Here is a 57,671-nt window from a genome sequence, read left to right as displayed (position 1 = left end):
AGCTTAAGCAGCCAAACGTGATCATTATTCTCACTGATCAATGGAGAGCTTCGGCTTTAGGTTACAATGGCAATGAGGATGTGAAAACTCCAAATTTGGATGAATTTGCAGCGCAATCAGTGAACCTACCTAATGCGGTCTCCGTCTCTCCGGTTTGCACGCCTTTTCGAGCATCTCTTCTCACCGGAAAATTCCCAACCGAGACCGGCATGTTTTTAAATGACCTCCACTTCCCGGATGATGAAACCACAATGGCGGAGGTGCTAAAGGATGAAGGTTATCAGACGGCATTTTGGGGAAAGTGGCACCTGGATGGACATGGCAGGAAAGTAAATGTAGCCCCAAAACGCAGGCAAGGTTTTGAGTATTGGAAAGGAGCTGAGTGTTCTCATAACTACAATAGAATGATCTATTATGAAAATGACGACCCTACTCAAAAAATATGGACTGGATATTCCCCTTTTGCGATAGCGAATGATGTAAATGACTATGTAAAAAACAAGAGGCAAGCCAATAAACCGCAGTTTATGTTTATTTCACTGGCGACCCCTCATTTCCCACACCATTCTGCCCCAGAGGAATACCGACGGCTTTATCAAGGCAAAGATTTTTCAATTGACCCAAATGTTCCCAAAAACCTGTACGACACAGTGAGAAGGGAACTTGCAGGATATTACGCACACTGCACAGCTACAGATAAAGCTGTAGGAGATATCATTTCTCAACTCAAGGAAGCTGATATGTATGACAACTCAATCATCATCTTCACCTCTGATCATGGTGAAATGATGGGCGCGCATGGCCGGTATCCATTCAGAAAACAACTCCCTTGGAACGAGTCAAGCAACATTCCATTCCTCATTCACTACCCTGCTATCGACAATAACAAGGGCAAGAAGCTTTATGCAGGCATCACCACACCAGATATCATGCCCACACTCCTGAGTTTTGCGGGGGTTGCCCGTCCTGAGGGTATTCAGGGAGAGGATATATCTGATCTCATTAAAACTTGTGACCCTAACGCAGATCGTGCAGCTATGTTTATGAACATTCACCCATTCGATATAAATATGAAAGATCCAGAGTATCGGGCGGTGCGCAATAAACGATTCACATACGTAGTGGGCCTGGACGGGCCATTGATGCTCTTTGATAACCAGTCAGATCCATTTCAGCTTAATAATTTGGTTAACTCCGCAACCTATGCACAAAAGCAGGCGGAGTTGCATAGTGCGCTGCAAACGCAATTAATAGATATCGGGGACTTCCCCTTCAGGGATCGCTCCTTTTATCTGGATAAATTCAACCTGATACTGAATGCTGGCGGCAACAACATTAAATACAATTTCAAACCCGGAGAGCAACACGTGGTTCAAACTCCAAACAGTCAAAAATGAAAAGAATTCAGAGACCTATCATATTCACCGTATTCATATTCTTTATACTGAAACTGGTCAGCTGCTCTCAGCAACCTGAAAACCGTAAACCAAATTTTGTCCTGCTACTTACGGATGACCAATCCTACCACCTTGGCATGTTGGGAGTACCCGGCCTTAAAACGCCGAATATAGATGCGCTTGCTCAAAAAGGCACCTTCTTCACAAAGGCATATGCTTCAGCTGCATCATGTGCCCCGTCAAGGGGATCTATCCTGACTGGGATGTACCCACATTCCAATGGACATTGGCGGAACACCGTAACCCCTGGCCTAAATGCCCCGGATGTAGACTTTACCCGTAATGGCTCCAAGATCGACAAAGTGGGAGTACACGAGGATATACCGACCTTGATTGAGGTGCTCAAGCAAAATGGGTATTTCACAGGTATAACAGAAAAATGGCATTTGAGTCCTGTCTGGAAATTCCCTTTTGACTTCCGTGACAAGGCCAACTTAAAACCTTCCGGAAGTGCTCAGGCCATGAAAGACTTTATCACAGCTGCCAATGGAAAGCCATTTTTTATCCAAGCCAATGTGGACAACACCCACAGGCCTTTTCAGTCACACATCAAAATAAACAAGGAATTGCCTCGTGTTCATGCGGATTCTGTGGAACTCCCGCCCCACTGGCCCAACACCCCTAAAACAAGGCAGGATTATGCAGAGTATCTCACCACGGTTCAGCATGCCGATTCAGTCATTGGAGCTATCATTCAAACCGTGAAAGATGCCGGACTTCTGGACAATACCATTTTCATATATTCCAGTGACCAGGGTTTTTGTTATCACCGGGCCAAAGCCACGGCATACGATTGGGGCGTGCATGTGCCTCTATCCATCACCGGGCCTGGCATACTATCTAACCAAATCTCGGAAGACCTTATTGGTCATGTTGATATTATGCCCACGGTGCTGGATTTCGCTGGTTTAGACATCCCTCAAACGGTACAAGGTTTGTCCCTTCGTCCAATACTTGAAGGAAAAAGCAAAACTCTTGGGAGAAAATATATGGTTTCGGAGCACAATGCACATGGTCCGGCACCCAAAGAATATTACCCTACCCGAAGTATTACAGATGGAAAGTATCGTTTGATGTGGAACATCAATTATCAAAACGTACCCAAGGTAGATATTGACTCATATGCCACAGCTGAAAATGCTCGAAAACAACCACGAGCTTTAGCCTGGATGCCCTGGGATGCCACCCCTAGCGATGCATGGCAAAACAACGCCTTTGAAGAGATCATATTTCATAAGGACGAGTATCCCTTAGCCTATAAGCTATTAAAAAACAGCATGTTTCGTACAGAATTTGAGCTATATGATCTGGAAAATGATCCTCACGAAACAAGAAACCTGTCATTAAACCCTGAATTCAGCTTCAAGGTGGATCAAATGAAAGCGGCTTTAACTAATTGGATGCAAGTAACCAATGATATCGGAGATCCAAGAAGCATCCCAAGAAGACAATAATCACAGACATTATAAAATAGTCTTCATATCGGTTTATGAGTGCCCTTGATATTTGTTTTGCATTGAAACTATAAGTTTCTAAGCTATCAAGGCACCATATAGCTCGTGACAATGATATTGAAAACCTCGAAATTGGATAGATCCAATGAATTCGAAGTTCTGAATTTGACATTGAAGAAAGCGTAAAGTTTTGATGTCGGGATCGATTAGAAAAACATATTGTTTGATGTTCCACAAAGGAGGACGAGATTATATTTTTCCGGCCCAAAGATCGAAATTCAGCTGTTTTCTTCACAGCCTTGATTTTTTTTTGCTTCCTTTTTGGACGGTTTGCCGCTGCGATCAAACAAATTTTGAACGATCAGGTAAGCCCTCTTTAGTTGAAAAAAGTGGGTGTATCAAACAGGTAAGTTTAGAACTCAGGACATTGACTATGGCGTCCAGAGATTGTATGCATTGTAGACCTTACAAGGTCATGGGAAATTAGAAAGGGCGTTTTCACTTAAACTGAATCCCTACGGCGTTGGTTGTCTGGTTTTGAGCGTTTTTTTGTTAGGAACTTTTTGATAATAGCTTGGAGAGGCCAGTTACCTAGGCATCAGTCCATAAATAATACTATATCTCCAACATACCAGAAACCCCATCAAGTGCATCCAAAACGTACCTTTGTCACATGATAAAAGGTGTGGCACTATGATTGATAAGAATAGTCGTATTGTTTAATGTACTACACCTCATTTTGCTTGTTCAAAGCTTTTATATCTATTTTGGTTTGAAGTAAATCAAACCTCAGACCTTTTGTGGATCGCAGTAACAAAAAAAGGCGATCAAGATTGACCGCCCATTTCACATCTAACCATTTGTGATTAAAATTCTTATGGCACGTCGATAAAGTCCGCTATAGCCTCATAGTTAAACCCTTTGAGATAAGGTCTTGGGTTCGGGTCAAACTGGGGCTCAGTTCTAATTTCCCAGGTATCAGCACTCCAACCTGAGAAGTTAGAAAGGTTACCCCAATCAGAGGTTGGTAAGTCTGTCACCACCCCTGCATCAGAAAGCATCACTGGGGTTCCCCCGTTGTAGGCGCCGGCCCCACGATCTAACACAGTTGTGCCAACAGCATCTGAGTCGTAGTATATGCCGGATGCCGTCAAAATAATATTGGCTCCATGACCGAATATTGCTTTTTGAGTACCTCCTCCAAGGTTATAACAGTTCTGTACAGTCAGCGCACTAACAGGCAGTCCAATAAAGCTTGATTCAAACGGATTAGCTTTTTTCCCGGATATTTCCACTTTCGCAAAGCAGTCGGAAATAACAGCTCCATTTTGCGGACGTCCGATAAAACCACCTTGTTGACTTCCCATGTCCACGAATGAGCCCTGCACGAAACACTTTGACACAGTTGAATTATTAAGTTGACCAACCAATGTACCGCCTTGTCCCCCATTCAGCTGTTTGGTCGTTACCATCCTAAAGTTTATCAGACCAAGGTTACGTATTGACCCACCATCGATATTATTAAACACTCCAGTTCGCTCGTTCGGAGGACCGGCCATCCTGGACATACGCAATCCGGAGATCATATGAAATTGGCCATCGAAATTAATGGAAACCGTTTCAAGAATTGCATGAAAGCCATACCTACCATCCGGATCATCCAGGTTCCATCGTGCGGTTTCTGCAGCATCTATGTCTGTGGTAAGTACCCAATCGTTGTTCAGCTGCTCCTGAGTAGCCTCTTCACTGAACCAACGCAGTTCGGTAATACTTGAAATCTCACCAAATACAGCAGGTTCCTGAGCCGGTGACGTATAGTTGTTGTCTACGAAGTAAGTCAAGGCGTACATATCTCTCAAAACTGCGTCAAGTTCTATTCTTGTATCAAGAGACAGTTCATTTTCTATGGTATTGCCCACAGCTGTGATTCTTGCGTCCAGTCCTGCGTACAGATCCTTTTGCGCTTTCGAGAATTCAGGGGCGGTCTGCACCTCATTGGCTATAGTCGGATAATCTTGCTCCAATTGTGCATAGTCAGCATTGATTTTATCAACAAAAGCTTGCACCTCGGTTCCATCCAAATCAGACAGTCCTTGCAGTACAGCAATGTCAGATTGAAGGGATGCCATGTCAATTGAAGTAAATTCAACATCTGAGTCCAGATAAAGCCAGGTCTCGATCGAATCTGCCTTGAGAGATGTCGCGGTATATTGTTTGCTACCAAAATTGATCACTCCAAGTGATTCATCATCTACAGATTCGAATGGTTGAGTGATGTTGGTATCCCAAATAGAATCCATCTTTGACTCCACGTAGGCAATAGTAGTGTTGGTACTTGCCAGTGCTTCATCTGACTTGGCCAGCTTATAGGTTGAAGTCTCATATCCACCACTTTCAATTAGGTCCTTTACCGTAACCAGTCTCAATCTTTCTGACCTCAATCCAACAAGGGCTGAATTCCAGCTTGAGCCTGCAACAGTGATATCTACTGAGCCTTCTACCTGTGTAAGTATCCCGTCAATCATGGGATCAATGGCACTAACCTCTTCATCTTTGCAGCTCCAGACAAACAAAATAAGGAGTGCAAAAAGCAAATTTATTTTAGTTATTTCTTTCATTTTATTGGATCTAAATCGTTCTAAAAAACCACAGCTTGTCTTTAATTCCATGCTTCCGGCTGTCCTAATCCAGGCAACCTTCTGGCCTCCTCGATAGGCACAGGTAACTGCAAGTATTTATCTGAAGTTGCTTCTCTAGGAACGGATAGGTTCACCCGTTGATAAGAAAAATCTCCTGAAGAGGTTCCATCAGAACTCGTGATTCTCATGCCACTAATCACATCATTGGTGCTCAAAACATCCCACCGGCGTTGATCAAAAAATCGATGATTTTCGAAACAAAATTCAACCCTTTTCTCATTTCTGATTCTTTCACGAATAAATTCCTGAGTATTGGCAAAATCAGGCACGTTTTCAAGGTTTGGTTGTCCGGCTCTGTTTCTAACCATATTTAAGGCTGACAAAGCCCCTGCCAAATCATTAGCTTCACATGAAGCTTCGGCAAGGTTCAAATAGAGTTCCGCAAACCTGAAGTGGATTTTGAACGAATTGGTACCTCCAGCTGTAGACCCCCAATAACCGGCCGTCCTGAATTTACTTGTATAGTAGCCTGTGCTACTCCTTCTGACTTCTGATTCTATTTCCGACAAAGGATTACCGTTGAATCCGGAACCGGGCTGTCCTACAAAAGTATATACAACTACATTGGGATCTCCTCCAGGCATCCCTTTGTATCGACCATAATCGGCTCCATTGAACACAATGCTGGCATAAAAACGCGCATCTCTATTTGCGTAAGGGTCATCACCAGTACCTTCTGAGTATCCCGCATTAAAGGTAGCGGAGGTATGATTGGCATTGTAGGCTGACACAGGTAAAGTACCATCAGTCAACTCAAAGCAATCTACCAGTTCCTGAGTAGGGACAGCTCCGGCATTGTTGCTTTGGATATTTGAACCGTAAACAGACAGATCCACCCCATTGCTCGTGTTCAAAACTCCCGCATTGTTGGCGTTCCCTCTTAAAATAACCTCCTGGTTAAGCACAGTTTGATCCTCCAAAAACATGTCTCCATAGTTGGCAATTCCTACTAGTGAGTATTCACCACCCATAGCACTAATTGCATCCTGAGAAGCTGTTGCAGCAGCGGTCCACTTCGCAGCATCGTTACCTGAATTGAACAATGGGCTGGCTGCATAAAGTAAGACTCTGGACTTCAAGGCGTGTGCCACGCCCATATTTAGTCTATCATAATCTGTGGCCAGTTGATGCCTAAGTGGCAAATTATCGTTGGCAATGACCTGATCGATATCCGCAATTATTTTGGAAAATAGATCATCAGCAGTTGGTCGTGTGACAGTTCCCCAATCTGAGAAATCAGCACTTAGCGCCTCCTCCACAAAAGGGACAGGTCCAAAAAACCTAAGCAACTCAAAATGATACCAGGCCCTCATAAGCAGCGCTTCATCAACCCATTGATTGAGCTGATCCTCTGAAACCAGAATGTCAGATACTGTAGCTTGGGGCAGATACTCTATTGCAATGTTACATTTGCGAATCCCCTGCCAGTAATTGTTCCAAATAGAGTTTCCAAATAATGGAATCTCCGGAGAGAGAATCCCGTTATGCCAGTCAAATGCTACTGTAGAACCTCCTCTAAAAGCATCATCTGTATAAGCTTCCAGCACCTGTCCAGAATAAAGATTGATAAATGATGAGTTCATCTGATCATACACACGTGCACGCAGATTCTCTACAGTTACCTTGTTAAGTACTCTGTCAATCCCTACCTGATCTGGAGGAGTAATATCCAGTTCGCTCAAGCATCCCGTAATAGATAATGCTAGTGCAGCCCCTCCCAGTATATTCAACACTCTTTTTTGTATATTATTCATGATCATTTTCTTTAATATGTTTCCAAGGATTTCCATCAAAACTTCATGTTTATACCAGTATTGATCGCCTTTATAATGGGATATCCTATGTTACTCGAGTTGGCTGTTTCAGGATCAAAATCATCATTCGGAAGATTGTGGAATGTCAACAGGTTTAAGCCATTTACATATACTCTGATGCTGCTGGCATTGATCTTATCAGTCAACCTCGATGGGAGCGTGTAACCCATTTCTATGTTTTTCATACGAATGAAGCTACCATCCTCAATCCAATAGTCACTCTTAATAAAGTTTGTACCTCTGTTCCCAAGTCTTGGAAAAGAAGCGTTTTGATTGTCCTCAGTCCAGGCATCCTTCATGTGTGTAGTGAAATTGTCACGGTTGGACCATCTACCGAATCCCTGTAGGTAAACATTTCTGTTCAATGCTCCCGTAAAGAATACACTCAGATCGAATCCTTTAAAAGACGTATTCAGATTTAAACCAAACGTTGTTTCTGCAACATTGCCATTGCCAAGAGGAGCGATATCCCGCTCATCGATTAAATTGTCATCGTTTAGATCCACGTACTTAATATCTCCAGGTATCGGCGTGCCACCCAGGGCGCTTTGATCAGCCCAATTGTCTATTTCAGCCTGAGTATTAAACAATCCGTCAGTTTTGTAGCCAAAGTGGGTACCAAGCGCATATCCTTCTCTTCTATATGCAAATGCATATGAATTATCCAATGGTAGTTCTCCAACATCTACACGCTCATTTCTTGCGTGAGAAATATTTCCGGTGATATTCAAAGACAGATCATTTGCAAAAGACTTAGTATATCCCGCAGCTATCTCAAAGCCCTGGTTGGTCTGCAATCCGATGTTGCCCGGAGGCAACGCCCCTGCCGTTACCCCCAAAAAGCCTGTAGGAATCTCATCAATGCTACCAATCACGATATCCTTGTTGTCATGATAAAATGCATCGAAAGCCACAAAGAAGTCGTCTACTAGTTGAGCTTCTAACCCAATGTTATACTTGACAAAGGTCTCCCACTGATATCTCGGATTTCCAATTTGGTTCTCTGTGCCATTGGCATTCCAGGTTGTCAAAAAGAGATAAGAATTGGCTGAACCATACCCATAGGCATTGTTCCCAACTGCACCAACTGAAGCCTTAACTTTTAAATAGTCAATGGCATCAACATTCAAAAAGGATTCATTCGATGCTATCCATCCTAGTGAGATAGCAGGGAAAAAGCCGAACCTATTATTTTTCGCGTATTGCTCTGTCCCTTGATAGGCAAAGCTTACCTCGGCAAGGTATTTGTTGTCAAGCGCATAGTTTAACCTTCCTGATAGAGTAGCGTAATTAGAAGGAAGCAATATTTGAGATTGTGTTCTCTGTTGCTCGGCCAAAAGCATAGAATTAATCTGATGCTTACTTTCAAATGTTCTGGTGTAATCGACTCTACCCTGGAATGTATAACTGTAGCTGTAGTTCCTCGAAACTCCATCTGTCAGCGTGGAGTTAGAAGTTCCCGTAACACCAACAAAGGCCAAAGAATCAGACATATCACTAGCTGTCAACGTTCTAACCTCAAATGCCTCATATGATCTACTCCTTGTTAGCGCATTGTATGAGTTTACATCAAATGCCAACTGACCCGAAACAGAAAGTCCTTTCACTAATGGGCTCAAATCGCGTTTTAGTCCGAATGTATTACCCAGTCTTGTACGGGTTTCCAACAATGATCCGGTTCGGTTCAAGTAGCCGTAGACGGAGTTTGTGTTTCGAAAATTAAGTCTATCTCGTTTTACAAGGACCTCTCCATCAGGAGTCAGGTCATTGTGAGCGTTGTTTGGAGTTTCGTACAACTTAGCCAATACAAAATCCCAACTCTGACCGGCACCTATAAATGGAGCGTTGGTTTTTTCCAGCGACCCTCCTATTTGTACCCATCCACTCAGGTACTCCCCTAGAGCCAGGTCTATGTTTGATCTGAAGTTAAACCTTGTGGTTTTCGATTCGGCATCATAGCTATACAAGTCAAAAGGATCGTTTTCGAACAATCCACTTTGGTTTAAAATACCTACCGAGGTGAAGTATTTCATGTTTTCTCCCCCACCTTGAAAATTGATATTAAAACGAGTCAATGTTGAATAATCTCGCATAAACTCATCTACCATATCTCTCACCGGGTAGTACATTGTAGAGTCCGCCAACCGATATCTCTCAATCTCTCTGGCGGAATAAAAATCTGTGGCAGAATGATCTACCGGACTTTGAGCATCTTCATACAATGTATCATTCGCGACGCGCTGATTGTACATATTAGCATAATCATACGCAGATACGAACTCAGGTAACATGGTTGGGCTTTGAAAAGACTGATCCAAAGAAATACTGATCTTGGACTTCCCACTAAAACCCCGTTTAGTATCTATCAGAATAACTCCTCCGGCTCCTCTCATTCCATAAACAGCCGTAGCTGCCCCATCCTTGAGAACTGTTACCCTTTCTATCTCATTTAGATCTATTGCATTGGGCGATCGCTCAATACCATCAATCATGAATAAGATAGAGGAATTGTTTTGAGAGTCTACTCCACGGATATTCGAATTGAAGCTTTCTTTACCTGGCTCTCCATCAATTTGAAGTATGTTGACACCCGGGAACCTGCCTTGTAATGCCATAAGAAAACTGGTTGCTCTGGTTCTCAGTAATTCCTCTCCTGAAATGGAGTAGATTGATGATGAGACCAAATCCTTTTGAATTTTACCATACCCAATGCTCTGTTCTTGAGATGGTATGAGAAATACCGTATCTGCCTCCGGTAATTGTATTGTTTGTGCTTCAGACTTTTCAATGGTCAGCAATGTAATAATGGCAACCAGCACCAAAGCGAAATTTCTATGTATAATACTAGAATTCATGTCGTTAAGATTTTGTTGGTAAGTGATTATTGCCACGCTTCGGGCTGATCAATTGCAGGAAGTAATATTTTATCTTGCTGAGGTATTGGCAAGACTTTGTACTTCTCGTTGTGACATAACCATAGCCATGGCATCTGATAACGGGTGTGCGTATATACACCTGGTGAAACCTGCTCAACCAACATTCCGCTGATGGTGTTTACCTGATCGTCGCTAATGACATCCCATCTTCTCACATCAAAGAATCTGCTGTCCTCCACCATTAACTCCACGCGTCGCTCATTTCGTATTCGCATCATCAAATAGTCCTGAGTAGCTTGATACCCTGGCACCGTACGGATAGGCGGCTGACCAGCCCTGACCCTTGTCATGTCAAGAGCATCTGCAGCCAGCTCCAACTCTCCTGCTCCGCAAAGCGCTTCTGCATAGTTGAGGTATACCTCAGCTATCCTCATATAGAGCTGGTGCGAATAGGCTCTACCATTTCCTGATCCTGACCCACTACCTTCGCCATACCAAATTGGGTTTCTATCCTTGCCAAAATAGTATCCGGTGTAGGTCTTTTTCCTGTCACCGGTCACGGCGTTGCCGTTTGTTCCTGTACCCGGAGCACCAAAGTAGGTATATACCTGAATAGTCCCGAGACCGAACGACTCGCCAAAATGATCACTTGTGTTGAAAATAATATCCTTATAGAATCTGGCGTCTCTGTTGGCATAAGGTGCATTTACATCATCATACCCGGCCGCCAGTGCTTCAGCTGTAAAAGTCGGGTTGGCATGAGTGGGGTCATATTGCTCTATTACAAGTTCACCTGTGCTCAATTCATAAGCATCTACAGCTTCCTGTGTGGGTGTTTCTCCAGCTTTAAACGCCGGGAAGTTGCTGAACTTAGGTACTGCCGTACTTCCATCCATACCGTGAACATTTGTCAACTGATTGGCACGACTTCTACTTGCCCAAATAACCTCAGTTGAACCCATGACCTGAGCAAACGGAGACCTGTAAAGTGAAGGAAGGTCTTCAAAATCCACCAACGAATATTGTCCCAAATCTAAAAATGCTTTGGCTGCATCTGCTGCTGCCTGATACTTTGTCGGGTCATTCGATGGATTGTTTAGTGGGCTCGCATTATACAGGAGTACTCTGGTTTTAAGCCCATGAATAAAGCCCATAGGTATTCGGTAAGCGTCATTTGAATTAGGGTCCCTTCTCATGGGTATGTTACCTCTGCTTATAACCTCGTCGAGTTCAGCCACAATTTTATCTGTAATCTCCTGAAAAGTCGGTCGCGTCATTTCAGACCACCCACCAAAATTCACGGATGGATTCTCATCAAGAAATGGCAATGGCCCGTAGTAACTAATGAGCATAAAATGGAAATATGCCCTCATCGCAATAGCCTCATCCAACATCAACTCTCTTTCGCTCATCGGCAAATCATCCTCAGGAACAGTAATAGCATCAAAATTCTCAATGAATGTATTACAATGACGTATAGCTCCCCAGTATCTGCCCCACCATGACCAGTTAGGATTGGAGTAAGAATTACCAGCATTCTTACTTACCCAAGCTGCTGCATTTTGAGGAGACAATTGACCTGTTCTCCAATTTTCTATACTCTGACCTTGTGAGTCAAAAGCATTGTCAGTCAAAGCTTCCTGTGTTGACCAAAAATAGAGGTCGGTTCTATCCTGCTGCATACCCATGTACACGGCCGTCAACATTCCTCTTACCTTATCAGGGTCTCCCAGTACTCCATCCAAAGTTTCTCTTGAATCATCTGCTCTATCCAAAGCCTGATCAAAAGTATCCTCACATCCGGTAGAAAGCATTAAAACCGAAGCAAGAAGAAATATCGATTTATATATGTATTTGTTCATTTTATTTCTCTTTAGACTGATTAAAAGGTGATGTTAGCTCCGATATTGAAAGTTTTGAAAATCGGGTGACTTAGTGAGTTAGACACTTCCGGATCCATTACATCGTACTTCATATTATCCCATAGGAAAAGGTTCTGTCCATTGAAGAAAACTCTCACTTGATCTATTCCTGTTGGTGAAAGGAATTGCTTAGAAATGGTGTAACCAAACTCAATGTTTCGTAAGCGAACAAACCACAGATTCTGAATCCAGTAGTCGCTCGGCTGCTTACTCACCGAGACACCATCGAAGTGCAACCTTGGATATACAATTTTCTCTCCATTGGCTCTTCGCTCTTCTGACCATGCTTGTTGGTGGTGTTCAAAATAGTTTTTGTAGTTACCATACGCATTTCCATTCCAATCGTAAACCCCTCTACCTGATATATCAAAGGAGTAATTAGTCACTCCGTGGAATAAAAGGCTCATATCAAAACCCTTATAGTTAGCCGACAAACTATAGGACAGGTTCAACTCTGGAACATTAGGATAATCCATAGGCTTCTGATCACGTACATCTATGATGCCATCGCCATTTAAATCTTCATATTTCAAATCTCCGGGGCGAACAACTCCTCCTAGGCCTGACTGATCGGCCCAGCCATCAATCTCTTCCTGACTTTCAAAGTAACCAAGGTTGTGGTAACCAAACGCCGTACCTCTTGAATACCCTTCAACACGATATCGATATGCAAAGTCTGCATCCAATGCCACCTCATTGTAGTTGATTACCTTGTTACGCGCAAAGGAGGTTGTGAATGTGGTTGAGAATCTTCCGTTCTGACCTAATTTGGAATCATAACCTAAGGCAACTTCAAAACCTTTGTTCTCCATTACCCCTTCGTTTAATGGAGGAAGTCCCTGCTGACCAAACATTCCTGAGGGAATTGGGCTATTATTAATAAGAATGGAATTTCTTTTCTCATAGAAAACATCTGCATCTAACCGAATGCCACCTCTAAGATTGAGATCTAATCCAATATTAGTTTTAGCAGCCTCTTCCCATGTCACCAATTCATTGGGTATTGTTCTTTGATATACGGGATTTGGCAAACCAGGAACACCTCCCAGACCCGCGAAATAATTACCTTGACCTTGTGTCCAGTCTCCTACATAAAGAAATCGACTATTTGATATTTTATCGTTACCTACTATACCATAAGATCCCCGTACTTTAAGAAATTCGACGAGCGACTGGTTCTTCATGAAACCTTCCTCACTGAGAACCCATCCCAGTGATACTGAAGGGAAAAACCCGAAGCGTCTGCCCTTGGCAAATTGCTCAGATCCATTCATACCAAAGTTCATTTCAGCCAGATACCTACTATCGTATCCATAGGTCATCCTACCCACAAGTCCTACATAGTTAAAAGGAACCTGAATATTAGTGGTTCGCTGACTCTGCAGATACATGAATTGCCCCGTCACATCATGAATTCCGAAACTACGCTTATAGTTTAGCGAAGACTGCATGTCAAAGTTTGAGCCATGTCCCTGGGTTAAAACAGGAACCAACTCAATATCCGCTCCGGCCGCCGGAGTGTAATTAACAACAGACTCTCCACCAGTGTCATCAATAGAAGCATTATAGGTCAGGTAAGTTCTTCTGAAACCTCTGATATGCGAAGCATTCGCATCATAGGAAACAAGCACCCTGGCACTTAGTCCTTTAGTTAAGGCGTTTAAGTTTTGTTCAAGACCTATAGAAGTATTTAATGAATTAGTGGTTGTCACTCTGTACCCGGTTCTGTTGAGGTTACCATAGGGTGTTCGATCCTGCCCCGCTACACTCACCACTTGCCCCAAACTGTTTAGGTCCGGATAAGAAATAGCTGGTATATCTGCAAATGAGGCCATTTGAAGAAAATAGAAAGAAGCAGTAGTAGCCGCTGATTGGTTAGCTCCAAAAACAATTGGATCATTTTTATCCTGTAAGAAACCGGATAAGTTCAACCACGCTTTTAGGCCTTTTGTAACTTGAAAATCAATGTTTGCACGGTAAGTCAGGCGATTCAGACGTTGCTCATTGTCATAATTGTACTCATCCCATTTTTCTGTTTTAAATGGCCCTCCCTGACTCAGGTATCCAATACTCGTAAAGTATTTTACTTTATCACTACCCCCGCTTATGTTCACATTGCTACGAAGCATTGGTACATAGTCATGTAAAAACTCATCATAAAAGTTACGATCTACATAGTACTCAGGAAGAATATTGTTTTCATAAGCCTGAAACACGTCCTCACCAAATTCCAATGGATTGGATTGGCCGGTTGCGTCATTGTGCTGTTCAATAACTTCATTTCTTAAAGTCATATAGCTTACCGCATCCAATGGTTGAGGCAATCTTGTAGGCGCTTGCAACGAATAGTTTACATTGGCCGTCACTTTCGCTTTACCTGGCGTCCCTTTCTTTGTTGTGATGAGAATTACACCGTTGGCTCCTCTTACCCCGAAAATGGCAGTAGCAGAAGCATCTTTTAGAACAGATATAGACTCTATTTCATAAGGATCCAAATTGTTCATGCTACGCTCTACGTTATCTACGAGAACAAGGGGCGCTGAATTATTCAATGTCGCCTGCCCCCTGATGAGCATCTGTACATTTTCAGACCCGAGTTCGCCATCCTTAATTTGGATAGTCATTCCCGGAATCTTCCCAGCCAAACCCGATTGTAAGTTGCTGGTAGGAGATGTAACTATTTTATCCGTAGAAATAGACTCAATAGCACCGACAACTGTTTTCTTCTTCTGTTCGCCATAGCCCACAACCACTACTTCATTCAATTGCTGTAAATCTTCTTCTAGTGTTACATCAATGTTTGTTTGAGATTTAACCTCAATACTTTTTGATAGAAAGCCAACAAATGAAAATTGTAATATTGATCCTACATCAGCCTTTAGGCTGTAGCTACCGTTTATATCAGTTATAGTTCCTGATGTGGCCCCATCCCCAGTCTTGTTTTCCACGATAACAGTAACCCCGGGCAGTTCCTCTCCAGAAGAAGAGGTCACTTTACCTTTAACCTGGACCTCCTGACTGTATCCCTTCAGACACAGCATCAATCCAAGTAGGAATAAAATCCTGTAATTTTTTCCCATGATTTAAAATTTAAGTTGGTAGTTAATAGTACATCTTTGAGACACCCAGCCAATTGCCCGGGTTAAAATCAAGCTTAATTCTAGTGAAGGGCCCAAACGTTTTCATCCTGCCCCTACCTGCCGGATGATGACATAATTATAAATATACACGGTTTTACTTCTGTTTATTGAAATAATTATCACCAAACAGCAGGTTGAATTGATAGCGTCATAAATTGAAATAAAATCAATTGGCTATTATTTATCAAAAGATTACTAATAAACACGCCAATCAAGTTATCACCAGTGCGACTTAGACGCATCAAATTCTTGCGTTTCAGATAAGGGTTCTTACTTCTATTTGTGGGCAGATCTTATCCCCTTGACCAAAACTTCTCCTATTCGTGCTTAAACTCCTGTTAGGTAGGTACGGGATGCGAAAACTATTTAGATCCGCCATTTTTACTTCATATCAAAAAAACAGTTTAAGAATAATACCTACATAGATGAAAATTATAATTTTTTGGTTCACGTTATTTGCAATTTTGTTTACATCTAGACTAGTCTTCGCTCAAACGGACATGAGCTTCGATCTGCAAAATACTAATCAACTACAGATAGAATTGAATCAGGGAGTCTATCAAGTCCTTACTACTGGGTATGACCCTTATGTTCTAACTCAACCATTACGAAGCACCCGCCAGAACCAGGAGACGGTCTTGGCTTTTGAGTACTTCTGCCCTAAAGGTCTGGATCATATACAAATATATTTCGGGCCTGATATTGGTGAAGGTAGAACTATGTCTTCAGGTAAAATCAGTGCAACCGAAGGGTGGGTAAGTCATTCGATCGATTTGACTGATGCCATAAAAGACTGGGGGCAGGCTGGTGACTTTTTAAGGTTGGATTTTGGAAGGAAAAAAGACATCAACCTTCAGATTAGAAATTTAAGGCTACGAGTGATGTCTGAACGTGAAAAGGATATAGCTCGAACCAGAGAAGAGAAAAGAAGAAAGGAGGCTCGAATGGAACTGCATATTAAGAACTACCTCTCGTCCGACTATGAATCGGAGGTTAGCTTTGTCAGTGTTAGGTCAAAGACCATTGCTATAAGTGGTAAGGTCACTTCAGTGAATCCAACATTTTTATGTGAGATTTCTCCATCCATGGATATTACCGAAACCTCCGAATTTCGTTCATGGACCCCTATTAAAAATGGAGAATTTGAAATTACCCTAGATCGTTTCAGTAAATCCGAATTGACAAATTATGATCGGCTGCTTTCCAAATGGGCAGTTTTTGAAAAATCAGGCGACTCTTTGGTGATCGCATCTCATGCCCGATATGCGGATAAAATAGTATCGAAATATAACCTTCCAAAGGAAAAGGCCACAAGCAAGAAAGGATTGGGTGGATTTAGCATAGGCCGTGGACATACCGAAGACCTTGAAAAACTGGACATTACTAGTGCGACAGTGAATATCTGGTTTACCCGCTTCATGTTTACCGAACCTGCAGCTGACAGGATCAAACATACTTATCAAGGTAAAAGCTGGTACTTTGACACCAAACAAGTAGAGAAAATGGACCACACATTTCGGTTAACAGCCGAAAAAAATATTATCACTGCAGCCATACTCCTCGTTTCCAGTGCTGAAGATTGCCCTGATCCTAAAATTGGGAAACTACTCCAACATCCTGACATGCACCCATCGGGGATTTACAGCATGCCTAATATGACTACTCCGGAAAGTGTGGAATGCTATGCAGCCGCACTCGATTTTTTAGCAAACAGATATAGTCGTGAAGACAAAAAGTATGGACGAATCAATCACTGGATAATGCACAATGAGGTGGATGCAGGTTGGGTTTGGACCAATATGGGAGAAAAAACAGAGTTGATCTTCATGGACACTTATATAAAATCTATGCGCATGTGCTACAACATTGCCCGTACATACAATCCACATTCAGAAGTCTTTATCACCCTCACACATTATTGGGCCTGGACCATTGATGAGAAGTTCTACCCATCCAAAAACCTGATGGAAATTCTTTTGGACTACACGGAGGCTGAAGGAGATTTTGAATGGGCGCTGGCGCATCACCCCTACCCAGAATCCTTATTTGAACCGAAGACCTGGCTAGATCAAAAAGTGGACTTTACGTTTAACACCCCTCTTATCACGTTTAAAAACATTGAGGTCATTGATGCCTGGATCAAGCAGCCGCGTGCCCTGTACAAGGGCAAGCATAAGCGAACTCTGTGGCTTTCGGAAAATGGAACCAATTCAAGAACCTATTCGGAACAAGACCTAAAAGAACAAGCTGCCGGTTTTGCATATACCTGGAAGAAGCTAAAAAACCTTGACGGAATCGATGGTTTTCAGTGGCACAACTGGTTCGATAACAGACGCGAGGGAGGGCTCAGAATCGGATTAAGAAGATTTCCAGACGATGAAGAAGATCCGGGTGGTGTTAAACCTGTATGGTACGTATTTCAGGCCGCAGATCGTAAAAACGAAGATGCGGTTTTTGATCAGTACAAGCCCCTGCTTGGCATTGATCACTGGGACCAGGTGAATTTTATTGGGGAAATAGACCCTAGCGAGGAGTCCCAAACTTACAGGACCTTGAAACCCGACACTTGGGTAGCTACGGATGCACTAGGAAGAACGCTCACAACAGACCCACAAGAAAAAACCGCTAAAGACCGCTATGTGGGCATGTTCTATTTTCTCACTCATACAAAAACAGGAGGTTCGGGCCCATATGATGTTACCAAGATCAAAGCTGCAAACCCAGATAACCCGCAATGGGGAAATGGAAGTCATTTTTGGGGGGAGCCTGAGCTTGGCTACTACCTAAACTCGGAAAAATGGGTTCATAAAAAACATGCCAGAATGCTCTCAGATGCAGGAGTAGATGTGATCATCATAGACGCTACCAATAACAAGACATACCCTGAGGCTTATATCCCCTTATGTGAAGCGTGGCGAGAGATGAGAGCTGCAGGAGAAAAAACACCTGATATTGCATTTTTGGGAAGTGAAATCTCGGTGAATACGCTTTGGACAGAGTTTTACGAAAAGGGTATGTATCCGGACTTGTGGTTTATGTGGAAAGGCAAACCCCTCCTACTCTACGGGTGGCATGAGCAACCCAGCCGAAATAAAATCAATGATGTGGTCTTTTCAGAGGATATTCAGAAATTCTTCACATTAAAACAAAGTTGGGCCTGGACTTCCCTGCCATGGTATGATGACGGAAAAGACGAATGGCCGTGGATTGACCATTACCCACAAACCATTGGGTGGACAGACAGCATTGGCAGTCCAGAGCACGTTCCGGTGGCAGCCGCCCAACACCCTCTTTCCAACATTGGAAGGAGTTTTTATCAATTTCATCAACCTGAAACCAATAAATACGACCTCACCCCGGTTACGGACCGGGGGCTCTTCTTTCAGGAGCAGTGGGACCATGCAATCGAGGTAGACCCTGAGTTTGTCTTCGTTACAGGGTGGAACGAATGGTCTGCCGGAAAACAGCAATTGAAAGAACCTGTCAACGAGAACCTACTCAAATGGAATTTCTACCCCGGAGCTCATCTTGGAAAGGCAGGCAAACCGCTAAAGGTTGGTGACAATTACTTCATAGATCAGTATAATCAGGAGTTTAGTCGTGATATCGAACCCATGAAAGGTGGACATACAGACAATTACTACTATCAGCTCGTCAATAACATTCGCAAGTACAAAGGGGTATCTCCATCTGTTGAAGCCGGAAAAATGAAGTCTATAGACCTGGATGGTGGTTTTGCACAGTGGGATGAAGTGTCTTGCACGTACTATGACCACATCCACGATACAGAGCACCGTAACAGTCCTGGTGTGGGCAGCTCAGGCCCCTATACTATGACTTCAGGTCGCAATGACATTACGAAATTGAAGGTAGCAAGAGATATGGACGCCATCTATTTCTATGCAGAAACCAGCATCGCGTTGACCAACTATACTGACAACAACTGGATGCTACTCTTCATCGACTCAGATCAGGATAGCAAAACGGGCTGGGAAGGGTATGATTTACTGATCAATCATTCCCTGGTTAACGATTCGAAAACAACCATCAAGAAATACCACAAAGGAAAGTGGAAGACTATCGGAGAGCTGGACTACCGGTCAGATTCTAATCAATTGATGATAAAGGTGCCGAGAAATCTCATTGGAAATGAGAGCGCATCCTTTGACTTTCATTGGGTAGACAACCCTCAAAATCTCAAAAACATTTCTTCTTTCTTCAACGATGGAGACAGTGCTCCTGACAGAAGATTCAACTACCGTTTCACAGAATAAAAATCAAAAAAAAGCATTAGAACAATGAAAAAAGTACTGCTGTTTATCTGTATCATATCTACGCTTGTAAGCTGTAAAGAAAAGAAAAAGCCAAATGTCATTTTTATCCTGGCAGATGACTTGGGTTGGATGGATTTGTCCTGTATGGGTTCTGACTTTTACGAAACCCCCAACATCGATGCGCTAGCCGCCAAAGGAGTAAAATTCACAAATGCCTACACGGCCAGCCCACTATGCTCACCTACCCGAGCGAGTATCCTAACCGGACAAGAGCCCGGGAGATTGCGTTTTACAACTCCCACAGGACACTTGAAGAAAGTAGAACTGAACCCGAAGGAAACATCAAAGTCTTCACCTATTCATAAGACAGCCACGCCTCAGACAAGAACCAGGCTACCCAATGACTACCTGACATTTGCAGAAGTAATGAAGGAGGATGGCTACGCTACCGCTTTTATGGGCAAATGGCATCTGGGAAGAGATCCATACCTACCTGAAAATCAAGGATTTGACCTGGTAGTAGGAGGCAGAGAACATCCAGGTCCTCCCGGCCCTGGAGGATTCTTTTCTCCATGGAATTGCGAAACACTACCAGTAGTTCCGGAAGGCACACACGTATCGGACGTACTCACTGATGAAGCTCTAAAATTTGTAGAAAATAAGCGAGAAGAACCATTCCTGCTTTGTCTATGGTACTATGATGTACATGCTCCATTTCAAGCCAAGGAAGAGCTTATCGAAAAGTACAAAAACAAACTCAGTGACACCCATGTTCAGCGGTCGGCCATTATGGGTGCTATGATCGAGACCATGGACACCAACATAGGCCGACTTACTTCCAAATTGGAAGAATTAGGTTTAGACGAAAACACGATCATCGTATTTACCTCAGATAATGGTGGCAATATGTATGACGGCCCTGAGGGAACCATACCGACTAACAATTATCCACTTCGGGCAGGAAAAGGAAACAACTATGAAGGTGGTGTTCGGGTACCACTGATCGTAAACGTGCCTGGTATGACTAAAGCAGGTACCACTTCAGATGTAATCACTTCTACCGTAGACCATTATGCTACCGTATTGGAATTGGTAAACCTCCCATTTCCACAAGGTCTGGTTACTGATGGTCAAAGTTTCGTGCCCGCACTAAAAGGAGAAACCTACGAAAGAGCACCGATTTACTCCACCTTTTGCCACAATGTGGTTGCTACCGGCAACAGAGCGAACGTCTCCATGCGACAGGGTCCCTGGAGGTTTTACAAATTTTACTTCGATGGACCCAATCAGGAGCATCGCTATGAGCTATACAATCTTGATAATGACATAAGTGAAAAGAATAATCTTGCCGAAGAAATGCACGATAAGGTGAAGGAAATGGCCAGACTACTCGACGAACATACAGCTGAGGCAGGCATCTTACTTCCACAAAAAAACGAAAACTATGGCGGGAATGTCGCTGATGCCTGGATAGGTTCAGAAGATACAGAAATAGCCGTAGGTGATGGATCCATTCTCATCGCCTCAAAAGGCTCAAACCCATCCATCGAAACGGTATATACCCCCAATGTATCAGGTCAATACAAGTTGACGTTTGAGATGAAATCTTCCAGCTCAGGACAAGGGAAAGTAGCTTGGAAAGCTCGTGGAGACAAAGAATACATCTCTGAAAACGTATCAGCATTTGCTCCGATTCATGATGAATCTTGGCATGCATATTCAGTTGAATTATCGCCGAAAAGCAATCTGGACAGGCTAAGAATCACTCCTTCTTCGTCTAAAGGAAATATCGCCATTCGCAACATAGAGCTAACCACAATGGATGGCTACTACATTCGAGACTGGCCGATTAACTAAACCCTTATTGACCGAACCAGAATTTTAATTCAATCCAATAATTAACTACAAACATGAAAAATTACAGCATTTTCACCATGCTAGTCATGGCAATTATTGTGCACTGTAGTGCACAGCAGAAAAACAAAATAGTCGGTATAGGCTATAGCGTATGGCATGACTATTTTAAAGGGGGAGGATTCTATTACCATGATAAGTCCAGAAATCCCGGCAACCAATTTGGCCCCTATCCAGTGGATCATTGGTGGGGTGACCCGTCGGTAGTAGGCTCATTGAATGACTACACCATGATGATCAGCGACAACCCGAGTACCCCCAACAATACAGTTATTGATAATCACGCTGACCTGCTTTACGATGCTGGTGTAGACTATATCGCCTTAGATTTGACCAACGGTGAGCAATCGAAAATTTGGGATGGTGCCAAAGCCGTGTGTCTCCGCTATACTCAAAGGCTGGCATTGGGTTACTACTCACCCCAGATTGTGTTTTTTGTGCAAAAGGATGCAGGGGTTCAGAAATTCTACAACGAAGTATATACGAACACGGCCACATACAACCAGAATATCTTTTTCGAATATGAAGGCAAACCACTCGTACATGTAACTAAACAACTCAACCCTATACCAACCACGGGAATATACACCAACCTTAATGTGGTGAAGATGTGGGGTCTTCTCAATAGCACGGACATAGAAAATATGTGGTCTTACAAGCAAAATGTAGGCAGTGGTACCACTCAAGATTTTTTTGAAGCCAATGATTGGCCTGAAGAAATGTCTGTATGTGCCGCCACACAAAAGCAAGTGATGCTCAATGATGCTAACCCAAGTGAGCAGGCTGGAAGGATAGGAAGATACCAAACTGGATATACCGGCGGAACTTATTGGGACCAGCAGTGGCATTTCGTCAATAAGACCAACCCCTCCTTTGTCTTTATATGGGCATGGAATGAATGGATTTCTCAAAACACCGGATCATCTGCTCAAGGAAGATTCACGGACATCTATGGTGATGCCTATAGTGCCGATATAGAGCCAAGTGATCAAGCCGGTAACGCTTTGTACCTGTCATTAATTGACAAAGTGGCAAAATACAAAAGGAACGTTCCTAACATGATTTTAAGAGATGAATTAAATGGAAAATGGTACTTTAAGTTTTACGATGAAGAGGTTTCAGGAAGTAATGACCACCTGAAAAAGAATTTTACCAATACCTTTAGTGGGCATCAGGCTCCCATTACCAGTCGATTGTAGCTGACTTCAATGACGATGGTTATACGGATATCGCACTAAGAAATACTAGTACAGGTACATGGCACTTCGCTTTTCGCAACACATCCACCTTCGCCTTCAATAACACAGCAAACCTGACCTGGGTTTCAGGAAGTCATTATCAACCGATTGTTGGTGACTTTAATGGTGATAACAAAACAGATATTGGACTTAGAGATCCGAATAATGGTATCTGGTATTTCCGCCTAAAAAGCGGTACCACCTACACCTATCCTACCCAGCACACATATACCTGGTCAAGTGGCAGCCAATATCAACCTTATGTTGCTGATTTTGATGGTGATAACTACTATGACATTGGAATGCGAAACGCAACTACCGGAACCTTCTATTTCCGTCACAACAATGGAAGTTATAACTTCATAGACCAAGACTCATACACGTGGGTATCTGGTAGCAACTATCAGCCTGCGATAGATGATTATGACAATGATGGTTATGTAGACATTTCCTTAAGAGACACCACCACTGGTAAAATATTTCTAAGAAACGGCTCTACTAGCTACACATTCCCAACCCAGGAGGAGTATCTCTATGAACCTGGAAGTAATTTTAGCATTCACGCCTTAGGCTACACAGCCAGCAACGTTTCTGGCAGTAGACTCTCTTCTGTGAATCAAGAAGCCGGACTCAAACAAATCGAAAATGATTTTAAGCTTTACCCTAATCCGGCAGTAGACATCATTAACTTCTCTGAAAACAACAACATTGTAAAGGTTAGAATTTTTGATATCTACGGAAACCTTGTTCTGGAGTCCGACACCAACAGTGAAATAAATGTTAGCAGCGTTAAAACAGGAATGTATATTCTGAAAGCAATACATTCTGAAGGTGAATACGTCCAAAAACTGATGATAAAATAGCGAAAAAAATATCCCTGCAAGTATCCCATCGTTCGTTCTGGTGCTTGCAGGGGTTACCTCAGATAGTCACCTTTTCATTGAGTCAACTGGCAGAAAGAGTATCGTCAATATCTTGTACAAAAGCATACAATGATGAAAAAAATTGCATCATTTTAACCCTTCTATCACATCCCTGGATGCACCTCTCTGCCCAATCAAAAGTGAGCATTAAGGGAAAACAATTTCTTATCAATGGCAAACCAACCTATGAAGGCAGGAACTGGAAAAGCTATAAAATAGAAGGATTGCCTATCAACTCCCAATTGGTGCAAGGAGTCTTCGATGACCTCAACCCAGAATCGGCAGAACAGTTTGCGTATCACGATACAAATCATTGGGATGCGCAACGAAATAATGCAGAGTTTGTGTGTGCAATGAGAGAATGGAAAAATATCGTCTCAATGCTTTTACGCTTTTCCCAACCGGGAATCTACGGGATGGTTATTAGAAATAGCCTGCATTAATTAGCAGTTGGGCCACATTAGTCGCCTTCAAAAACAAATTGTCTCTAGCAATGCACTCAATAAAGAAAAACATATTCTTATTAGTGGCCTTATTTACCCAGGCACTTGTTTCTCAAGCCCAGGAGCCCATTTTTAAAAAATCTAGCTATGCAGGAAAGTCAGTCTCCTTAGAAAACAGCACACTGACACTGAATCTCTACCAAAGATACCTTGGTTGGGGTTGGGGAGAACTTTTGACACCTTCGGGGAAGTTGATGGCGATCATAGAACATCTCGGGGAGGTCATGTTACATGATCAGGATATCCCCATGCGGCTGGTAGCTAAATCCTATGAAAAAAGTCAATCTGTCGATGGTAAAACGTTGACCTTCGAAGTGCAATCGGTGGTAGTACGGGATGTTCTGGACGGGACTTCATTTGACAATTGGATGGTTTACCCATTCACCGAGCCCGTGCTTACCGGGCGTGTGAGTTTCACCCTAAAAAATGATTCCCCAGTGATCAAAGCCAGTTATGAACTAGTTGCCTCAGGGAATTATAACGTTCGCTACATCCGAGGGCCATGGCTAAAGGTGGGGGAATCTTCATTTGGTTCTACTAAGGAAGACGCTATCCTTCCTGGTGTAGATTGGGCGATAGGCGATGAGTGGACAAGCGGAACGGACTTTTTTAAAGACCCATGGGCTATGAGAGTAGCCCCTCATCCCAATAAAGTCTCCGTTCCACTCATGGCGATCAGTCATCAGGGCTATGGCATTGGCTTATCCTGGAACCCAAATCAGACCGCTACGCGCTGGTTCAATTACCGAGAGCACAACCCTCAGCCCGTTTTCGCCTCTCCTAACTTTGTCGATCGCAAAAGCAATCACCTAATGGGCCTTATGGTGCCAGATGCATCCATTGAGGGACATGAAAACGAAATATACGCTCAAATTCCCTTAGAACTAAAAATTGGTCAAATGATCAATTTCGATGCTGAGATTTGGCTCACCGAAGGCAACAGTGTAGATGTGATGGTCGATTATGTCAAAAGACAAGGCTTACCTGAACCATCGGCCCTCCGGTGGTCATACAAAGAAACCCTCGACAGAATTGCCAATGCTTACAACACCAACTTTTGGCATGAGGGTAAAGGTTTTGGCCTGATCCAACGTCCCGAAAAAACTATCAAACCAAATGTCCCGAGTTTTCTGGAGCGGTATGTAAGCGAAAACAAGAGGACACCTTTAGCCAAAGAGCTGAAAACAAAATTAAAATGGTCCAAAAATCAAATCAACAATGAAAGAAACAGCCAGGATGACCAAATCAAAAGAGGTGAAGCCCTTCTCTCCGAGCAAAACGAAGATGGATCCTTCCCTTTTAACCCCAATGACATTGGAAAGGACGACTTTAAAGTAGCAACCTCATTTATAGAGCCCATGGGGCTTAGAGGAGAAACTGCTCTGGATATAACCATCAGACCAGCCACTACCTTGTTGAAGATTGGTACAGCTACAGGTGATAAGCGTTTTTTAGATGCAGCCAGAAAAGCCTTTGATTTCTGTCTGGAAATGAGACGCCCGGAAGCTGGAGACTTTTGGGAAACCCCACTACATGCTGCCAACCTGTTGGCAGCAGGCCATGCAGCAGTTGGCAATTACTTAGCGTACGAACAATTCAATGACGAAAAGTATAAAAATAAGGCTATTTACTGGATGAGAACTCTTCTGGTATTTACCCATCTGTGGGAGCCAAAAAATATAGAGATGTTATACAACACCAAACCTGTACTCAGTTCCAGCGATTGGTATTTCGCAAATTGGGTGCGGGATCATGTCCAATGGGAAGTACTGGCTGTATTTTCAGATGTTGCCAGCAACAATTTGAAATGGGATGAAATTGACCCTGAAATAGACTGGATCAAATATCAAAAAGGGATCACACATGCTATTATCCGTTGGCTCAATGTAAGCGCCGAAAGAAAATGGTTGCCACACAACTTGCCTGAAACTTATGAGCGATATCTGAACGGTGAGTACGAATATGCCTACCCTGACACGCACAATAGCGTCACCGGAAATTATGGAGGAATGATGATTATGCCTGCTGGAGTGGCCAACAACATTTACTATCTACTGGACAGACAAAAGAAATAACTCATGAATAAGTTATTTATACCGTTATATTCATTACTACTCTTGACCATATTTTACAGGTCAAATGCTCAAAGTTTAGAGTCTCAAGTTTTTAAGGGGCCAAAATTTTCTACAGATGATTGGGTGGGCACAGATGCGCTGGGCAGGTCCCTTCCTACTCATGAAGAGGTTGGGGATAAGCGGCCCGGCAAACTGGTGGGGATGTTCTATTACATCTGGCATGGTTACCATGACAATACTGTATATGACATCACGAAGATTTTAAAAGAGAATCCCGAAAACCCAGAATACGGTCCAAAAGGGAAGTTTCATTTTTGGGGTGAACCAGAATACGGATATTACCTTCCTGACGATCCGTGGGTAATCAGGCATGATTTGCAAATGTTTGCCAATGCGGATATCGACTTCATCTTCTTTGATGTCACCAATAACTTCACTTACCTGAGTACAGTAAAAGTGCTTTGTGAAATCTCCCTCGAGATGAGAAAACAAGGAATCAATACGCCCGAAATCTGTTTTCTTTCAAACACAAAAAGTGGTCGAGTACTCAACGAACTTTATGATGAGTTCTACTCAAAAGCACTCTTTAAAGAGCTTTGGTTTTACTGGGATGGAAAGCCGCTGATACTTGGGCATGAAAACGATCCGGTATTGAGGTCTGAGGTAAAAGACTTCTTTACAATAAAATACAGCTGGGCCTGGACAGACACTCCGAAAGAGCCTAATCACTGGCAGTGGCTAGATACACATCCTCAAGATTATGGCTGGAGCAAATCGCGCCAAATTCCCGAGCAAATCGTAGTAACTACAGCAAACCATCCCCTACAACCGATGGGTAAAAGTTTCAACAATGGTGAGCAACCCGAAGTAGACAAATACTACATGACCGGGTATACAGACCAGGGCTTGTATTTTGCAGAGCAATGGGAACGTGCATTAGAAGTAGACCCGCAGGTTATTATGATAACCCAATGGAACGAATGGGTCGCCCAGCGATTCATCAACGATGATAAAAGAAAACAATATGGGGGCAGGCCAATCAAGGAAGGCGACACCTTCTTCGTAGATGCTTTTACTCAAGAGTTTAATAGGGATATTGCTCCTATGAAAGGTGGACACTCAGACAACTACTATTATCAACTGATCAGCAACATTCGCAAATTCAAAGGAATGGACAAACCCCCAACATACTCCACATCAAGTATCAGAATCGATCGTGAATTCGATGACTGGAATGATGTCTTACCTGTTTATTATGACCATGTTGGGGATACCTTGCATAGAGACTTCCTGGGCTACGACAAAACCACTCAATACACCAATAAGACAGGCAGGAATGACATTATAGAATGTCGAGTAAACATGGAAGATGATCAAGTATGCTTTTATGCTAAAACAAACAACGACCTAAGTCCTACTTCAGATAAAAACTGGATGCTGCTTTTCATTGATATCGATCAAAATAAATCAACAGGTTGGGAGGGTTATGATTTTGTAATTAACCATGGAGAAGTCACAAAAAACAGCACATCACTCAAAAAATGGAGTGGGAATGAATGGATAAAAGTGAAAAAATTGAAATTAGCTGTTGCAAACAATCAATTGGAATTCAGTATTCCTTGGAAAACACTGGGTAGCACATCTTTTGATTTCCATTGGGCGGACAACCCAGGGCAGTTAAAGGACATTTCCGGCTTCTTTCTGGATGGTGACTCTGCTCCTGACAGACGTTTTAACTATCACTTTCAACCCAATTAAACCTAAGGTTATGACTATAAGTAAAACCATATTGGGTATACTCCTGATGTTTTGTATCTCAGTGACTTCATATTCGACTGCACGTCCAGATCGGGTATTTAAAATTTATCAATTCCCTATCAATCAAATACCTCGTATAGATGGACAATTTAGCGATTGGGAGAAAATACCAGACACCTATACTATCGGCCTGGAAGAACTAAACGATACTCGGTTTGGAAACGGTACGAATCTGGATCCGTCGGACTATGACATAGACGTAAAGGTAGCCTGGGTCAAAGGACTCAACAGACTCTATTTTTATATAGACGCTTATGACGATTATTGGGATTTTGATCACCATGCACTTGGTCAGGATATTTTTGAATTGGTGGTGGATGGTGACCTGTCAGGAGGAACGTTTATCAATCAGCACAATGGGAACAAAAACCTGCTATCTAAAAACGAGCTTCATTACAAAGGACATGGATCCCACGCCCAGAACTATCACATTTTTACGCCCGTTCAAAACAAGGACTGGGCAATGGTCTGGGGAAACACACCATGGATCAAAGAATTTCCGCATTATAACTCAGCTTCTGCCTTTGATTTTGAACATGGTGAAAGTGGTAGGTTACAGATGGAGTTTTACATCACTCCTTTCGATCATGCAGCCTTTGATGGTTTCAGTAAATCATCAGTTTCCCAACTAAAAGAAGACGATTTTATTGGCCTGGCATGGTGTATTTTAGATTTTGATGGAAAAGGCAAGTGTGAGGCCTTCATGAATATCGCCCATGACACCAAAATGATTTATGACGCCTCGTATCTATGTGCATTCCGACTAATGCCATTGGAGCCAGAATGGCAAAAACCCATAGCAGCTAACTGGTCATTTTTAGAGGTGGACCGATCTAGTAGGTGGATTCAGTTCAAAGATGAATCGCAGGGGAAGATAGAAAAATGGCATTGGGATTTTGGTGACAACACTAACTCTACAGAACAACACCCCAAGCACATATATAAGCAGGGAGGCACATGGACCGTGACCCTAACCGTAGAAGGGCCAGCAGGAAAATCCATCAGGTCTAAGGTCTGGGATGTTGTGACTCAATAAAATATTAATGGAAAATAGACACATCACATGATAAGAAAAGCCTTTAAAATGAAATTACATCCGGGGGCCCTGGAGGAGTATACCAATCGTCACAACCCTATTTGGGAAACGCTTGAAATCACATTAAAAGAGCAGGGTGCACACGATTACAGCATATTTTATGATGAAGACACCAATACATTGTTCGGGTATGTCAATATCGAATGTGAGGAGCGTTGGAAAAACATAGCAAACACAACAGTTTGTCGTGATTGGTGGGAGTACATGGCGGATATTATGGAAACAAACGAAGACAATAGCCCAATAGCTCAGGAGCTGACAGAAGTTTTTTACTTAAAATAATATTTAATAATTCAGACCAATGAATAAACAAAGTTATTTCCTACTAATAATGGTTATTCTGACAGCTTGTCAGATAAAAGATTCACAAAGTATTGTTGAAACGAAAAAGCCAAATATTATTTTTTTGATGGATGATCAGCATCGCTGGGATGCTCTTGGGATAATAAATCAGCAAATCAAAACCCCTACTCTGGATAGTCTCGCTAGGTCTGGTATTCACTTCGATCAAGCAGTTTGTCAGGCACCTATGTGTGTACCAAGTAGAAATTCTATCATGCTTGGATTATACCCTAACCAAACTGGGGTTTTAAGAAATCCTGATGGACTGAAAGATGAAGAGCTACCCACTAAAACTTTAGCGGAGTACCTTCGTGATGCAGGTTATGAAACCGCTGGATTTGGAAAGACCCACTGGGGTAAGCACAAAACATCCACCAGAGGTTTTGAAACCAGATACGTTTCAGAAATCCCAGAAGAAGGTGCCAAATCCATGGCCGAACTTGATTCTGCTGCAAAAGCTAGGTACGACGCGGAAATAGCATCTATGGGTCCTGGAGAAGAAAATAACATCGGTTATTTAGGTTTTACAAGTAAAGTTCCAGAAGAAGATCATCGAGATGGTTGGATATCTAAGAAATGCTTGGAGTATATTGAGGAAAGAGACGATGATCGTCCCTTGTTTCTGTACTTATCCTTCATGAAGCCACATGCCGGACACAATGTACCCAAAGGCTATGAAGATCTCTACGAAGTTGATTCCATTGATTACGCACAACAGCCTCCATGGGATAAAGACTATTCCCCTCATGCCGCAGGAGTAAATAGACGAGACATGTACGTGGACTATTGGAAAGATGCCACCGAGCAAGAATGGAAACTCATGACCATGAGATACTATGCGAATGTCACCTGGATGGATGATATGATGGGGCGCGCGATTCGCGCACTCAAAACCAGGGGTCTTCTGGAAAATTCCATTATCATTTATACGTCTGATCATGGAGAGATGCTTGGAGAAAGATATTACCGATTTAACAAATATTGTCTATATGACGGAAGTGTGAGAGTTCCTCTGATATTGTCAGGAACAGTCATCCCCAAGAACGTTACAGATTCCCGCCCCGTAGATTTGGTGGATGTGCTCCCTACCCTATTGCAGTCAGCTGGCGTTTCGTATTCAGACCAACACCCCGGATACAATTTATTAGCACCCAATCAAAGAGAAGGAGCATTCACGGCACTTCATGAACGCCCCGATGAAGCCTCCTTTATGTGGCGTACCAAAAGGTATAAGCTGATTCTGATTATGAATAGAAAAGAAAACAATGCAGACTATAGTGAATCTGATATAAAGGGAGGCGAGTTGTACGATTTGCAGGATGATCCAAACGAATGGAAAGATTTATACAACAAGGAATCTGCATCCCAAATACGTTCTGAATACACTTCTAATATAATTGAGAAGTTGAACGCTCTGTCAAACTAGAATGCAATAATCAGTTCATAAAAAAGGGAAACAAAAAATGCTCCCCTTAAACATCTAACCAATCATGTAAATCAGTATGAAACGAACTGAAGTAATATAAATGTACAACTACCCAACAAAGGTAAAATAGGCCGTTCGCCTCAGCGTCTTGTAGCCACCTGATCGACCATATAAACATAAGAGTATGACCAAATCCATCTGTATTAAAACACTGTTGAGTCTTTTATTCTGCCACTTATTATTCCTGTCAAGCGCACAATTTCCAGTGCGAGCAGATAGCGAGGAAGGCTTCAAGCAGATCTTTAATGGATACTCGTTGCAAGGCTGGTTTGGGGATCCAGAATATTGGTCCGTTCAAGATAGCTGTATTGTTGGTATCGTCACCGAAGACAACCTTCTTGAAGAAAATTCCTTTTTGATATATAAAGACTCACTTGTAGGTAACCTGGAATTAAAGGCTGAGTTTAGAATATCACCAAATGGCAATAGCGGAATCAATTATCATAGTCAAAAGGTTGCTAACAAGCCCTACGCGCTAAAAGGGTATCAGGCGGACATTGATGGAGCTAACCAATGGACGGGCCAAAACTATGAAGAAAGAGGGCGTACATTTCTCGCTTTAAGAGGGCAGGTTACTCAAATATCAGAAAAGTCAAAACCACTAGAAATCGGTTCCTCGGGCGATAAAACAGACCTGTCAAAACTCATCAAATCTAACGATTGGAATGAATACCATATTCTGGTCAGGGGCAACACAATTTCTCATCTAATAAATGGGCAGCTTATGTGTGTGATCATAGATGATGATGACGAAAACAGATCTACAGGGGGCTTTCTTGGGGTTCAGGTACATGTCGGCCCTCCAATGAAAATTGAATACAGAAATGTAAGAATTAAAGTGAATTAGTTCTTCTCAGTGGTACAAACTGGAGCTAGCCTGCCATCCGAGTATGTATTATTACTTCAACTGGATATGGCCGTTCAGGTACGTGCAGGATAAACTTCGCAAACCCAAAATATAAATTAGTAATTAGGATTCTTCTTTCCCTGACTCAATTTCTGGAGTTGGACAAATGATTAGGACAAAAGTTCAAATGAAAAAATACATACTAGGACTGTTGATTTTTAGTATTGGGCACAGTAGCCTTTGGGCTCAAACCTGGGATGACCGACCTACTCAGACACTAAACACAGTCTATGACCAGGATTTCACGACCAATCAGTGGGATGAAACTTTCTTTTACAATTATTGGGAAACTGTTGACCCCAATATCTTTTCAGCATCAGACATTGAAAATGGTTACTTACAGTTTCAGTGGATCTCTAAACGTATTATTCGATCCAAAAACACACTTGTTCCACCATACATTCTAGTAGCAGAAATTGGCTATGGAAACGGTAGCCATCGAGGGGGTATCGTCATTAGAGTGGACAACAACCAAGGCGAAAGGGTACAAGAACCGGCCGAGGGTGATCCGGGCTTTAATTCTGAAGGGATTGCCTTGTACCCAACAGAAAACGGGGAATCATTGATCGTTCAGTTTACTGGGGCTTATGAAACAAATAATACACCGGTGACCAGGATTGAAGTCCCGAAACCAGCCGGTATTGCAAGCTTGAAGCATCAAAATACATTCAGAATTTAAGACAATGATAATGTGATATATGTATTTGTCAATGATGAACCACATTTTCTCATCCAGCTCTCAGACAAGGAAAACCTTACTTACACTTCAGGAAGCGTTTACGATTCTGAAATGGACGCACTCGGGTCTTTTGCCGAAAGAGAAGTCAAAGAAAACGGTAAAGTAGCCATATGTCAACGAAATGCTACCCTCAGGTTGTTCAATGCGAAGGTTTCAAATTCTGAGTTGCTAGAGCAATCCATAAGTTTCGATCCTGTAGATTCAAAAAACGTAGAGGATCCTCCTTTCGAAATCAATGCAACCGCCTCATCAGGTTTACCTGTCACCTATAGCATTGTTTCCGGGCCCGCCCAAATAGAGGGTAACATCATATCTCTCACAGGGCAAATTGGTCTAGTTGAGGTGCTGGCCACTCAGGAAGGCAACACTCAGTACGCCGCTGCAAGTGCTAAACTGACTTTTTATGTAGGTGAAGTGGACTCAGGAAATACGCCGGTCGCAAATCACGATTATATGAGCAACTGGGTGGTGACAGATGCACTGGGAAGGGAAATGCCCACTTTTGATGAGGTAGGACCAGTAAGAGACAATCGCACAGTTGGCGTTTTCTACTATCTATGGGCAGGCTATCATGGGGATGAAGTCTATGATATTTCTAAAATAATGGAAAGCAATCCGTCACATCCATTATCATCAGACAATCCTGCCTGGGGTGCTGTGAACCAGTTTCACTGGTGGGGTGAATCGGAGTACGGGTATTTCAGGTCCGAAGATCCCTGGGTCATTCGAAGGGATTTACAAATGCTAAGCAATGCTCGTGTTGATTTCATTTTCTTCGACGTAACCAATGCTGTTACCTATCTGGAAACAGTCAAGGAGCTCTGCAAGGTTTCGCTGCAAATGCGACTAGAGGGGATCCCCACACCAGACATATGTTTTCTGACCAATGCGAGAAGCGGTCAGATTATGAACGAACTGTATGATGAATTTTACTCGAAAGATTTATACAAAGATTTGTGGTTCTACTGGCAATTCAAACCATTGATATTGGGCATAGAGAGTGACCCTGACCTTAGACCAGAGGTTAGGAATTTTTTCAAAATCAGACGAAGCTGGGCCCATACCAACACGGTTAATGAACCATTCCACTGGCAGTGGCTTGACAAGTTTCCTCAAGATTGGGGGTGGGTCAATGACCCTAACATACCAGAACAAATTACCGTATCAACAGCCCACCATCCAGAAAGCCCTTATGGGAAAAGTTATCATAACGGAAGCCAACCCACTGTCAATGCTGACTATACGTCCAGCATAACCCACGAAGGAAAAGGATTTGAGGAGCAATGGAAAAGAGCCCTGGAGGTGGATCCGCAGGTAGTTATGATCACCCAATGGAACGAATGGTTAGCCCAGCGTAAGCTTTGGGACAATCCGTCCAAAACGCATTATGGAGGAAGGCCGATCAGCCATGGAGACACCTACTTTGTAGATGTACTCAACGTCGAGTTCAATCGCGACATTGCGCCAATGAAAGGAGGCTATACGGACAGTTACTATTATCAGATGATGTCTAACATTCTAAGATACAAAGGGATGGACGAACCTGAAGCTGCCTCTCCTCCAAAAACCATCACACTGGATAATGATTATTCCGATTGGCAAGATGTCACACCTTCTTTTGGGGATCCTGCTGGCGATGTTGAGCACCGGGACTTTATGGGATACGATAAAAGCGTTCAGTACACGAACACAACTGGCCGTAATGATATTGTTGAGTCTAAAGTCATGTCAGATGATGAAAACCTATACTTCTATGTTAGAACGAATCAAGCACTTACCTCCTCAACAGATAATTTCTGGATGCTTCTATTTATCGATGTGGACAGGGATTTAAAAACAGGTTGGGAAGGTTACGATTTTGTGGTCAACCATAGCCTCAACTCTGCTATGGAAACCACTATCAAGGAATGGAGCGGAACAGAATGGGGAAATGCGCAGCAACTATCCATATCTATTAGCGATCGCGAAATAGAGTTGGCTATTCCGAGGGTGGCGATGGGGCTTGAAAATTCCTCACTCAATTTTCATTTCAAATGGGCTGATAATCCGGGAGAATTGAACGATGAAACCACTTTTTTTCTCAACGGGGATGCGGCTCCTGATCGGAGGTTCAGGTATCACTATAAGGGGCAAAGTCTCATTACGGGTAACGAGAAACTCAATCAAAGTTGGATCAACGCTTATCCGAATCCGGCAGATGACAAACTACAGGTGACCCTTACCTCAAAATCCTATCTCATAATCTACAACCTGACCGGGCAGATTATTTACAAAAGCGAGAAACCCAACAAGGTATTCGAAATTAATGTGGATGGATGGAAAAAGGGAACCTATGTTATTCAAGCAAGAGGTCAATCCAACACGGTCATTACTGAAAAAATCATAGTAGAATAATAAAAACCTTAATCAATAAATAACACCCTCATGAACTATATGAATAGCCTTCCAAAGCTTCTTATTCTCTTCTGTCTGATCTCAAATATAAGTGCCCAGGCTCAAAGCAACCGTTCTAAAGTGGGCATAAGGCCATACCCACGGGACAGTGCGCATGAAGCCACCGGTGGCGGAACTGTGGCCCATTGGAAACCCGGTATTGGCAACTATGATGACGTGCTAAAACCAAACAACTATACAGCCAAACACATGGATGTGGTGAAGGGCTACAATGGCGCATTCAAAACCAAAGAGCGTTTTTTTGAACATTATATACACCAGCAAGGGAAAGATTGGGTAGACACCAATCCGAAAACCAACAAGCTAGTTCAAACCATTCGTCTGCACGAACAGGAAGGTAATGAAGTGAAACATATCATCATCTGTCGTGAAGGATGGCTATACGATAAAGAAAATGGCGATACTGGCCCCATAGAGGGAGACCCAAGAATACTGCATCAAAGAGACGTGGATGATACCCGAAAAGTATTTAAAGATGCCCATGCCCTGGGGCTCATCAGGCACGATAACTACAAACTGATCCAAATGGTCGTGCATCCGGCAGTTTTCCTGGATGACCCTAAAGCTAGAGCCATTATCAGTACCATGGACGGGATCTGTGTAGAGTCACATCAGTTTAACCGCTACTGGCCATTGGGAAATGAAATCTCCAACCCGGAGGAAATAGCCAGAGGAGCCAAGTGGGTATTAGATCAGGGTAAAGACTACATCTTTTACTATGGCCCTTACCAATACAAAGAGTGTGAGACTTACACAGACTTTCTGGAAAGAGACTGGCTCAGGGCTTTCTGGGAAAGAGGACTACCCAAGCATCACAAAAACATGTACTACTACCTGAATGCCTTTCCTCATTCATGCGGATCTCAAAGACCAGTAGGGCCCGAATCTGACCCCTACTCCTACCTTGGGTTTGCTAAATGGTTGATAAAGGAATTGGAAGATGGAAAGTAGTAGTACCATTTCGAGAAAGCTATGAACCTTTAACTACCTTTTCGGTATCGAGCGCATCAAGAGACATTTGAACGCACCGTGAAGTCAAAGCTCCAGACCGAATATTTGCATATCCAGGTTACTTACTCACTATCGAAAGGAAAGAATTGTTTTAAACAATTCTTTCCTTTTCTGTGCATTGGAACACCGTGCACGACAAAACCATTAGTATTAGCTTTCTCATTATTTATGGTCAAAAATTCACTTAAGACAGCATTATTTCACCGTGCTGATCATGTGCTCCTTCTCCTTACTGTTCATATCGACCTTAAGACCTGTAGCTCCATTTTTTTGGTGTGATCACAGGCTACATAGCATGTGGGTACTGTATGGATATTTGAAACCAAGTTTGTTATTTCACTCGACTAAAAAATTGAAATAAATGACATTATCAAATCTCAGCATTCAGTGTGCGGTCATCCTACTGTGTAATTCGTGCATCACACATCAAAATCAGCCCGTCTCTGAATCAAGCACCACGGGTAGTCCGATGTTTAGCACGCACCATTGGGTAGCTACGGACGCATTAGGGCGTACGCTTCCCAGCTATGAGGATGTTGGTCAAAAAAAAGAGGACAAGTTTGTAGGGGTTTTCTATTACATCTGGCATGGCTATCATGGTAACAAAATCTATGATATCACCCAGATACTGAAACAGCCTGAAAGTGACCGCCATTGGGGGCCGAAAGGTAAATTTCATTTTTGGGGTGAACCTGAGTATGGATATTACCGATCTGATGATCCCTGGGTAATCAGAAAGGATCTTCAAATGCTTTCTAATGCCGATGTTGATTTTATTTTCTTTGATGTAACGAACAATCGCACCTATCTCAAAACAGTCAAACTGCTATGTGAAATTTCAACGGAAATGAGACAGCAGGGCATATCAACCCCCGAAATATGTTTTCTGTCCAACACAAAAAGCGGCCGAGTAATGAACGAGCTCTACGATGAATTTTATTCTAAGGGATTGCATGAAGACTTATGGTTTAGGTGGGACGGAAAGCCATTGGTATTGGGACACCCGGAAGACACAGTACTCAGACCTGAGGTGAAGGACTTCTTTACTATCAAATACAGCTGGGCATGGACCAAAACCAAAGAAGAGCCTAACCACTGGCAATGGCTGGACAAGTACCCTCAGGACTATGGCTGGAAAGAGGATCCTAATGTACCTGAACAAATCACTGTATCAGTGGCTCATCACCCGGGAAACCCTTTAGGCAAGAGCTACCAAAATGGCAAACAACCACTAGTCAATGATGACTACAACACGGATTTTACAGATATGGGACTCCAGTTTCAGGAGCAATGGGACAGAGCTTTGGAAGTGGATCCACAAGTGGTCATGGTCACACAATGGAATGAATGGCTTGCCCAGAGGTTTGACCACCGGGCCGGAAAAACCGAATTTGCAGGCAAGCCAATTTCAGAACACGTCCCAATGTTCGTTGACGTATTTACCAAAGAATTTAACCGGGATATAGCCCCTATGAAAGGTGGCTACACGGATAACTACTATTACCAGCTCATCTCCAACATCAGAAGATACAAAGGCATAACTCCCCCTCCTAACGAGTACAGCAATGCCCCAATAAAAATTGATGGCCAGTTCTCTGATTGGGCCGACGTACTACCTGTTTACCAGGATCCGGTAAATGATATCACCCATCGAGACCATGCCGGTTATGATCCCAGCCTTAGGTTGACGAACACTACGGGTAGAAACGACATCATTGAGAGCAGAGTCTCCTACGATGAACAGGCGCTTTATGCCTATGCCAAAACCTCCAACGTGCTGACATCTTCAAAAGACCCTAACTGGATGCTTTTGTTTTTAGATACTGACAAAAATAAAAGTACGGGCTGGGAAGGCTATGACTTCTTAATCAACCAATCCGTGGACGAAAACACCTCTAGCATTCAAAAATGGACAGAAAATGGTTGGTCAACGATCGGAGAAACGAAACTCAGTTACTCAGGTTCGGAGCTTGAACTATCCATTCCGCTTGCAAAGCTCGAATTGGAAGCAAAACCTTCGTTTTACTTTCACTGGTCTGATAACCCGCAGCAATTAACCGATATCGACGCATTCTTTTTAGATGGAGATTCTGCGCCGGATCGTAGATTTGACTTTGACTACTAAGGTGTAGGTACTCAACCAGTAAGACTAAAAGATTAATTGTACTAACAAATGAGCCGATATCAGCTAGCGCAAATCAATGTAGCAGTTATCAAAGGAGAAAACATGAATGACCCTGTCATGAAAGAGTTCATGGATAACCTTGAAAGCGTTTATCAGGAGGCTGAAACCAGCCCAGGATATGTGTGGAGATTAGAGGAAGATCCCGATGCTCCTGAGGCTGACGACAAAACCCTGATCAATATCACCGTTTGGGAAAATGTGGAATCTCTCAAAAACTTCACGTTCAGCAATCTTCATGGAAAATTACTGAGAAGAAGAAAAGAATGGTTTGTCCACCTGAAGGAAGTCTATACTGCATTGTGGTGGATTGAAGAAGGAAACTACCCAAAAACCAGTGAGGCGTTAAATAAATTAACATTTTTAAGAGATAAGGGACCTTCAGCGGAGGCATTCGGATTTAAAGACATCAAATATCATGATCCTCTTCGGACAAGCTAAGGAGCACTCACCGCAATCATATTGCGGTGAGTAAGAGCCCCCCTGTTGATTAGCTATGTCAAAGCGAAGCTTACTTCTTCAGCTTAATCACTTCGCTTCCTGCCAATAGAAAAGCTCCGGTTCCAAAATTTTGCCAGCTTTCACTGGTAGCGTTGTTTGGCTCAGCACCAATATTCTGAACCCAGCCAACCTTTCCACTTTTCTGCTGACATTTCTGAAGCCCCTTCCAGGCGTCAATAGCCACACGCAGGTACTCATCCTTTTCCAAAAGTCCATTATTAATTCCCCAGGCAATAGCGAAAGTATAAAAACCACTCCCACTTACCTCACCAAAACTGTATGACTCTGGCGATAACAAACTAGGCCTCCAAAGACCATCCTTGTGTTGTAATTCTTTGAGTTTGGCTACCATCTCTCTATACAACTGCTCATAAAACTCCCGATGCTCATAGTCCTTTGGCATGTGATCAAGAACCAAAGCAAGGCCGCCAAGCACCCAACCATTACCCCTTCCCCAAAACACCTTTTTACCATTTTCCTCCTTTATATCATCTACGCCATCCCACAAGAACCGTGTGTCCCTCGCGAACAAGTGCTCTTCCTGATCATAAAGGAGGTCATATGTCTGCTTATATTGCTCGTGCATAGCGTCCAGTAAAGAGTTATCATTCGTTTGCTCGGCATAATAAGCGATGACCGGTGGTGCCATAAAAAGCGCATCACACCACCACCAAAGAATTTTCATAAGTGTGGTATCTGACCCATTGGTAAAGGCGTTGGGCTCATATAAGTGATGCTGAATAAACTCGTGAGTAGGTTTTAAGTCTACGATGCGTTTTCTTATCGTATTGGCATATAAATAGGAGTATGAGATAATGATATCATCTGCGTGATGAAGCCGCTTATACGGCTCCCAGTTGTTGTAGTGACCTGCCATCTTCAGTGCTGCCAGAAACACTTGATTGCGTGTAGACTTATGCGCTCTGGACACACCAGTATAGTACGCCCCACATGTCCAATCCCTGGTGTCCATTTCAAATATCGGATGCGCCTCCTGCCATTCCATGGCTCTGACCATCGCATTCTCTATTTTTTTCTGATCAAAGACAGTTTGAGCATAACTTCCGTTGTACAACAAAACCGCCACCCAAAGCATAATAATCTTTGAATTTAATTTCATCTAGTAATTATTTATTTGGACACAATTCTAGCCAAAACCATGAGTTCAGCCTTCCTGCACATACAGGTGTACCAAATAAACCATCAGGCTATTACACTCAACTGCCCATTCCAAATTGGCGACTCCTCAAAGACATGCACTTGGCATGACGATTTTATAAATAATCAATCAAAAACTTATAAAACTGAAAATTTGATAAAAACACAATCAACGGGTGGGTACGGGATGAGAATTTATCATTTTATAAGTTTCATTGCAGGCTAACTAAAACACTATCAATATGTTTAGAACCTTACAACTAGTGTTACTACTGGTAATACTCACGCTACCGGCAGCATTAAAAGCTGCTACAATTACCATTTCCAGCTCTGGCCTATGGTACCAGACTTCCACCTGGCCCGGCGGGAGTCTGCCCACAGAAAATGATGATGTCATTGTCCCTTCAGGCATGACCCTAACCATGGCCGGAATTTGTCGAGCGAAGACCATCACAGTGCATGGTACATTGAAAGGGGTCAATTGGCAACCAGGAGGTGCCTGGATTGATTTAAGAGCTCATGGCATTGTGGTGGAAAATGGAGGGTTAATGGAAATCGGAACGGAAGCTCAACCCTATCACGCCACTGACAGATGTGTCATAACATTGACAGGCAATAAAACAACCTCTCCTGGAGGATCCTACAAGGGAATCATGGTTAAGTCAGGAGGCGACCTGGAGCTGCATGGAAAGGTCAGAAAAAGCTGGACAAACCTTGGCGCTACGGCTAATGCAGGAGCAACACAGATCACCCTAAAGGAAGCCGTAGACTGGGAAGTGGGAGATATCATAGCACTGACCTCCACTGACCTGGCCAGTGCAGGAGGCGATGAATGGGAGCACGTGGATGAGGTGGAAATCACCAGCATCAGTGGAGATAGCAAAACCCTTACGCTGCAGAGTCCACTACAGTATAAGCACCTGGGAGAATCCAAGACCTATTCCAGGGCTTCAGATAGTAAAACCTGGGACGTAGCTATTGAAGGGGAAGTAGGACTGCTTTCTCACTACATAAAAATCCAGGGAGATATGAGCGGCACAAATGAAGCCGATGGTTTTGGTGGTCATATCATGCTGATGCCCGGCTCTATGGCACACGTGGAGCATGTAGAACTTTACAAAATGGGACAAAAAGGGGAATTGGGTCGGTATCCTTTCCACTGGCATTTGAATGAGGATATGGCTTATGGAAGTTACTTCAAAAACAGTAGCGTGCATAGGTCATTCAATAGAGCAGTAACCATTCACGGCACGGACTCTGTGACAGTAGATGGTATTTTTGCTTATGACCACATTGGACATGGCATATTTTTGGAAGATGGAGGAGAACGTTTCAATACAATAAAGAACAACGTTGTTTTTGTTACACGAAGACCGAATGCCGGAGATGAACTTACAGATTCAGACAATGAGTTAAATCAAGCACAAAACCGAACTCCGGCTTCCTTTTGGATCACCAATCCGAACAACTACTTTGAAAATAATGTAGCAGCGGGAACAGAAGGAACGGGCTTTTGGATAGCACTACCTACCAGCCCCATGGGGCCAAGTGGAAGTATCAGTCACTTTGATGGGATAAACCCAACAACAGAACCATTGGGAAAATTTGAAGGATTTGTAGCGCACACCTGCATGAATGGGTGGGATGTTTTTGATCAACTTAATCCAGATCACTCGATCAAGAAAAACTTTGGTTGGAATATTAATACGGATCAATACTTTGATGATGGCTTGTTTTACGGCAATGAAACAGCTCTTTATTGTGGACTAGGCAATGGTGGTGATCCTTCCAAAGTTGTCTATAGAAACTGTGTCTTTAGCGATAATCAGATCACAACCATGCTGGCTGCAGACCTAAAAATCCAGAACTCGCTCTTTGTCGGTGACTCTGATTTAGGCGTATTTACAGGGGATCGTGAGTTCTTTCGTTTCTATGATGGCCCAGGCCAGCATATCGACTGCCACTTCGAAGCATGGAACCGCTCTTACACTTACATGGTGCGACAAAATGTAGGTGGAGGAGCCACAGAAAACTTTAACCCTTCTTTCACAGGAACAACCAAAGGTTTTTATGAACCATTCAATTTCAGGTATGTACCCTTGCCCAGCAATGCTGAAGCACGAAAAGTCGGGCAATTTTTCAAAGATTATGACGGTGGTCTGACTGGTAAAGCCCACACCACCATCATCAGGGATATTCCATTCTTAACCGATGGCCATGAGTACAGGCATCCTTCGTGGAGAAATGCTGCCCGATCTGATTATTACTTTGCAGGGCTTTGGCTACATGCCATAGGTAATGACGTGGACATGTCTGTTACCAGAAGCAAATCAGGCACTTCTGATGTTTGCTTCTTTGAACCAGCAGCTGCGACCAGCGGCACCACGAAGTTTCCACTGATAGTAAATGAAGATTTTGAATACACCTACAGATTCAGTAAAGCCCCTGACACCAAAAAAGTGCAATTGATATGGTACAGAGGAGATGTTGACGATGAAACACTCGTGAGGTTTAAAGGGCTTGGAAAACTGGGCAATTTCAGGGTAAATGGACATCAGTTCACCATATTAAACCCAAGCACTGAACAGGGAGTAAGGGACGCTTCCGATAATGCATACTACATAAACCCCTCCAGTGGTGATGTCTTTTTGAAATTGGTAGCCGATGGAGGAGACACCCGAGTAAACATATTCTTCAACTGGGATAACAATGGCACCTACACAAACCCTGGTCTATCATGCACTTCGAGTGAACTGGAAGGTGTCACAGCTCTGGATACTGATGGAGATAGCAGGTCTGATGTTTTCGAACAGGAAAATTGTGGGCTTGTCAATAATGCTTCTGATCTAAATTTTGGTTTCAATGGAAGTACAGAATCTTTTACCATGAATCAAATCGCTGCACATAATGTAAATAGTGGTACAGACTGGCTACTCAGAGCGGACAATGCAAATGATCCATACATCGTAAGGGATGGGCTTTACTTCAGTGGAAGCCAGGTGACTGAGCTAAACATTCGGGCAAAATCTCAAGCAGCAGGGGCTTTTACGGTTTATTGGGCTACAACTACCCAAACGGGTTTTTCGGCTGCAAGATCAGTGACAGTAGCCCCGGCACAGACCAATGTGTATGAGGAACTGACATTTGACATGAGCAGTTTCTCTAGCTGGACGGGGGAAACCATCACGAAAATAAGACTGGATTTTCCCCCAGATGCCTCATCCAATGTACATACCTACATTGATTACATTCATGGCCCCAATGCCTCAGACGGTCCTTGTCCTAACCAATCACCGTCGGTAAGTGTCACTTCACCTGGCAATGGAGCAACTTTTACAGTTGGTCAAAATGTGACCATTACGGCCAATTCTGACGATAGTGACGGGTGGATTACCAAAGTTGACTTTTACTCAAATGGCAACTTAATTTCTACGGATACAGAGAGCCCTTATTCGATTACTACCAGTTTTGCGAGCCAGGGAAGCTACAACCTCAAAGCCAAAGCAACGGATAATGATGGAGCCTTCACAGAATCTGCAACGATAAATATTACAATAGCTAACTCAGATGCGGATGTTGATGGAGACGGACTTACTCAGACCGAGGAATCTAGTGTTTGTATGTCAGACAGTGATGCTGGGGATTTTAGCTATGATTTCACCAGTTCCAACCAGGGATTTTTGGACACACACCACATCAGTGCCTATGCCTTTACTGTAGCAGGCGAGTACCTGATGAGAGTGGACAATCTCAACGATCCTTACATAGTGAAAGATAGCCTGAACTTCGATGCTGATGAGGTTTCATCCATTGTGATTAGAGGAAAAACCCAGGTAACCGGCGGTCAGTTTCAACTGTTCTGGGCCACTGCCAGCAGCCCAAATTTCTCCGCAAACAAATCAATAACATCGGGAACGGTTACTGGCAGCTTACAGGATTTCACTTTTGATGTTGGAAGCCATTCAGAATGGCAGAATGAGACCATCACCAAGCTGAGAATCGACCTTCCGGTAGATGCGTCTGGTTCTTATCATACATGGATCGATTACGTAAGGGCTCAGGATTTTGTGGAAGATGCCTGCTCGGGCAGCAGAACAGCAAATGCTAATTCTGAAGATGAAGTCATACTCAACGAACAGTTCATACTTTTCCCGAATCCAGCAAAAGACTTCCTTAATGTTGCCTTTGCGAATGATGAGATGAAAAATGCAGAGGTCAATATTTTTGACCTGAGTGGCAAAATGGTTCATTCCCAAATACTTAATGACTCGAAAACAATCAATATCAAGTCATTAAAAACGGGTACCTATTTGCTCAAATTAGTTCATAATAACAAAACGCATGTAGAGAGGTTTATCAAGAACTAGGAAATAACCTTCGGCATATAATCACATAGAAAAACCCCGAAAGTGACTTTAGTCGCTTTCGGGGTTTTTGTTTTAGGATGCACGATTATATTATGGAAACCGGCAACAGGATTGAATAGACTCCTTGATTGTCCTGCAAGCCCAAGTTTAATCACAATTGTTTTTCATCATAAGCCTAGTGGACGAAATAATAACTGGATTGAGTAAAACACTTTTGTTTTTTCATCTATCGATCAGGGTGCTGCTGCCGCACTGAGTAGATAGTAGTCATACACAAACATAGCAAAAGAGCATAGTTATTGAGAGCCATTCTGGTACGGGGTGGGTACACTCAGGTCATTGTTTACTCTTCATATATTCAAATAAAACCCGAAGGTCGACTTTAGTCATAGTTCGGGCTTTATTCTCACTAAGACTGACTTTCAATAATCCATTCTTTCAAATCAGTGCTAAAATTTAAAGCCATGAACAATACTAAAAATACTTCGACGCTATTGTTTCCAAGTGCATGAAAAAGAATACTTACCCGAACCTATTTCAACCACGGCCTCATCTTCAATCACTTCCAAAATCTTAAGGCCTTCGTGCTTATTGAGTTTGGTCTTACCTTCCTTAATTGACGCAATTTTGGATGTGGGGATGTACACTTCTGCCCTGGTGTTGGCAGGAACGGTAACATTGAGGGTAAGTCTGTTGCCTTTCATCTCCCAACCTGATTCAATAAGTCCATTGATGCTCTCGTAACTGCCTACCATGCTCCCCATTTCCTTACTGATGGCTGGTTTGATGATGATATTCCTAAATCCCTCATCATTTGTATCAATCCCCAGGCCATGGATAAACATCCACTCCGCAACGGAACCAAAGGCATAGTGGCTGAATGAGTTCATGGCAGCATTGAGTGATGAATTTTCATCAGGGTTTTTGGTGTAGCTGTTCCATCGCTCCCATATAGAAGTACTGCCGTTTACCACTGAATACCCCCAGCTTGGGTACTCAGTCTGCTGAAACAGTTTAAAACATAAATCAGCATATCCATATTGTGCCAAAGCGAGCATCACATGCTTTGTCCCTAAAAACCCTGTTGAAAACTTATTCCCATTATTTATGACTTTTTCGGCCAGTCGGTCGGCTCCTTTTTGTGCCAGGTCATGCGGATATAGCCCGAAGTACAGTGCCAGCGCATAAGACGTCTGCGTGTCTTCTGTTGTGTATCCATTTTCAAGAATATACTTTTTAGCAAATGCTTTTTTGATGTTATTAAACAAATTCATATAAGAAACCGCATCCTCATTTTCACCAATAGCTTCGGCCATTTCTGCCATGAGCTTAGCATCATATCCATAATAAGAGCTGCCTATGAAATCATGACTGGTCTGCTCATCCACTGCCAGCCAGTCGCCCCAGTTATTACCTCCTCCTGGCCGCAAATAATCCGTACTGGCATCTGCCTGAAAATCCATGAATTTTTTCATGCCTGGATACATCCGTTCCACGATTCGGGTATCCCCGTAAACCTTGTACATATTCCAGGGGATAATCACACCGGCATCCATCCAGGCCGGAGCATATTGATCAGGCCTGGAATATGGAAATGGAGCGAAATTCGGATACGCCCCATACCAACGCTGTGCATCATCCAAATCCACAAGAAATTTGGTGAAAAAAGCCGAAACATCAGCGTTGTAACTTGCAGAGCGACAATAGGTCTGTGCATCCCCAGTCCAGCCGAGACGCTCGTCCCGCTGTGGACAGTCGGTTGGTACTTCAAAGAAATTCGCGCTTTGTGTAGTGAGGATATTACTATAAAGCTGGTTGTTCATCCCATTGGAGCTCTTGAAAGTACTAGCGTCCGTGGCTATAGAACTCAAGGCAATTCCAGTGATGGCATCCGCGTCTGGCTCACCGGGGTATCCTGTTACCTGCACATATTGAAACCCATGATAAGTAAACTTCGGCTGCCACAATTCCTCCCCCTGACCGCTGAGAATATAGGTATCTGTAGCTCGCGCCATTCTTAGATTTTCCGTAAGGACGGTACCGTCTGAATTGAGGATTTCACCATACTTAATTTTCACTTTCGTACCTTTCTGCCCCCTTACTTTAAGTTCTGCGATCCCTGCAATGTTCTTACCCAAATCAAAAACATAGGTGCCGGGTTTAGGCTCTTTGACCGAAAGAGGGGTCAGCCGTTCTCGCTCCTCGATTAGTTCGCCTGGATAGGCCTGCAGTCTGCCATTTGGATACGTGTAGACTTTAGGACTCATCCATAGGCTATCCTCAAACCCGGGGGCATCCCACCCTTCATTTTGCTGAGTGGCATCATAGGTCTCCCCCATCAGAATATCCGCTTCCCGAATGCCCCCCTGACTTGCCTTCCATGATTTGTTTGATGCTATTACTTCCTCGCTACCGTCTTCATATTCGATAACTATTTGCCCCATAAAAGATGGGTTTTCCCCGTAAAAACCACGAACCTTATCAAGCCTTACCAGGAGGGCATAGCCTATATACCCACTGTACCAGCCATCAGCCACCACTGCGCCGACAACATTTTCGCCTGTGGTAATCATATCGGTAACATCAAACGACTGATAATAAACTCTCTTGTTATAATCGGTCCATCCAGGTAAGAGGTAATAATCTCCAACTTTAGCCCCATTTAACCGAAATTCATAAACCCCCAAAGCCGTAGTGTAGGCTGTTGCTCTTTTTACTTTCTTATCCACCGAAAAGGACTTGCGCAAATAGCGTGCAGGTGGTAGGTATAGACTATCATATTTGTTACCTTCAAATTGACCTACATCTAAACCGATGAACAAACCTTCCCAGTCTGAGAAGTGTAGTACTCCCATAGACCACTTTGCGGGAACACTCCACTCTGATCGAATATCACCTTCATCCCAAACCCGAACTTTCCAGTGATATTCAGCTTTGGATTCCAGCAAAGCTCCGTTATACTCGATTTGGTTTGTCTGGTTGGTCACAGCCTTACCTGTATCCCATACATCCCAGTCTCCAGCAGCCAGTTTCTCCCGGGTAGTAGCAACAACGATCTGATATGCAGACTGAACCCTATTTCTTCCTTCTCCCCTAACTTTCCAGCTAAATCTGGGGTGCTCCACATCAATCGCAGAAGGATTTTCTAAATATTCAACCTTGAGGTCGTAGGCAGTTAATGGATTTTCCGTAGTGTTTGCCACACTCAGAAATGAAAATATTACCAGATAAATGAAGAAAACGGATCGCTTTGTCGTATCTCTCTGAACAATTGAAAACCCCATATTTGTAATCACTTTAAATTTTAATAAACTAGAACACCAAAAGCCCTCTCGAACCAATCGTGCTTCAATTTTCGAACCTTACTTGACTAATGATTTCTACTGGAAATTCACTAATTGGTGTCAATACAATCTCCTTGTAATACACCTCTGCTGCCTCGGACTGAATTTGTATTTGACCTGATCTAAGCGTAGTACCATCGGGCTTACGGGTATTTTCAAGTACATTTACAATTTGTCCATTTACAACATGAATGGCCCTATCCCCTACTACATATAGTTCCAGGTGATTCCATTCGCCGTGCGGAGCATCTAACTCCTTTGATGCTTGAATAAGCCCACCTGGCTTGAGGTATGAATCAGCAGTAGGGTCATACCACTTTCTGTTTTTTCCATTTTCCTCTTTCACTATTCCCTTAACATCTGCTTCGCTCCCCAAACCAATAAAATCTGCTAAATCAGTTTCTTGCACCTGAAATTCAAGGCAATATTTCCATACTTCCCAAAATGCAGCGTGAGGTCCATAGCAGTGGTAGAGAATCCCACTATCGCGCAGTGCGTTTTCACGCGGTGGCCACTTCTTGTCACCCCATTTTTGCCACATGCTCAGATGATAGTTGGCATACTCTGCCTTGGTCGTAAGGCCACCATATATCTCTCCCGACACTTTCAGCACTAGCTCCCCATCTTCTCTTATGACAGAAAAAACATCCTTCACATCATTGTTAAGCCCCATGGGCTCCCCATCATGAACGTTTTCAGATTGATATGTACCCTCAGGTAGTCCTGACACCGAAGCATGAGGAACACACATCCATGTTTCAAATTTCCGGAGTTTACGATCCAAAAGCTGGATTGATTTGCCGACCTTTTGCGCATACCCACCCCCTGAGAAGAACATGAAAATTACCAGTGTAACTATTGATAGTCGTTTCATTGTGTTTGGTTTATCCTGAGTTATAAGCCCTCCAGATTTAGTTTAATGAATCTATTTTTACTCATCTCAGGTACGACAATGATTCCGCGCTCCAGGTCAATTCCCAAATCAGCAAACTGATTGAATCCTGTCAAAACCTCCGTAACTGCTCCAGATTTGGTGATTTTTAATAGTCGCCCCCCTACCCAATCGGTAGCATAATAATGTTTTTTGAACTTAATTACTCCGTCGAAATTAGCAATGGGGCCTTTGCCAATGTTATTGATCTCCTTCGTCTTAAGGTTAATGCTCTTCAGGGTCCCCTTTCTACTTGTTTCGAAAGTTGCCTCATTGGTCATTGGTCCCCAGGTCGCTACAATTAACTGGTTGCCATCTACACACAATCCATTGGGGCATTCTAAAGCTCTAAGTTTTAACCAAACCTCTGCTTTTCCAGAACTCCCGATTTTATAAATGGTGTTGTCATAAGTTTCAGAAACGTAGATATCTCCATTTGCTGCTACAACTGCGTCATTGGGAAATCGAGCGCCGGGTAACTCAATCTTTTCCAGGATCTCACCAGTAGCTATGCTGATTTTCACCAGTACTCCTCTGTCTGTAACATACAGATATCCTTCGTGGGATGTCATGCCTGTAGGGGCATCTAAACCATCCACCCACCTTGAAGCAACCACCTCCAAATTATTGTTTAGTCTGGTTATCCAACCATAACCGTCTTTTTCAATAGTCACTTTACCCCCGCCCAGACTAGAGATAAACCAAGACTGTGAGCCCTGATCAAAGTAGGCATTTTCAGGAGCGTCCAGAATATCCGAAATGTTTTTAGACGATGATGGTAGTGTTCGGTTGATTTCATTCCATTTCTTCATGGACCTGCTCAGATGTTCTCTCGGCTCTTCTTCTAACCCAAAGGTGTGCAGGAATACTTCTCCATCGTACCTGATCTTGTCTAGCGCATAGACAAACTGAGCTATATCATAATCCCCCGCATCCAAAGGTTGGATAGCATCCGCCCAGTTGGCTGATCCCGTGGAATGCATAGTCACATCACTACCAGCTACAGATGCAAACTTTAGATATGGAGCCGCCTTAATCGCTACCTCTAGCATGCGACTCCCGTTTCCAGCTCGAATCTCATGGCATGAATGCATAGTTACATATAGATTTGACATACCTAATTCTTGAATGTATGGTAGTGCCTCTTCCGTAGATTCAATTAGGGTTTTATCGTGCGGGTATATGATAAGGTTCTTACCTTCACTCATAGCACTTTGGGCCATATAGCGCAGCTTTTCTTTTATTTCCTTTTGTGTAGCAGTAGAATCTCTATCTACAAAAATGACCCAGACATTTTTTAATGAAGGCACATCCAAAACCTTTTCCCACTGCCTTTGCTGAACCTCGGCACTTTGATGAAAATGATACGGGAAGTAAACCACCGGCACTGAAAATGCACCCGCTTTCGCTTCAACTGTACTTAGGTAGTCATTGTACTTCTTAATCTGGTCGTCATTTTTCATAGCGAACGTAACACCTGAGTACCCCTCCTCTACCAGCAGAGCAGTCCTTTCTGGCAGAGGAATATGCTCCATTTTGAAATCAAATGCGTACAAAGGCTTTGATTGTGCACAAAGCAAAAAGGTAGAGAATACAAAAATCACTATCAGATAAATCCTTTTCATGTTAAAAATTGCGTGAGCATTTATTTAAAATCCAAACTTCGAGTTTTCTGACTAGTATAAACTAGCTGATTGAGGCAAACTATCTCAAAACTATTTAATGATTGCAGAGATGGCATCCTGCAGATGCATGCCCATATAATTCCGTTAATTATGTAATAAAAATTTCAGAAAGAGCAGGAATGCACGGGATGTAAAGCCTGACATATTAAGGCATCTTTAGCACGTTCAAACTGATTTTTGGACTCAGGCTTTAGAATTAAATCAATACAGTCAAACATGAAAAATACGTTATATCTAATTCTGCTAGGGTTAGTACTCATTGCTTGTACAAATACGAACGATCCGATTTCCATAGAAAAAATCACCGTGAATTATTTCGAGAATCCGTTGGGTATCGATGACCCAGAGCCAAGCCTAACATGGGTTATGTCCTCTTCCGGGAGAAATAAAATTCAAACGGCTTATCAAATTAAAGTGGCCACCTCTAAAAAAAATCTCGAATCTGAGAGAAGCCTTCTGTGGAATACAGGTAAACAAAATTCAAACCAAAACTCCAATGTCCGCTATGCAGGCAAACCGCTTAGCTCTGGACAGAGTTGTTTTTTCCAGGTTCGGGTTTGGGATGAAAATAATCAGGCTTCAGAGTGGAGCCAAGTGGGTATGTGGTCGATGGGATTGCTAGATAAGGAAGACTGGGAAGCAAAGTGGATCGGATATAAGACCTCTGACCAGAATCCAACAGATCCACTGCATCTTCCGCCTGCACCGTATTTAAGAAAATCCTTCAACGTAAATAGTAAGATTAAAAACGCCACACTGTATGTAACGTCACTGGGTGTTTTTGAAATGTCTATCAATGGAAATAAAATTGGCAATGATCTGCTCACACCTGGTTGGACTGACTACAATAAACGAATCTATTACAAGACTTACAATGTGACGGACAACCTGAGATCAGGTGAAAACGCTCTGGGAGCAATCATTGCAGATGGGTGGTATGCCGGCTATGTTGGGCCCAAAGAATTGTCAAACCCAAGAAACAGAGAATTGTACGGTGTGCATCCTGCACTTTTTTGTCAGCTCGAGGTAGAATATGAAAACGGCGAAAAAATTACAGTAGCATCAGATGAAAGCTGGAAGGCCAGTGAAGGCGCCTTTATATCAGCTGATTTGTTGATGGGTGTAACCTATAATGCCAATCTTGAACCCTCCGGCTGGAATAAGCCCGGCTTTGATGACTCTAAATGGGCAAACGCTTACCTACACCAGGGAACCGAAGGTAAGTTACAAGCTTACCCAGGCAACAGCATCCAGGTTTATAATGAAATCACCCCTATTGAAATTACCGAACCACAGCATGGTAAATACATATTTAATCTTGGTCAAAACTTTGCCGGTCATGCAAGGCTAAATGTTAAGGGCAACAAGGGAGACACCATCGTTATGCGTTTTGGTGAGCGGCTCCATGATGACGGCTCTTTGATGACGGAAAATTTGCGATTTGCCAGAGCCACAGACACTTACATTCTTAAGGGAAATGGCGTAGAAATATGGGAGCCAAAATTCACCTATCATGGGTTTCAATATGTAGAGGTAAGCGGCCTGAAATCTAAACCGGAATCTAGTACAATCACGGGTATTCCCTTTGGGTCGTCAATCCCCATGGTGAGCACATTCAGTTCGTCCGACAAAGTATTGAACAAAATGTATGAAAATATCATCTGGACTCAACGCTCCAATTTCATGGAAGTTCCCACGGATAGCCCCCAAAGAGATGAGCGATTAGGGTGGCTAGGTGATGTACAGATCTTTTCCAGGACGGCATTATACAATGCCACTTTGGGTGCTTTTAATCAAAAGTGGTTCACAGACTTAAGGGATGCACAATATGACTTAGGCCCCTACTCCGTATTTGCCCCTCGGCCATACCCAAAACTAGTTTGGTACTCTCCAGGGTGGATGGACGCGGGTGTAATGGTACCTTACAATACCTATAAGTTTTATGGCGACACCAAAATCATCGAAAAACACTATGAATCGATGACCAAATTCACCGAATATCACATCCAAAAAAGTGCTGAGCATAAATTCTATCCAGAAGATTCATGGGATGATGCTAAACCGCGGGGAGGATTTGGAGATTGGTTAGAAATGACCGAAAAGCACACATCTCATGATATTTTGGCTTCATTATACTTTCAACATGTACTTCGGTGTATGTCTGAAATGAGTACTGCAATTGGACAAAAGAAAAATGCCGAACGGTATAAGAGCATCTATGATGAATCAGTAAATGCTTTCATCAAACACTATCTTAGTAAGGACGGTCGAATTCACGTCGATGAGTCGAAATACGGAGATGGCAAGGGGTACTTTGAAGGCGAACGGGGCTTTACTGGACACACTCAATCAGCCTATGCTACAGCTATATATTTCGATGTACTCCCTACCAACCTGAAAAAAAAGGCCGGTAAGCACCTTATTGACCTCATTACTGCCAACGACAACCTGCCAACCTCTGGAATTCTGGGAATCCGACAGTTGCTTCCAGCTCTATCATCTATAGGAAGGTCAGATATTGCTTTCAAAATTCTTCTCAATAAAGATTACCCTAGCTGGGGATTCCAGGTAAAGCATGGTGCAACTACCATCTGGGAAAGGTGGAATAGCTGGACACCCGAAGATGGGTATAATGGAGCCATGAATGCTAAAATGAATTCCTTCAATCACTATGCCTTTGGTGCTTTTGGACAGTACTTGTTTAGCAATATTGCAGGCATAGACCAAAATGGAGTTGGTTTTAAGAATATCGTTATTAAACCAGAACTTGGAAATAATGCACTCACTAATGCACGTGGTAAATATGGGTCTATTAATGGCAAAATAGTGTCATCTTGGAAAGTTGATGGTTCAGCATACACTCTAGAGGTAGAAATACCTGTAAACACCAAAGCCAAGGTCTATGTAATATCCAAAGAAGGAACTCCTATTAAAGAAGGTGGAAAAACCATAGATAATGAATCAATTAAAGTCCTGGGGCGAGATGGAATCTATCAGGTATTTGAAGTGGGGTCTGGGAAATACTCCTTCCAATCAGTGTTATAGGCACTCCTGAATAAATCAAAAGTGCGTCATTTTGAACCCCTTCAAAATGACGCCTTTTACATTGCGCTTCATTTCATATACCTGTCTGACATTTATGCCAGACTCCTTTAGAACGATACTTGACAGAGCATAAAGCCGGAAGGTACAGTATGACAGCAACAGGGTTTATTCTTACCTTTCGCAAAACAAGTTTTCATTTTGAACAACTAAAAATTATCCAGCAGCTATGAAGGCTATTAAAATATTACGCAATACTGCACCCATGAAAATGTCAGCTATTATAGCGCTTATATCACTTCATTCTGCAAGCATGGCCTTTGTCCCGATGGACCCTAAAGAGGGTAATAAACTAGACGATGGCATAACCACTTGTCGCACGTCTGCAGCTGTGTCATCGGCCATAGAGCCTATTCAATCTGGATTATGGTCTTCAGCAAGCACCTGGCCAAACGGAGATAAACCATCTGCCAGTGATGACATAATCATACCAGCAGGTGTCACCCTCACACTCATTGGTAGTTGTAAAGCCAAATCCATCACTGTGCATGGAACCCTCAACGCACTCAGCAGTCAAGAAGCGGATGCCGGGATCGCACTTGCAACCGAAAGTATACTTGTTGCCGGAGGAGGAAAACTGGAAATAGGATCGGAATCCAATCCTTATCACGCATCGGATCGATGTGTGATTACGTTAAAGGGAGCCAAAATCAATAATGCTCCTGCTGCATATAAAGGCATAATGGTTCTAGATGGAGGTACTTTGGAGCTTCATGGTAAACAAAGAAAAAGCTGGACAAATATTGCCACAACAGCCGAAGCGGGAGATTCACAGATCACGTTAAAAGAGCCTGTTGACTGGGAGGTTGGAGATATTATTGCACTCACATCCACAGCTCTGGCCATACACAAGAGCAATGCATGGGAAAGAGTAGATCAGGTAGAAATTAGTGCAATCAGTGCAGATCAAAAAACGCTTACACTGGCACAGCCACTTCAATACAAGCACATAGGCGGATCAAAGTCCTACACCAGACATACCGATGGAAAAACCTGGGATGTAGACATATTCGGAGAAGTTGGGTTACTCTCGCATTATATCAAAATCCAGGGTGATGAAACAAGCGACATGCAAGGTTTTGGTGGGCATATTATGGTTATGCGCGGATCTACCTCCCACGTAGAACATGTGGAACTGTACAAAATGGGGCAAAAAGGCATTCTGGCCAGGTATCCATTTCACTGGCATCTGAATGAAGATAAAGCAAAAGGCAGCTACCTAAAAAACAGCAGCATCCATAAATCCTATAACCGGGCCGTAACCATACATGGAACAGACTATGTAACGGTAGATGGCGTGTTTGCCTATGACCACATCGGGCACGGTATCTTTCTCGAAGATGGTGGTGAGCGTTTCAATACGATTAAAAACAATGTAGTATTTGTAACAAGAAGACCAAAACAAGGGGAACAAACGACCCCTTCTGATAATTTTTCAGATGAACCCTCTCTTGGAGACACTCCACAAAACAGAACACCCGCCTCCTACTGGATTACCAACCCCAATAACTACTTTGAAAACAATGTAGCCGCAGGAACGGAAGGTACGGGCTTTTGGTTTGCTTTTCCTAAAAGTCCAATGTTTGCAACAGGACAGCTGCCTTATTTTCAAGGATTGAATCCAACCACTCAGCCTCTAGGTTCTTTCGATGGATTTGTTGCTCATACATGCATGAATGGCTGGGATGTCTTTGATCAACTTAACGCCGACCATTCGATAAAAAGAAATTTTGGATGGAATATAGGCACTCGACAGCTCATTAAGAATGGTTTGTTTTATGGAAATGACCAGGCACTTTATTGTGGGTTAGGAAATAGTGATAACGAAAATGTCGTTTTCTACGATTGCGTTTTCAGTGACAATAAAACCATCACCATGCTCGCAGGGGATCTTACCATTGAAAACAGCCTTTTTAATGCAGATACAGAACTCGGTTTGTTTGAAGGCGTACGTGAGTTTTTTCGGTTTTATGACGGACCGGGCAGACATATTGATTGTCATTTCGAGGGATGGAATCGGTCTAATGCCGAAATGATTAAACAAATTGCCGGTGGGGGTGCCACCGAGAATTTCAACCCTTCTTTTAGAGGGACCACTAAGGGGTTTTCAGAACCTTTTCCATTTAGGTTTAAACCTTTGCCACATACAGAAGATACTCGAACCCGAAAGATTGGCCAATTTTTTAAGGACTATGATGGAGGTTTAACCGGCAAAGCAAATACAACACTGATCAGAGATATACCATTTCTAATAGATGGTCATGAATATAGACACGAATCTTGGGAGAACGCAGCGAGAAGTGATTATTTCTTTGCAGGATTGTGGCTTGCTGGCATAAATGCAAGTGGGGTTAGGATGTCTATTGTTCGTTCTAAACCCAGTACAGAGGACGTCTGTTTTTACGAATCAGGAACACCAGCATCTGGAACGTATAAGTTCCCCCTTATTGTTAATGAGGGTTTTATGTATAGCTATTATATGGATCAGGCTCCAGCAAATAAAAGTATCCTCCTTATATGGAACAGAGGTGAACCAGGAGATTTAGCTCTTACATGTTTTAAAGGATTAGGAAAGCTAGGTAATTTTCGAGTAACAGGACATCAATTTGAACTTCCACTACTAAATTCTAAGTCAGCGGTGGAAGACGCAACCGATAACGCCTACTTTATTGACCCAAGTAATGGAGACGTCTATTTAAAATTGAGAAATTTAGGTGGGAGTAATAGGTTAAATATTTTCTTCAATTGGGATCACAACGGAACCTTTCAACCTGATCCACTGCCATGTACTTCAAATGACCTAAATGGTATCAATGTGCTCACAGATAGTGATGGAGATGGAAGACCTGATATACATGAGCCAGAAACTTGCGGACTTATCAATAGTGCCTCTGATCTTAGGTTTGATTTTAAACATTCAAACGAAGGTTTTGAAAAGGTGAATTTCACTGAAAGTAACGAGGACAATGAAGCATACTGGGAAGTAATAGTGGATAAATCAAATGACCCTTATATTACCAGAGACGGTCTCAACTTCAAAGGATCGCAGGCTCCACAAATCGTTATAAGGGCAAAGTCCGAGGCAGACGGTCCCTTTCAATTCTTTTGGGGTACTTCCAAGGCTAATAGTTTCTCACCAGACCGGGTTGTTACGGTACACCCAAAAGAAACCAATGTCTTTGAGGAGCTCGTATTTGATATGAGTGATGACAATGCGTGGATGGACCAGACCATTACAAAAATTCGGTTGGACTTACCCGGAGACGCTTCGAATATTAGATATGCCTATATTGACTACATCCATGGGCCTAATGCCGAAACACCATTTTGTGAGTCCCTGGAGCTAAGTTTCGAAAAACCTTCAGGCGACGTGTTAGTCGAAGGAGATGATTTAGATGTGGAGGTTGCTGTGACCGAAGGAAGTGTTTTCAATATTGAACTTTACTTAAATGACCTTTTGGTCAGAAAAGATGACACGGCACCGTTCCAATGGGGGTTCGCAAATTCCGACCAGGAAATTGATTCAGTACTATTGGGTCTAGACACTGGAACCTATGTATTAAAAGCTATAGCAACATCAGCAAATGGTACAATTTCGAAAACCAAAACTATCACAGTTGAAGAGTTAATCCTAAGTGAGGAATTACTCCTTAATGATAAAGTGACGATCTATCCCAACCCAGCAGAGGAATTTGTACACCTCTCCTTCAATGACTCTTGGGAAACTGCCAATGTGGAAATTTACAATACAGCGGGATCTAGAGTACTTTACGATATCGTTAATAACGGAGGTACCTTAAACATCAGCGACCTTCGCTCAGGCCTCTATTTGTTATACATCTCATACGATAAAGTATTCATCAAGCGAAAGCTGCAGGTTAGGTAACAAGCTGAACGCTTCTAAAACAGCTCCTCGACTCATAAGTTGAGGAGCTGTTTATTGTTATTTCTCAGTCTTTAACGCTCTAAGGAAGCAAGGACACCCTTTCACTCTTTAATGAATGGTTTAGACTAAAGCAGCACTTTCACTTGCTCTCATGTCTTAGAAGGTTCTAAACCGAAACGCACAAGCACTTTCCTTTGCGTATAATTGTGGTTTAGATTTACCGTTTTTTATGAGTCTTACCCACCTATGATCCCATGTAATGTAGTAATGGGTATCTGGTGGATATTACGGTTCTAACTATGCCACTTTTATCGGTGCATCTGTGCCATTGATTTCGGCCTACGCGGCGCGGTTCAGACTGTGCCACTTTCAC

At 42.9% G+C, this 57,671-nt stretch carries 30 protein-coding genes and 1 pseudogene (1 of these 31 running past the window's edge); 22 read left to right on the top strand and 9 right to left on the bottom strand.

Going from position 1 to position 57,671, the window contains the following annotated elements; all coding sequences use genetic code 11:
* Together C7460_RS11850 and C7460_RS11845 are read left to right on the top strand one after the other, a co-directional pair.
* Nucleotides 1-1,397, top strand: partial view of a sulfatase family protein gene (locus C7460_RS11850; protein ID WP_115868320.1) — the 3' portion only. It extends 79 nt beyond the left edge of the window; 1,397 of the gene's 1,476 nt are visible here — the last part of the coding sequence; its start codon lies beyond the left edge, outside the window; it ends in the stop codon at nucleotides 1,395-1,397.
* Nucleotides 1,394-2,911 carry a sulfatase family protein gene (locus C7460_RS11845; RefSeq protein ID WP_115868319.1) on the top strand — a complete coding sequence of 506 codons (1,518 nt, stop codon included), beginning with the start codon at nucleotides 1,394-1,396 and terminating at the stop codon, nucleotides 2,909-2,911. The genes C7460_RS11850 and C7460_RS11845 overlap by 4 nt, the downstream gene beginning before the upstream one ends.
* An 875-nt stretch (nucleotides 2,912-3,786) precedes the next feature.
* Here C7460_RS11845 and C7460_RS11840 read toward each other — a convergent pair.
* From C7460_RS11840 to C7460_RS11820, 5 genes are read right to left on the bottom strand one after another with little or no spacing between them, the layout of a single operon-like run.
* The gene (locus C7460_RS11840; RefSeq protein ID WP_115868318.1) at nucleotides 3,787-5,529 is read right to left on the bottom strand and encodes a hypothetical protein; all 1,743 of its coding nucleotides are present in this window, start codon (nucleotides 5,527-5,529) and stop codon (nucleotides 3,787-3,789) included.
* Nucleotides 5,530-5,570: 41 nt separating this feature from the next.
* The gene (locus tag C7460_RS11835; protein ID WP_170147985.1) at nucleotides 5,571-7,364 is read right to left on the bottom strand and encodes a RagB/SusD family nutrient uptake outer membrane protein; all 1,794 of its coding nucleotides are present in this window, start codon (nucleotides 7,362-7,364) and stop codon (nucleotides 5,571-5,573) included.
* Between the two features lie 35 nt (nucleotides 7,365-7,399).
* Nucleotides 7,400-10,279, bottom strand: a complete 2,880-nt coding sequence (locus C7460_RS11830) for a SusC/RagA family TonB-linked outer membrane protein (protein WP_115868316.1) — start codon at nucleotides 10,277-10,279, stop codon at nucleotides 7,400-7,402.
* Nucleotides 10,280-10,305: 26 nt separating this feature from the next.
* Nucleotides 10,306-12,162 (bottom strand): RagB/SusD family nutrient uptake outer membrane protein, encoded by a 1,857-nt coding sequence (locus C7460_RS11825; protein WP_115868315.1) that lies wholly within the window; start codon nucleotides 12,160-12,162, stop codon nucleotides 10,306-10,308.
* Between the two features lie 20 nt (nucleotides 12,163-12,182).
* On the bottom strand, nucleotides 12,183-15,302 hold the full coding sequence (locus C7460_RS11820) for a SusC/RagA family TonB-linked outer membrane protein (RefSeq protein WP_115868314.1): 3,120 nt from the start codon (nucleotides 15,300-15,302) through the stop codon (nucleotides 12,183-12,185).
* A 485-nt stretch (nucleotides 15,303-15,787) separates the two neighbouring features.
* Here C7460_RS11820 and C7460_RS11815 point away from each other — a divergent pair, with 485 nt between their 5' ends.
* The 17 genes and pseudogenes from C7460_RS11815 to C7460_RS11735 all read left to right on the top strand — a co-directional run bounded on the left by C7460_RS11815 (nucleotide 15,788) and on the right by C7460_RS11735 (nucleotide 38,765).
* Entirely contained in the window at nucleotides 15,788-19,636 is a 3,849-nt protein-coding gene (locus C7460_RS11815) for a DUF5722 domain-containing protein (protein WP_221409505.1), read from the top strand.
* Between the two features lie 24 nt (nucleotides 19,637-19,660).
* On the top strand, nucleotides 19,661-21,493 hold the full coding sequence (locus tag C7460_RS11810; RefSeq protein ID WP_115868312.1) for a sulfatase: 1,833 nt from the start codon (nucleotides 19,661-19,663) through the stop codon (nucleotides 21,491-21,493).
* Nucleotides 21,494-21,546: 53 nt separating this feature from the next.
* Nucleotides 21,547-22,749, top strand: a complete 1,203-nt coding sequence (locus C7460_RS11805; RefSeq protein ID WP_115868311.1) for a glycoside hydrolase family 71/99 protein — start codon at nucleotides 21,547-21,549, stop codon at nucleotides 22,747-22,749.
* Nucleotides 22,743-23,075: pseudogene (locus C7460_RS24535) on the top strand (FG-GAP repeat domain-containing protein); the annotation flags it as partial. The gene C7460_RS11805 and the pseudogene C7460_RS24535, both read left to right, overlap by 7 nt.
* Before the next feature lie 15 nt (nucleotides 23,076-23,090).
* Nucleotides 23,091-23,651, top strand: a complete 561-nt coding sequence (locus C7460_RS11795) for a T9SS type A sorting domain-containing protein (RefSeq protein WP_115868310.1) — start codon at nucleotides 23,091-23,093, stop codon at nucleotides 23,649-23,651.
* 77 nt (nucleotides 23,652-23,728) lie between these two features.
* Entirely contained in the window at nucleotides 23,729-24,154 is a 426-nt protein-coding gene (locus tag C7460_RS11790) for a hypothetical protein (RefSeq protein ID WP_147302927.1), read from the top strand.
* Between the two features lie 50 nt (nucleotides 24,155-24,204).
* On the top strand, nucleotides 24,205-26,289 hold the full coding sequence (locus C7460_RS11785) for a glycoside hydrolase family 88 protein (RefSeq protein WP_115868308.1): 2,085 nt from the start codon (nucleotides 24,205-24,207) through the stop codon (nucleotides 26,287-26,289).
* Between the two features lie 3 nt (nucleotides 26,290-26,292).
* On the top strand, nucleotides 26,293-28,047 hold the full coding sequence (locus C7460_RS11780) for a glycoside hydrolase family 71/99 protein (protein WP_147302926.1): 1,755 nt from the start codon (nucleotides 26,293-26,295) through the stop codon (nucleotides 28,045-28,047).
* A gap of 10 nt (nucleotides 28,048-28,057) precedes the next feature.
* Nucleotides 28,058-29,143, top strand: a complete 1,086-nt coding sequence (locus C7460_RS11775; RefSeq protein ID WP_245986326.1) for a PKD domain-containing protein — start codon at nucleotides 28,058-28,060, stop codon at nucleotides 29,141-29,143.
* A 27-nt stretch (nucleotides 29,144-29,170) separates the two neighbouring features.
* Nucleotides 29,171-29,485 carry an L-rhamnose mutarotase gene (gene rhaM, locus C7460_RS11770; protein ID WP_115868306.1) on the top strand — a complete coding sequence of 105 codons (315 nt, stop codon included), beginning with the start codon at nucleotides 29,171-29,173 and terminating at the stop codon, nucleotides 29,483-29,485.
* A 19-nt stretch (nucleotides 29,486-29,504) separates the two neighbouring features.
* Nucleotides 29,505-30,971, top strand: coding sequence for a sulfatase family protein (locus tag C7460_RS11765; protein WP_115868305.1), 1,467 nt, complete (start codon nucleotides 29,505-29,507; stop codon nucleotides 30,969-30,971).
* 184 nt (nucleotides 30,972-31,155) lie between these two features.
* On the top strand, nucleotides 31,156-31,878 hold the full coding sequence (locus C7460_RS11760) for a 3-keto-disaccharide hydrolase (protein WP_115868304.1): 723 nt from the start codon (nucleotides 31,156-31,158) through the stop codon (nucleotides 31,876-31,878).
* 187 nt (nucleotides 31,879-32,065) lie between these two features.
* Nucleotides 32,066-32,617, top strand: coding sequence for a hypothetical protein (locus tag C7460_RS11755; RefSeq protein WP_115868303.1), 552 nt, complete (start codon nucleotides 32,066-32,068; stop codon nucleotides 32,615-32,617).
* Nucleotides 32,618-32,629: 12 nt separating this feature from the next.
* On the top strand, nucleotides 32,630-35,071 hold the full coding sequence (locus tag C7460_RS11750; RefSeq protein ID WP_115868302.1) for a T9SS type A sorting domain-containing protein: 2,442 nt from the start codon (nucleotides 32,630-32,632) through the stop codon (nucleotides 35,069-35,071).
* A gap of 30 nt (nucleotides 35,072-35,101) precedes the next feature.
* The gene (locus C7460_RS11745; protein WP_115868301.1) at nucleotides 35,102-36,082 is read left to right on the top strand and encodes a hypothetical protein; all 981 of its coding nucleotides are present in this window, start codon (nucleotides 35,102-35,104) and stop codon (nucleotides 36,080-36,082) included.
* Nucleotides 36,083-36,503: 421 nt separating this feature from the next.
* Entirely contained in the window at nucleotides 36,504-38,267 is a 1,764-nt protein-coding gene (locus tag C7460_RS11740) for a hypothetical protein (protein WP_147302925.1), read from the top strand.
* A 48-nt stretch (nucleotides 38,268-38,315) separates the two neighbouring features.
* On the top strand, nucleotides 38,316-38,765 hold the full coding sequence (locus tag C7460_RS11735) for a DUF3291 domain-containing protein (protein WP_115868299.1): 450 nt from the start codon (nucleotides 38,316-38,318) through the stop codon (nucleotides 38,763-38,765).
* A gap of 70 nt (nucleotides 38,766-38,835) precedes the next feature.
* On the opposite strand, the gene C7460_RS11730 is transcribed toward C7460_RS11735, so the two are convergent.
* On the bottom strand, nucleotides 38,836-39,945 hold the full coding sequence (locus C7460_RS11730) for a glycoside hydrolase family 88/105 protein (RefSeq protein ID WP_115868298.1): 1,110 nt from the start codon (nucleotides 39,943-39,945) through the stop codon (nucleotides 38,836-38,838).
* Nucleotides 39,946-40,225: 280 nt separating this feature from the next.
* Here C7460_RS11730 and C7460_RS11725 point away from each other — a divergent pair, with 280 nt between their 5' ends.
* The gene (locus C7460_RS11725; protein ID WP_115868297.1) at nucleotides 40,226-44,350 is read left to right on the top strand and encodes a G8 domain-containing protein; all 4,125 of its coding nucleotides are present in this window, start codon (nucleotides 40,226-40,228) and stop codon (nucleotides 44,348-44,350) included.
* A gap of 491 nt (nucleotides 44,351-44,841) precedes the next feature.
* On the opposite strand, the gene C7460_RS11720 is transcribed toward C7460_RS11725, so the two are convergent.
* The 3 genes from C7460_RS11720 to C7460_RS11710 all read right to left on the bottom strand — a co-directional run bounded on the left by C7460_RS11720 (nucleotide 44,842) and on the right by C7460_RS11710 (nucleotide 50,250).
* On the bottom strand, nucleotides 44,842-47,553 hold the full coding sequence (locus C7460_RS11720; RefSeq protein ID WP_170147984.1) for an alpha-L-rhamnosidase: 2,712 nt from the start codon (nucleotides 47,551-47,553) through the stop codon (nucleotides 44,842-44,844).
* A gap of 145 nt (nucleotides 47,554-47,698) precedes the next feature.
* Entirely contained in the window at nucleotides 47,699-48,568 is an 870-nt protein-coding gene (locus C7460_RS11715) for a 3-keto-disaccharide hydrolase (protein ID WP_221409504.1), read from the bottom strand.
* 20 nt (nucleotides 48,569-48,588) lie between these two features.
* Entirely contained in the window at nucleotides 48,589-50,250 is a 1,662-nt protein-coding gene (locus C7460_RS11710; protein ID WP_115868295.1) for a TIM barrel protein, read from the bottom strand.
* Between the two features lie 276 nt (nucleotides 50,251-50,526).
* Between C7460_RS11710 and C7460_RS11705 the strand changes: the two genes are divergently transcribed.
* The gene (locus tag C7460_RS11705) at nucleotides 50,527-53,355 is read left to right on the top strand and encodes an alpha-L-rhamnosidase (RefSeq protein WP_115868294.1); all 2,829 of its coding nucleotides are present in this window, start codon (nucleotides 50,527-50,529) and stop codon (nucleotides 53,353-53,355) included.
* Between the two features lie 226 nt (nucleotides 53,356-53,581).
* A complete protein-coding gene (locus tag C7460_RS11700; protein WP_115868293.1) occupies nucleotides 53,582-57,298 on the top strand; it encodes a G8 domain-containing protein in 3,717 nt (1,238 codons plus the stop codon).
* Nucleotides 57,299-57,671: the final 373 nt, after the last annotated feature.

Source organism: Marinoscillum furvescens DSM 4134 (assembly GCF_003386095.1).
Classification (GTDB): Bacteria; Bacteroidota; Bacteroidia; order Cytophagales; family Cyclobacteriaceae; genus Marinoscillum; species Marinoscillum furvescens.
This window is presented reverse-complemented; position numbering and strand designations above follow the sequence as displayed.

Coding starts and splice junctions, on each gene's coding strand:
- C7460_RS11845 (WP_115868319.1), top strand. CDS start 1,394: ATGAAAAGAATTCAGAGACCTATCATATTCACCGTATTCATATTCTTT.
- C7460_RS11840 (WP_115868318.1), bottom strand. CDS start 5,529: ATGAAAGAAATAACTAAAATAAATTTGCTTTTTGCACTCCTTATTTTG.
- C7460_RS11835 (WP_170147985.1), bottom strand. CDS start 7,364: ATGAATAATATACAAAAAAGAGTGTTGAATATACTGGGAGGGGCTGCA.
- C7460_RS11830 (WP_115868316.1), bottom strand. CDS start 10,279: ATGAATTCTAGTATTATACATAGAAATTTCGCTTTGGTGCTGGTTGCC.
- C7460_RS11825 (WP_115868315.1), bottom strand. CDS start 12,162: ATGAACAAATACATATATAAATCGATATTTCTTCTTGCTTCGGTTTTA.
- C7460_RS11820 (WP_115868314.1), bottom strand. CDS start 15,302: ATGGGAAAAAATTACAGGATTTTATTCCTACTTGGATTGATGCTGTGT.
- C7460_RS11815 (WP_221409505.1), top strand. CDS start 15,788: ATGAAAATTATAATTTTTTGGTTCACGTTATTTGCAATTTTGTTTACA.
- C7460_RS11810 (WP_115868312.1), top strand. CDS start 19,661: ATGAAAAAAGTACTGCTGTTTATCTGTATCATATCTACGCTTGTAAGC.
- C7460_RS11805 (WP_115868311.1), top strand. CDS start 21,547: ATGAAAAATTACAGCATTTTCACCATGCTAGTCATGGCAATTATTGTG.
- C7460_RS11795 (WP_115868310.1), top strand. CDS start 23,091: ATGCGAAACGCAACTACCGGAACCTTCTATTTCCGTCACAACAATGGA.
- C7460_RS11785 (WP_115868308.1), top strand. CDS start 24,205: ATGCACTCAATAAAGAAAAACATATTCTTATTAGTGGCCTTATTTACC.
- C7460_RS11780 (WP_147302926.1), top strand. CDS start 26,293: ATGAATAAGTTATTTATACCGTTATATTCATTACTACTCTTGACCATA.
- C7460_RS11775 (WP_245986326.1), top strand. CDS start 28,058: ATGACTATAAGTAAAACCATATTGGGTATACTCCTGATGTTTTGTATC.
- rhaM (WP_115868306.1), top strand. CDS start 29,171: ATGATAAGAAAAGCCTTTAAAATGAAATTACATCCGGGGGCCCTGGAG.
- C7460_RS11765 (WP_115868305.1), top strand. CDS start 29,505: ATGAATAAACAAAGTTATTTCCTACTAATAATGGTTATTCTGACAGCT.
- C7460_RS11760 (WP_115868304.1), top strand. CDS start 31,156: ATGACCAAATCCATCTGTATTAAAACACTGTTGAGTCTTTTATTCTGC.
- C7460_RS11755 (WP_115868303.1), top strand. CDS start 32,066: ATGAAAAAATACATACTAGGACTGTTGATTTTTAGTATTGGGCACAGT.
- C7460_RS11745 (WP_115868301.1), top strand. CDS start 35,102: ATGAACTATATGAATAGCCTTCCAAAGCTTCTTATTCTCTTCTGTCTG.
- C7460_RS11740 (WP_147302925.1), top strand. CDS start 36,504: ATGACATTATCAAATCTCAGCATTCAGTGTGCGGTCATCCTACTGTGT.
- C7460_RS11735 (WP_115868299.1), top strand. CDS start 38,316: ATGAGCCGATATCAGCTAGCGCAAATCAATGTAGCAGTTATCAAAGGA.
- C7460_RS11730 (WP_115868298.1), bottom strand. CDS start 39,945: ATGAAATTAAATTCAAAGATTATTATGCTTTGGGTGGCGGTTTTGTTG.
- C7460_RS11725 (WP_115868297.1), top strand. CDS start 40,226: ATGTTTAGAACCTTACAACTAGTGTTACTACTGGTAATACTCACGCTA.
- C7460_RS11715 (WP_221409504.1), bottom strand. CDS start 48,568: ATGAAACGACTATCAATAGTTACACTGGTAATTTTCATGTTCTTCTCA.
- C7460_RS11710 (WP_115868295.1), bottom strand. CDS start 50,250: ATGAAAAGGATTTATCTGATAGTGATTTTTGTATTCTCTACCTTTTTG.
- C7460_RS11705 (WP_115868294.1), top strand. CDS start 50,527: ATGAAAAATACGTTATATCTAATTCTGCTAGGGTTAGTACTCATTGCT.
- C7460_RS11700 (WP_115868293.1), top strand. CDS start 53,582: ATGAAGGCTATTAAAATATTACGCAATACTGCACCCATGAAAATGTCA.